The sequence below is a fragment of the Pandoraea horticolens genome (assembly GCF_902459555.1).
GTDB classification, from domain to species: domain Bacteria; phylum Pseudomonadota; class Gammaproteobacteria; order Burkholderiales; family Burkholderiaceae; genus Pandoraea; species Pandoraea horticolens.
This window is the reverse complement of the sequence record NZ_CABPSM010000004.1, coordinates 173,015-228,990: the sequence shown is the minus strand read 5'-3', so window position 1 is coordinate 228,990 and position 55,976 is coordinate 173,015. Positions and strand designations below refer to the sequence as shown.

Genomic DNA, 55,976 nt, shown 5'->3' with positions numbered 1-55,976 from the left:
CGGCGCGCAGAACATCGAGCGTGGCTTCACGCGGGCCGGTATAGCCGATGCGCCGGAAATAGCGCTCTGGATCGAAGGGATGAGACATGCCTGACTTCCTCTTTTGGGGATACGGACATACGCAGAGCACATACGTTAGCGCATTCACCGCATCCTTGCGCACTACCCCGGTAACAGCGGGGTATCCCGAAGAATGCGCAACCCGCCAATTTCGGCAGGGACACGCGCCCGGAGCATCCTCGTATGCTTACGCCGTCGCGCCACGTGCGCCCCTTCGCCCTCGATAGACTCTTATGAGCGACACGACAACCCCGGGAACCGCAGCGATCACTGTAGCCTGCCAGTGCGGCAGCGTCTCGATGACACTCACCGGCGAGCCCGCCGCACGCGCCTTGTGCCACTGCAACGCCTGCCGCGACTTTTACGGCACGCCGGTGCTGGCGGCGACCGCCTGGGCGCCGTCGCAAATGGCGATCGCGGGCGCCACGCATTCGTTCTCGCATCCGTCGCGCAAGATGTCGCGACGCTTCTGCGCCACGTGCGGCGAGACCCTTCACGGCACCAATCGTCTGGAGATGCACGTCGTGCCGAATGCATTGCTTGCGCGGGCACATGACGCGAGGCTGCCCGCCGGCCTGCAACCGTCGATGCATCTGTTCTATCGCCATCGCGTATTGGACGTGCAGGACGATCTGCCCAAGTATCTCGACGGTTGGGACGGGCCGCTCTACGGGCAATGAGAGAGGATGGCGTCAACGGTCATCGCCACACACTGCGATGACCGTTCGAAGGGGGCCGTGCGCTCAGTCGCTGGGTTCGCAGAAGCGGATACGGTTATTGAACGGATCGGTCACCGTCATCTGCTTGCCCCAGTCGAGCGCCTCGATGCCGGGATTCATATTGGGATAGCGCTTGCCAGACAGATCGCGTTGATATGCCTCGACGCCGCGCATGAAGACGAACGTCGTCGCGCCGGGGCTCGCGTCGCCGAAATGGCCGGACAGATGCAGTGTCATCCCGGCGCGCGAGACCTGACAGTACAGGGGCATACCGTCGGCGAAGCGGTGCTCCCAATCGAGCCGGAACCCCAGAAAGTCCACATAGAATTCGCGTGCCTTCGCTTCGTCGAAGATGCGGTGAATCGGCGCGACGGTGTCGAAGACGATCCCGTCCGCCGGGGCAGACGCGAGTTTGGCGGCGAGCACGTTCCAGTCCGTGAAGCCGAACTGCGCGGCGACGGATTCCAGAGCTTGTGCGCGGGAAATGTCGATGCCCTCGCGCGCGAGACGCTCGCGCAGGGACTTGGCCATGATCTTGGCGTCGAGATAGGTTCGCATGTTTGCCATCCTTGCTAGTGTTCGGTGGCGACGAATTCGATCAGTGCTCGCGTTGCTGATGCGCGTCGCCTGATGAACGGGACGGACATGCGACTCCTGCGATGCTTTCACCGATCCCGGACACGGGTGCGAGCGGCAGGCAACATCAGCCTGCGGCGATTCTAGCAGCATTCTGCGTACGCCAGAAAGCAGACCAGCAATGCCGAAATGCGATAGCCTCGCGCCGAATTTCGCATTGGCCGCCGTCGCGTCGCGCCGGTATAGTGACGCTCGTTGGCTGGCCATGCGCTGGCCTCTGTTATCCGGAGTCTCCCTTTCATGATCGACGCCGCGCGCGTAACGCAAGCGCTAGCCGAGCGCCACCTCCGCCCCGATCTTCGTCAACGCGAAACCATCGCTGCGCTTGCCCGGCTGACGGACACAAGCACGAGTCAAGCCGCCTTTGACGGCGTGTATTGCTACGGTTTGCCCGGGCGCGGCAAAAGCCTCGTCGTCGACGCGGCCTTTGCCATCGCCGTGTGCGAAAAACGGCGTGTGCACTTTCACGAATTCCTGCGCGACATTCACCGCCAACTCGTGCGCGAACCGAAATGCGACGACCGGCTCGCTGCCGTCGCCAACCGATGGCTCGAAGGCGTCGAACTGCTTTGTTTCGATGAGTTTCACGTCCACGACATCGCCGACGCCTTCCTGATCGGCCGCTTTCTCGACATGGCGCTCGAGCGCGGCGTCCGGCTGGTGCTGACGTCGAACTACGCACCGCAGCAGTTACTACCCGACCCCGAGTTTCACGGACGTTTCGAACCGACCATCTCGGTGATTCTGCAACGCTTCGCAATTATCCATTTCGATGGCGCTACTGATTACCGCATGGGCGGTGAAGCGGCACGGCTACCGCGCTGGATCGCGCCACTGGAATATGCCCGCGACGTCTTGCCCGCGCGTTACGTCGAGTTGGAGGGAATGCCCACATCGGCACCGTCGGAGGTGGTGCTGGCGGGTCGTACGCTGGCGGCACGAAGCGCAGGAAACCGTGTGCTTTGGGCAAGTTTCGACGATTTGTGCGTCGCTCATCGTTCGCATCTGGATTACCTCGCGCTCGCGGAGCACTGGCAATCGCTGATTGTCGACGACCTGCATGTCGAGCGCCTGCAACGCCCCGATACGCTGCAACGATTCCTGTGGCTGATCGACATCTGCTACGACCGTCGACGCACGCTGCTGATCGCCTCGGACGCACCGCTCATTCCTGCGCTCGATGCCCTGAGCGACTGGCGCGATCTATCACGCACGATCAGCCGTCTGGCGGAGATGGGATCGCTCGACTACGAGCGTCGCACGCTCGTTCGTCCACGCTGACAAGCTGACAATCGCCCCGATGCGCGAGCCGAATCCGTTACACAACGCTCTCGATGCACTCGCGCAACCAGCGATGCGCCGGATCTCGATGCACGCGTTCATGCCAGTACATCGAGATCTCGAAACCCGCGAGGTCGACGGGCGGGGCCATCACCTGTAACGCGGGATCGGCGCGAACCAGCCGCTCGGGCGCCATCGCCACCAGATCGGTGCTGGCGAGTGCCGAGCGCAGAAATAGAAAATGCGGCACCGACAGCACCACGCGGCGCGACGCGCCGAGCAGTGCGAGCGCGTCGTCGGTGCTCGCATGAAATCCCCCGCCATCGGGCGACACGATGGCGTGTTCCAGTGCGCAGAATTGCTTGATGGTCGGACGCCGTTTGAGTTTCGGATGGCCTTGACGTGCCACCAGCACATACCGCTCGGTGAACAACGCCTTGCGACGCAGTCCTTCCGGTGCATCTTCCGTCGTATGAAAGGCGATATCGATAACGCCCTGCTCCGCCTGCCGCGCGAAATGCGACGGCGCCAGATCGAGGGCGGCGAGTCGCGTGTGTGGGGCATCCGCACGCAGACGTTGCAGCAGCGGCAGGACGATCGTCGATTCGGTGTAATCGGTGGCGGCAATGCGCCAAGTCAGGCCAGCGTTCGCCGGTTCGAATGGGGCCGCAGGCGCCACGGCGCGCGAGAGCGATTCGAGGGCGTCGCGCAGGGGTTCACGCAACGCCTCGGCGCGCGCGGTCGGACGCATGCCGCGCGGCCCCGGCAGCAACAGCGGATCGTCAAGCAAGTCGCGCAACTTCGCCAGATGCACGCTCACGGCCGGTTGCGACATGAACAGACGCTCGGCGGCACGCGTCACGTTCTGCTCGGCCAGCAAGACGTCGAGCGTGACGAGCAGGTTCAGATCGATACGGTGCAAATTAATCACGGTTATACCTGGCATATCAGGAATTCATTTCCAATATACCGTCCGTACGCCTACTCTGCATTCGTTCCCTGAACCGAATGTGCCGCATGGCAGTGGAGTTTGAAAATGAATGTGCTGATCGTCTACGCCCACCCGCAACCGCAATCGCTCAACGGCGCGATCCGTGACTTTGCCGTGCAACGTCTGGAAGCCGCCGGGCACCGCGTGCAGGTCTCTGATCTGTATGCAATGCAGTGGAAAACCACTATCGACGAACAGGACGCCCCCGAGCGCGACCCGAGCGAACCGTTTCACGCGTCGCTCGACTCGAAGCAGGCGTTCGAGAGCGGCGCGCAGCGAGCCGATATCGCCCGTGAGCAGGAGAAGCTGCGTTGGGCGGACGCGCTCATTCTGCAATTTCCGCTGTGGTGGTTCTCGATGCCAGCGATCATGAAAGGGTGGATCGACCGGGTGTACGCCTACGGCTTCGCGTATGGGGTGGGCGAGCACTCGGACACGCACTGGGGCGACCGCTACGGCGAAGGATCGATGGCGGGCAAGCGAGCAATGCTGATCGTGACGACGGGTGGCTGGGATTCGCATTACAGCGCGCGTGGCATCAACGGGCCGATCGACGACGTGTTGTTCCCGATTCAGCACGGCATGCTGTTCTATCCGGGGTTCGACATCCTGCCGCCGTACGTCGCCTTCCGTACTGGCCGAGTCGATGCCGAGCGATTTGCGCAGATCGAGCGCGAGCTTGGCGAGCGTCTCGACACGCTGGCCACGACGCCCCCCATTCCCTACCGCAGGCAGAACCACGGGGCGTACGAGATTCCGGCGCTTACGCTCAAAGACGATATCGCCACCGGGCAGACGGGGTACGCGGCGCATATCGGCTAGAAGCAGGCGTGGGGCGCTTGCCGCCGTCGACGGTATCTGCAAGACTGGCGTTTGCTCCCAGTCACTGATATTTCGTCATGCAACTCTCCACGCTCGCGATCTACGCCACCGCCGCCCTGATCGGCGGCCTGATTCCCGGCCCCACCACGCTGCTCGCGCTGGCGAATGGCGTTTCGGGTAACTGGCGCGTGGTGATCGTGGGAATGTGCGGTGCGGCGCTCTCCGACATGCTGGTCGTCGCCGCCGTGGGCGCGGGACTCGGCGCGTTGCTCATGGCGTCGGCGTCGTTATTTGCAACGGTCAAATGGGTCGGCGTGGCCTATCTCGTCTGGCTCGCCATTCAGTTGTGGCGCAGCCATCCGCAGGATCTGAGCCAGGTGCGCATCAAGTCGGATCTGAGCGCGCGACGCGTCTTCCTGCGCAGCTTCGGTGTCGCGTTGACCAATCCGAAGATCCTGTTGTTCTTCTCGGCATTCCTGCCGCAGTTCGTCGATACCTCGATGCCGCTCGCACCGCAGTATGCCGTGCTGGCCGTCGTGTCGGCTGTCGTCGATATCGGGGTGATGACGCTGTATGCCACCGGTGGCGTGCAAGCCGCGCGCCTGATGACCGCACGCGGCCTGCGACACCTGAACCGCGCCTGCGCCGTCGTTATGTTCTCGCTCGCCGGTGGGCTCGCGCTCTATCGGAAGAGCGGTAATTGATGATATTAGCTCGCCTCGGGAAACCCGAAGCCTTCCTTCTCGACTACGAATCTGGCAAGTGCCGGCTTGATCTTCCCGAACTCGTTGATATCGGTGATGCCCTCGGGATCGACGTGGTAGAACTCGTCAACGTCTACCAACAGCGAGTTTGAACGGCGCGCGGTGTCGTGCGATGGCTATACGTCGATGATGGTGACCCCGGGCCATCGGTCACGGTAGCGCTTCTGAGCCAAACGCTCCCGATAGACCGTCTCCGTCACTCTCGCGGGGTTTCGCCGCACGATCATGCCGAATAGATCGTCGAGTCCGTGAGGCGCGATGACATCGATAGCTCCGTCGTCACCCAGGCAAACCCCAACAGCGGTGGCAAACTCAGGCCACGTCCCGATGGCGTCCTCGACTGAACGTAGCGGCGCGACGGCAACCCCGAACTCCTGTTCGTACCAGAGATGCACGCGTGCCTGATTCGTCACCTCCCACGGCACATTCGGCAACGCCTGCACCAGCTTTTCGCGTGGGGATGCTTCGCCGTCCAACGTCGTATCACTCGGGTCGAAATACACAACATCGACGTCGGGCAAGACGGAAGGCGTCGGATATCCGTGCAGCGAGTCCCAAACAAGGTTCCGGACCGCTCCCGCGCCAATACATCCCTCAGGGAGCCCGAGCTCACGCACTGCGACTAGCGCAGGCATCAGCCACGACGACCGGACCATCGAGATCAATCGCTGTTCAAGATTTGACGATGAGGTAGCTGGATTCGTCAGCAGCCCAATTTTCTTCATTTCGTCTTGTGGGATTCGCACGGTAACCAAACAAGAGTGGGATAACAGAACAGATAATTATTATGTTTTTCTTTCCTCGCTATCCCGCTGGGTCAGGCCGCCCAAGATGACCACCGATTGCAGCCGCATCGACCACCAGTAGGGGTACGTCCGTAGAATCATACACACCGACAAAACACCCAGATTGCCAAACTCCCCAAACCCCGCGTAAAATGGCGCTCTTCGCGGGCGTCGTATAATGGTAATACCCTAGCTTCCCAAGCTAGAGCCGTGGGTTCGATTCCCATCGCCCGCTCCAGAATTCTTCGAAGAAGCCGTCCTCGTGACGGCTTTTTTGTTTTCTGCCGCCAAATTCCGCTCACTGCTGAATCGTCCGCTGTAGATCGGTGCCGCGATGGCGGCCCCCCCGATCTCGCCAGCCTGTTGCCTTTCCTTCGCTCGGGTCTCGCACAAACCCCCGAGGCTGTGTACACCGCTTTCCGAGGCATCTCACATGAAAATGCCGGCTATATCGGAAAAGAACTTGGCCACCGGCTCAGCCCGGCTTGCCCACGTACCCACCGTCACCAATCCGTCGCAGAGAATTCCCCAGCCCATTTCACACCTCCACTCGTTGTTCAGTTCGATTTCGCTTATCGCGCTTTACATCAAGAGATCAGCCATGTCGGAGAGAAACTTGGCCACCGGTGCAGCCCGGCTTGCCCACGTACCCACCGTCACCAATCCGTCGCAAAGAAGTCCCCAGCCCATTTCACACCTCCACTCGTTGTTCAGTTTGATTTCGCTTATCGCGCTTTACATCAAGAGATCAGCCATATCGGAGAAGAACTTGGCCACCGGTGCAGCCCGGCTTGCCCACGTACCTACTGTCACCAATCCGTCGCAAAGAAGTCCCCAGCCCATTTCACACCTCCAGTGTTTGCTTCGTTGTTTCGCGTTTGTCGCGAGTTGGGTCAACGATATACCCCGCAGCAGGTCGCGAAAACTGAGATAAATCACAGTCGGCGTATGCGCCAGAGCTAACCGCAGTAGCAATGCCGTCGCACACGGCGGCCAGACGGCACCAGACAGCCGCCGTCTGGCCGTGACGAGTCGCCGAACCGCCCTCATCACGCCCGTCAAGCCCCCCGCCTGAGCGTCAAGCGGCAAAGGGGAGGCGCGCGCAGTGTAAACTGTTGGGTTTTTGACCCCTCAGTGGAATGGTGCAAGTGCCCCGGCGTCCCGTTATCAGCGCCCCCACCCTCATCCGCTCTCTGGCCCGTATCAGCACGTTCACGCCGCCCGAAGCTGCGCCGTCGCTGTCCGACCGCATGAGTCAGTGGGTTGGCTGGACCGACGCCATCGCCCTGTCGTCGGCCCTCAAAGCCCCTCCGCCCGCCGCAATGTCCGGCGTGCGCTCGGCTGCGCACGGCCCGGCAAGCGAACTGACACGCGTACGCGCAGACCTCGCCGCAGCGATTGCCCGCGATTGCGGTCTCGCCGCCGCGCCCGGCGGGCAGATCCGGGCATTGAGCGCCGCCGAGCGTCAGCGGGCGGCGTCCTTCGCGGAGTTTCCGGCCTATCGGCAACGCTACGCGACGTCGCAGCAGACGATGGACACGGCAATCAGCGCCTTGCGCACCCGTCTGCGCGGGCAGCTCGCCGCGCAGTCGCCGGACACCGCGCGGCTCGCCAGCGTCGACACCGTCATGGAGCGCGTCATGGGTACACGTGAGCGCACACTGCTCGCCAGCGTGCCGAATCTGCTCGAAGCGCACTTCGTGCGGCTGCGCGACACGGAGCAGGCGGCGATGGCCGCCCCACGCGCGCCCGGCGCACCGCCGCTTGCGCCCGCCGGCACGTGGCTCGACACCTTCCACCGGGACATGCAAAGCATTCTGCTTGCGGAACTGGATATACGCCTTGAACCGATCGAAGGGCTGATCGCCGCCCTCGCTTCGGTTCACCCCGGCGAAAACGTTAGTGAACCCGGACAACATGACCCGTTACCTCGTTGATCTCGTTGCCTTTGTCGCCGGTCTTGCCGTCGTCGGCTGGATCGCCATCGGCTATGCAGGCACCAATACCCTCGCGCTGGCCGTCGCCCTGCTGATCGCCGCCGTCTATCTCATCGGCGCCCTCGAACTCAAACGCTTCCATCAAGCGACCGACGCCCTCGCCAATGCCGTCTCCGGCCTGAACGCAGCGCCCGCGTCGCTGCCCTCGTGGCTCGACACGCTCCCGGCCGGACTGCGCACCGCCGTGCGCCTGCGCGTCGAAGGCGAGCGCGTTGGCCTGCCCGGCCCCGCCCTCACGCCGTACCTCGTCGGACTGCTCGTGCTGCTGGGTATGCTCGGCACCTTCCTCGGCATGGCAGCCACGCTGCGCGGCACCGGACTAGCGCTCGAAGGCGCCACCGATCTCGAAGCAATTCGTGCCTCGCTGGCGTCTCCGGTGAAGGGCCTCGGCTTCGCATTCGGCACGTCGGTGGCCGGTGTCGCTACCTCGGCCATGCTAGGCCTGCTGGCCGCGCTCGCCCGTAAGCAACGCGCGCAAGTCGTGCAATCGCTCGACGCCCGTATCGTCACGACGTTGCGCGGTTTCTCGCAGCAGCATCAACGCGAAACCACGTTGCAACTCCTTCAGCAACAAGCGACGGTCATGCCCGCCCTCGTCGACCGGCTGCAAGACATGATGGTCGCGATGGAGCGCCAGAGTCAGGCGCTTGGCGAACGGCTCGCCGCCAATCAAGACGCGCTTCACGCGAAGACCGACGCGTCCTACGCCCAACTCACCAGCGCCATGCAGCAATACCTGAAGGACAGTGTGGCCACTACGGCAAGTGCCGCCGGCGCCGCCATCCGGCCGGAAGTCGAAGCGACGATGGCGAGTCTCGCGCGTGAAACGGCATCGTGGCATCAGACCGTCGCCGGTGCGATGCAGGATCGAATGGACGGCCTGTCCGATCGCTTCGAAGCCACCACCGAACGCGTGGCGAATGTCTGGAAAGATTCGCTCGACGCTCAATTGCGCACCAACGAATCGCTCGCGACCGGTCTGCGCACCGCCTTGGGGGAGTTCACGCAGACGTTCGACACGCGCGCGGCGCGCCTGGTCGACGATGTCGCCACACGCCTCGAAGCCGTCACCGGACAAGTCAGCAGCGCCCATGCCGGAGTCGCCCAAACCTGGAAGACGTCGCTCGCCGCGCAACAGCGCACCAACGACTCGCTCGCCAAGGATCTTGGCACGACGCTCGCGCAATTTGCCCAGACCTTCGAAACACGTTCCGCCGGCCTGCTCGCCGACGTCACCACGCGCCTCGATAACGCCGCGGGCAGCATTGCGACTGCCCAGACGACCGTGGCTCAGGCATGGGAGCAAGCCCTGTCCCAACAACAGCGCTCGCACGACGCCCTCACACAGGATCTCGGCATCGCGCTGGAACGCTTCGCACAAACGTTCGAAGCCCGCTCCCACACGTTGCTTGCCGACGTCGCCACCAAGCTCGACGCCGCCAGCGGTAATGTCACCGGGGCACATGAGCGGGTTGCGCAGGCGTGGGATCAATCGATCACGCTGCAACAGCAGGCCAACGCCGCGCTGAACACCGAACTCGCCGCCGCGCTTACCCGCTTCACCGAGACCTTCGAGCAACGCTCGGCCCACCTGATCGACGGCATGAGCCAGCGCACCGAGGGCGCAATGCACAGCGTGTCGGAGACGGCCGCCGTCGTGTCCGGGGAATGGAAGCAAGCGCTCACGGCGCAGCAGTCCGCAAACGATGCGCTCGCACGCGATCTGGGCAGCGCACTCGTGCGTTTTGCCGAAACCTTCGAGGCGCGCGCTTCGCAACTGCTGCAAAGCGTCTCGGCACAGATGGACTCGACGTCGGAAAACGTCGCGCAAACATGGCGCGACGCCATTGCAGAACACGCACGCACGAGCGAGCGGCTGGCCGACGGCAACCAGCAACTCGTCGCCGCGACGACCGGCGCATTGACGGAGCACAGCGCGTCGCTGCTGCAAGCATTGAACGCGGCCAACACCGCGCATCACGACGCCACCGCCGAGCGCGAAACGCAGCGCCTGTCCGCGTGGACCGAAACGCTCGAAGGCACACTCGCCACGCTGCGCTCGGAATGGCAGAAGGTCGGCGCGCAAACCGCCAGCCAGCAACAGGCCATCTGCGACACGCTCGCCCGCACTGCGCTCGACATGTCCGAACAGACACGCGCCAATGCCAGCGATACCATTGCCGAAATCTCCCGTCTCGTGCAAACCGCGTCAGAAGCGCCGAAGGCCGCCGCCGAGATCATCGGCGAACTGCGTCAGAAGCTCTCGGACAGCATGGTGCGCGACAACGCCATGCTCGACGAACGCTCGCGTCTGCTCGACACGCTGGGCACGCTGCTCGACACCGTCAAGCACGCCGGTAACGAGCAACGCGCCGCCGTCGACGAACTGGTCACGACGTCCGCGCAATTGCTCGAGCGCGCCGGCACGAACCTGGGCGACGCCATCGCCGCTCAGACAGAGAAGCTCGCCGCCGCGTCGGCACAGGTCACCGGCAGCGCCGTGGAAATCGCCAGCCTTGGCGATGCCTTCGGGGCAGCCGTGCAATCGTTCGGCGAATCGAACACGCAATTGCTCGAGCATCTGCAACGCATCGAAGCCGCGCTCGACAAGTCGATGGCGCGCAGCGACGAACAGCTTGGCTACTACGTCGCGCAGGCGCGCGAGGTGGTGGAATTGAGTGTGATGTCGCAAAAGCAAATCCTCGAGAACCTTCAGGATCTGGCGCAAACGCGGGCACAACCGGGTAGCGTGGCAGCATGAGGGAAGATTTCGACGCGGATATCGCGGATAGCGGCGATGTCGGTGCCGCAGCGCCGACGTGGGCCGTTTTCGGCGATCTGATGTCGGTGATGCTCGGCGCGTTCGTCCTCATCATGCTGGGCGTGATCGGCATGCAGATCGAACTGTCCGCCAAGCTCGAACGCGAAGTGAAGGAGCGGCGCGCCGAAACACAACGCCGTCAGACACTCGAGCACGCGCTTGCCGGGCCGCTCGCCGGTGGTCGCGTCACACTCGTGAACGGCCGCATCGGCATCAGCGGCAACGTGCTCTTCGCGCTGAACTCGGACCAGTTGCAGCCACAGGGGCGTGAAGTGCTGCGCAGTCTGGCCGCCCCGCTGAGCGCCTATCTGCGTGCGAGCGACGAAATTCTCATGGTCAGCGGCTTCACCGACGATCAGCAGGTGCGCGAGACGAACCGGCGATTCGCCGATAACTGGGAGTTGTCAGCCCAGCGAGCACTCACCGTCACCCGCGAATTGATTGCCGCAGGCGTGCCGCCGTCATCGATCTTCTCGGCGGCGTTCGGTGCCGAGCAACCCGTCACGTCGAACGCCGACGAAACCGGCCGCGCGAAGAACCGGCGCGTGGAGATCGCGCCAATGCCGCGCAGCAGCGCCAGCAGCGTGGGCAAGCCCCATGCGTGAGGCGATGCGCGTCGAGCACGACGAAACGGTTGCGACACCGGAAACGCCCACGCCTGAGGCATCGGACGCATTGTCCGTGCAACTCGCCGCGTGGCGGATGCAAGGCGTCGATAAACGCGACCCGGCACGGTTTCATCGCATCGAAGCCCTGGCGCTGCGCAGCCGTGCCTACACGGGGGACGTGCGACGTGTGCTCGACGAGCGGTTGAAGACGCTCGTAGACGAATTCGTGCAATCGCATGGCGACGCGCCGATGGCACCCTCCGATGAAAGCCGTCAGACCTCACAGCCTGCATCGTCGCCGCTCGCCGTACTCACGGCCGACATCGCGCAACGGGTAGGCGCAGGAGAGCGCCCCGCGCCGGCGAAGGCACCTGACAGAGGCCGAGTTGCAACACCGGCAAGTCAGACGCAACCGACGCGCGAGGCCGCTCAACCGGGCAGCGTTTCGTCGGCGCCGCAGAAACGCCCCGTCGTGTCCCCCTCGCCGACGACCGTACCCGTCACGCCGACGGTCATCTCTACCGACGACGCCTTCGAAGACCTCGATGTTCTCGAATACTTCCGCGAAACGTGGTCGAAGCTCAGCACCAACGGCAATCTCCGTCAGTCGCTCGCCCAAGTGCCGGAAAACGCCGGGCCGCTCAATTCCAGCCATCTGGTGCACCGCGCGCTGTCGCTCATGCACGATGTCTCGCCCGACTATCTGCGGCACTTCCTGCGCCACGCAGATGCCCTCTCGTGGCTCGAAGACATGGAGACGACCGGCGTGCTCGGCAACAAGCCGGCGGCGCGCGCCGCCACCGTCGCCAAGCCGTCACGCGCGAAGACTCGCTAACGCCGGCCAGCAGCAGCGGCCGGCATCCCACGCAACGTCGCCGCCCAGAACGCCAGCGCCGTCAGGCTCACGCCCGCGCCGAGTACACACACACCCCTCCAGCCAAAAGCCGCGTAAGTTGCCGTTGCTGCGACCGCCCCCAAGCCGCTGCCCGTCGCGTAGAACAGCATGTACGCCCCCACGAGACGGCTCGGAGCATCGGTGCGCGCCGCAAAAATCAAACTCTGATTCGTGACGTGAATCGCCTGTCCGGCAAGATCGAGCAGCAGCACGCCCGCGATGAGCCAGCCCAGCGATACCTGCAAGCCCGCCAGTGGCAGCCACGAAAACACTAGCAGCGCGAGAGCGACGCCGGTCGTGCGCTGCGCCCACCCGCGGTCTGCCCAATACCCCGAGCGCGCTGCGGCCAGCGCCCCTGCCGCCCCAACGAGCCCGAACGCCCCGATGCTCGTATGCGAGAAGTGGAACGGCGCAGCGGACAGCGGCAACACCAAAGCGCTCCAGAAAATGCTGAACGCCATGAACATCAGCAGCGCGATCACGCCGCGAATCTGCAAGGTGCGCTCTTCGCGCAGCAGACGGAACATCGACGCCAGCAGCACGACGTAGCGTTGCCGCGTGCCCAATGTCGGTTGACGCGGCAACACGCGCCATAGCACCACGCCAAGCACCACCATTCCCGCAGCCGACGCCAGATACACGCCGCGCCATCCGGCGACGTCGGCAATGCCCCCCGCCAAGACCCGCGCCAAGAGCAAACCGACGACCACGCCGCCTTGCGTGGCACCGACGACGCGTCCGCGCTCATGCTCACCCGCCGCACTCGACGCGTAGGCGATGAGGCCCTGGGTCATCGCGGTGCCCAGCATGCCGACGAGCGTCATGCCAAGCAGCAGCGCCACGGCAGACGTTGCCGTCGACACAGCCAGCAGACTCAGCGTCAGCAGCGCGAGTTGCACAAGCATGAGGCGTCTGCGCCCCCACTGATCGCCTAACGGCACGAGGAACAGCAACGCCAGCGCACACCCCGCCTGCGTCGAGGTCACCACACCACCCGCCGCGCCGCGCGAGATCCCGAAGTCGTCCGCCAGCGCATCGAGCAAGGGCTGTGCGTAGTAAACGTTGGCGACGCTCAGCCCCGCCGCGCACGCGAAGATCGCAACAAGCGCTCGCGGCATTCGGTGCGCGGCTCGGGACACATTCGATGACGCAGACGCACACGCGACATTCGTCGATGGACACGATGACATGGAGCCCCAAACCAGTTTCAAATTAAGACTTGTTGGATCATAACCAAACCGGTCTTAAAATGAAACTCAATTTTCGCTCCGGCAAAACGCCCCCAACATGACGCAAACCCGATCCGAAGTGCCCGCCCCGTCGCTGGATACCTGTCCTGTCGCGCGCACGGTCGACGTCATCGGTGACCGGTGGAGCCTGCTCATCGTGCGCGACGCCTTCGATGGCGTGCGCCGTTTCGGCGACTTCCTGCGTAGTCTCGGCGTAGCGCGCAGCATGCTGACGACGCGTCTGCGGGCACTGGTCGAGACGGGCGTCCTCTCGGTGCGGCCCGCCTCGGACGGCACGTCGTACCAGGAATATGTGCTGACGCCTCAGGGCCGCGAACTCTTCACGCTGATCGTGGCGCTGCGGCAGTGGGGAGAGAAACACCGCTTCGAGCGGCACGAGCATCACTCGACGCTGATCGACACGCGAACCGGCAAGCCGCTGGCCGATTTGCAGCCGGCCACTAGCGATGGACGGCCCGTGGCGCCGGAGGACACTCAGGTCGTTCGGCCGGCGTGAGCGGGACGTCAACTTGCCAGTGGAGGGGGTTCCGGTGGATAATCGAGCCCGTTCCCGACGCCACGGCGCGGGAAAATCCTTTGAAAAATCATCGTGTTGGGCGCTGACATCAGGCCGTAATGCCGGATGTGCCGCCCGCCGCAGCACACCTCGACAAGCCGTCGTCCCAGACGGCTTTCTGTTTCCATGACGAACCACGGACAACCGCCGGCTGACGATGCGCAACCGGCCCACGACGACGACGCCGACATCGGTGCGCCGCAATCCCATGCCACGGGCGAAGACGAGACATTCGTCGGACCGGACGGCGTAGCGCACCCGCGCCGCATTCGCAGCTTCGTGCGCCGCGCCGGACGCAGCTCGGAAGCGCAGAAGCGCGCTTTCGAGACGCTCGGCCCGAAGTTCGTGCTGCCGTATGTGCCCGAGCCGCTCGACTGGCCCGCCGCCTTCGAGCGTGCCGATGCACCGCGCATCCTCGAAATCGGCTTCGGCATGGGCGATGGCACCGCGCACATCGCGAAGGTGCGTCCGGCGGACGATTTTCTCGGTGTCGAAGTGCACGAGCCGGGCGTGGGCGCGTTGCTCAAGCTCATCGGCGAGACGCCTCTGTCGAACGTGCGCATTATTCAGCACGATGCCGTGGAAGTCGTTCAACACATGCTGCCGGAAGGCTCGCTCGACGGCGTGCATGTCTTCTTCCCCGATCCCTGGCACAAGAAGCGCCACCACAAGCGCCGCCTGCTGCAACCGCCGTTCGTGGCACTGCTCGCCTCGCGTCTGAAGCCGGGCGGCTATCTGCACAGTGCGACGGACTGGCAGGAATATGCCGAGCAGATGCTCGAAGTGCTCGCCGGCGAAGCCACGCTTGAAAACACGGCGGCCGATTACGCACCGCGTCCGGACTATCGTCCCGTGACGAAGTTCGAGAATCGCGGCCTGCGCCTTGGCCACGGCGTGTGGGATCTCGTGTTCCGCAAGCGCGGCTGAAGGCCATCGAAGACATTGCGGAAATGAAGAAGGGGCACCACGCGGCGCCCCTTCTTCGTTCTGCGTTGCGAAGCGCGTGCTGCGGTCGCGTGCGTCGGGCTCAGTCAGCCCAGACAACCAGCCCGCTGTAACCGGTGGCCAGCACCACCAGCCCGAACACGATGCGATACCACGCGAACGCCGTGAAGTCGTGCGATGCGATGTAGCGCAGCAGCCAGCGCACACAAATGAAGGCACTGATGAACGCGGCGATGAAGCCGATGCCGAACAGGCTGACATCGTCGACCGACAGCGTCGAGCGTGCCTTGTAGAGTTCGTAAAGGGTGGCGCCGAACAGAATCGGGATCGCGAGGAAGAACGAAAACTCGGTGGCCACCTTGCGCTCTAGCCCGAACACCATCCCGCCGATAATCGTCGCCCCCGAACGCGACGTGCCCGGCACCAGCGCCAGACACTGCGCGCAGCCAACTTTCAGGGCGTCGGCAAGCGAAAGGTCGTCGATCGAATTCACGCGCGGCAGCTTGCCCGCGTCGGCATTGCGACGGTTATGCCGCTCCACCAGCAGAATGATTACGCCCCCCACGATGAACGCCGTGGCCACCACGGTCGGATTGAACAATGCCGCCTTGATGTGCTTGCCGAGCAACAGCCCGAGCACGATGGCCGGCAGGCACGCAACGATCACGTTCACGGCAAAGCGACGTGCCTTCGCATCGCTGCCGAGGCCCGCCACCACCTGCGCGATCTTGACGCGAAACTCCCAGCACACGGCGAGAATCGCACCGAACTGAATCACGATCTCGAAGACCTTACCCTTGTCGTCGTTGAAGTCGAGCAAACTGCCGGCCAGAATCAGGTGACCGGTCGACGAGATCGGCAGAAATTCGGTCAGACCTTCGACCACACCGAGAATGACGGCTTTGAACGCCAGCAACAAGTCCATGCAATAAGTTCCAGAGAAGTCGTGAATAGAGGATTAGGAAGACAGGCGCGCCGACAGCGTTCGGTGGATCGCCGGATCGGGGCGGACCAATCGGCCGCCCCCTCTCAGCGAGAATCGAATTTGACGTTCACCCCGTGCGAAAGCACGGTGATCGTGCCTGGCTGACGCGCCACGCCGCCGATGTTGAGCTGCTCGGGTTTGAACGTGTAGATAGGCGTGCCTTGCAGCAACTGCGTCGCAATCAGGGCGCCTGCGGCGTTCAGTTGTCGTGACCAGCGCTCGGGCAACCCATCGATCGTGAAGGTCTCGACTTCCGGATCGCGCAATACGACCGACATCGTGGCGGGATCGTACGCGAGCGCGCTGTCGATGGCGAGCGTGCCGGTGAGCGGCGCGCCGCCCAGCGGATGCGTCACCGCAGCGTCGACGGACACCGCCAGACGGTTGCTCTCCGGCAACAAGGTCAGCCGGGGATGCGTGAGGTTTACGTCGAGCACGGCCAACACACGGCGGTCGAACGGAAACTTGCGCTCAAGCGCGCGCTGCAATTGACTTTCGGAGAAGGTGTAGTCGTTGCCGAACGGCAATCCCGCGCAAGCAGCCAGCCCTGCGGCGAGGGCAGAAGCCCCCGTCAACGCCAGCCAACGACGGCGTGAAACCTCTGGCGTTTGCCGTGCGACAGGTGTCTCGCACTGCTCACGAATTGATTGATCTGGCTGAGTGCTATCCGGCATGTCACATTCCGTTACAGGGCGCGGGGCGCCCGATACGCGCGACTATAGCACCCGCTTGTGACTCGCTTCTACGCCTCAGGACGCCCCCAATGCACCTCGGCGTGCCCGCCCCCACGCCGCCATCGGCGCTGTCATCGCTTCGAGTTGCGACAACCACGCGATAGCCTGCGCGCGATCCTCGCCGCACATCTCAGCAGATGGCTGCAACGAGCCGCAGACCGCCGGACGCTGCGCGCTGCGCGCTGCCGAAGATCCGGCAGCGGTCGTCGTCGTCCAACTGCACGCAACGGGTGTTTGCCGGTTTGCCAGTCGGCATGCCGGGAATGGGCGTCGAGATGGAAGGCGCGATGCAACACGCCGCGCAATGGGATCGGCAGTTCATGAAAGGATCGGAAGAATGCAGGGAGCGCGGCGTCAGCCTCACGGGACGACGCCGGTTCGGGCCGCGCATTCTACCGCGAGTGACGAAGCGGACGTCTCGGCCGCTCGCACCCGGCCTACCAAGGCAAACTGCCTTCGACGTCGAAGAACCCGCCCGTAACCGGCCCGCGCTCACCGAGCGCCAGCATCAGCACGCTGCGCGCGCCTTCTGCCAGCCCCTGCCGTGCCCGTTTGCCGCTCGCATCGAGCGTGAGGTCACCCGGGGCGCCCGGATCGACCGAGTTCACCGTAATCGACGTCTCGCGCAACGTTTGCGAGAGCTGCACCGTCAGCATGTTCAATGCCGCCTTCGACGCATTGAACCCGATCTGCCGGAACGCCGAGTGCTCCCACGCCGGATCGTTGTTGTGCGCAAGCGAACCGAGGCCGCTCGACACATTGACGATACGCGCGCGCGCCGAGCGCGCCAGCCACGGCAACATGGCCTGGGTCACGCGCAATGTCCCGAAAAAGTTGGTAGCGAAGACCCGCTCGACCGCTTCGATAGAGGCCTTCTCGGGGGTGTCGTCGCGCGGATCGGTCACGCCCGCATTGTTCACCAGCACGTCGAGCCGCCCATGATAACGGCCGATGCGATAAGCCGCCGCGTGTAGCGTCTCCGGCCTGAGCAGGTCAATCACCAGCGTCTCCGCCTGAAACCCCGCTTTGCGCAGCGGTGCGACAACTTCCTCTCCCTTGGCTTCCTCTCGCGCCCCCACGAGCACCATCATGCCAGCCTCGGCCAACCCTCGCGCCACTTCGTGCCCAATGCCCCGCGTCGCGCCCGTCACCAATGCCACGCTTCCCAGATGACGTTCGGCGTCCTCGCGTACCGCGTTCTCGATTGCGTCCCGTTTCATCACTGCTCCCGTCGAAATCTCTGTTGTGCTGCGCCAGACCGCACGCAAATTTGTTAGCATCGAGTTTATGAAGAATCCTTCAGATTTTCCATTCGCATATGAAACCGGACAGCCAAGCCCGCGCAACGCCCCGTAAATCGCCGCAGCAGGCGCGTTCGCGGGTCACAATCGACGCGATTTTCGAAGCCGCGCTTCAGGTTTTGCTGCTCGACGGCGGGCGCCAACTAACCACGACTCGCGTTGCCGAGCGCGCGGGGGTGTCGGTCGGCACCCTGTATCAGTACTTCCAGAACAAACAGGTCTTGCTCTACGCGGTGCTTGGGCGGCACGTCGACCGGATCGTCGAGTCGGTGGAAGCCACCTGCGTCACCTCTCACGGGCAACCGCTGGAAGTGATGGCGCGCTCGCTCGCCACGGCGTACGTCGGCGCGAAGATGACGGACATCGAGGAAGCGCAGGCGCTGTACCGGCTCTCGGAAGATCTGGACGGGCGGGAAGTGTTTGCCAGCGCGGCCACGCGCATGCACGCCGCCACCGTTGCCATGCTGAAAACCGCGCGCGAAGCGCATTTCGACGATCCCGAGACGGTCGCCTTCGTGTTCCTGAACTCGATGAGCGGCCCCATCAAGGCGATTCTGGAGAACCGCGCGCCCGCCGGTGCCTGCTGCGAAACGCTGGCGGGACAGATCGCCGATCAGATAGCGACAATGTGCGGCGCCTACCTGGTACGGGTCGCCCAGCCGGCCGCGCAAAAAGCCGCAGCATAACCGCTGCTTGGCCGCCGTACCCACCGCCCTTGCGCCGCCGATGCGGCAAAAGTTCACGCGTCATAATGACTGCCGCCCGGAACTGGTAAAATGCCGGGTTGTGTTTGCCTACTACCCACGGTAACCGAAATGAATTACGAACAGGCCCGCTTTAACATGATCGAGCAGCAAATCCGTCCCTGGGACGTGCTCGATCAAGAGGTGCTCAATCTGCTCAAGCTCGTCAAGCGCGAGGAATTCGTGCCGACGGCCCAGCGCGCCCTCGCCTTCACCGACGTTGAACTGCCGCTACCGGGCGCGGCCATTCCCGACAAGAGCCAGCACATGATGTTCCCGCGCGTCGAAGCGCGCATCCTGCAAGCGCTCGCGCCGAAGAAGAACGAAAACGTGCTCGAAATCGGCACGGGCTCGGGCTATATGGCTGCCCTGCTCGCCTACAACGCCCATCACGTGACGACCATCGAGTTCGACGCCAATCTCGCGCAGACCGCCCAGCAGACGCTGCGCGCCAACGGCGTGACCAACGTGGAAGTGATCAACGCCGACGGCGCGCAGGGCTGGAGCGCCGCCGCACCGTACGACGTGATCGCCATCTCGGGTGCCCTGGCCGAACTGCCGCAAGCGTTCCTCGACCAACTGAAGGTCGGTGGCCGTCTGGCAGCCTTCATCGGTGGCAGCCCGGTCATGGAAGCGAAGCTCATCACGCGCATGTCCGAGACCGAGTACCGCACGGAAAACCTGTTCGAGACGCAAGTGGCCTATCTGGTCGCGCCGCATCCGTCGAGCTTCAAGTTCTGAGCCCGGCTCCCGGGTAACGTGCCGTCCGGTCGCGGATGGCACGCCCCCCGGAATGCCGCGAGCGGACCGGTCCCGCCCCCCTTTTTGTGGGGCAAATGCCTGCGGGAATCAACGAGGGCCGGACGCCCCCCATACGACACACGAACATCATGCAAAACATTACACCGGCGCAATTGGCCCAGTGGCTGGCGGACGGGGACCGCGGCCAACCCACGCTCCTCGACGTGCGTGAGGATTGGGAAGTGCAGACCTGCCACATCGCCCAGAGCAAGAATGTGCCGCTCGGCGACGTGCCCGCCCGTCTGACGGAACTCGACGCCGATACGCCCATCGTGTGCATCTGCCATCACGGCATGCGCAGCGCGCGTGCCGCAATGTTTCTGGAACAACAAGGTTTCTCCCAGATGTTCAATCTGGACGGCGGAATCGATGCCTGGGCTCGCCAGGTCGATCCGTCGATGCCGACTTACTGAGCCAGGGCCATGCGCCCCTCAAGGCTTGCCGCGCGTGAGCGCGCGGCCAAGCGTGCGCCTGCGCGGCGCACCGTCTCTGCGAGCGCCCTCGTCATGGCGACGACGCTCGCGGCCCTCATGGTTCACACCACACCCGCCGGCGCAACCGACCTTCTCCAGCTCTACAGCGAAGCCCAAAACCGCGACGCGCTGATCGCCAGCGCCCGCTCGGCCTACCTCGCCAACATCGAGGCATTGCCGCAGGCCCGCGCCGCCCTCCTGCCGCAGGTCACTGCGCGCTGGGGCGCCGTCAATACGCACTACGGCTCGGGGAATGTCTCGAACACGTTCGTCAGCAGCGGCTACGGCCTCACGCTCACGCAGCCCATCTTCCACTGGGATAGCTGGCAGTCGTATCAGCAGGGCAAACTGACGGTGGCGAGTGCGGAGGCATCGTTTGCGCAAGCGGAGCAGGATCTGATCCTGCGCGTAGCGACCGCGTATTTCGACGTGCTCGCCGCGCAAGACGATCTGGCGCTAGCCGGCACGCACAAGCAGGCCATCGCCGAACAACTCGCGTCCGCCAAGCGGAATTTCGAAGTCGGCAACGCCACAATCGTCGACGCCAACGAAGCGCAAGCCAGCTTCGATCAGGCCACCGCGCAGGAGATCGCCGCACAGAACACGCTGGATGTGCGCCGGGCCGCCTTCGCGCGGATCGTCGGGCATCCGGTCGGCTCACTCGCCACGCTGCGCGCCGGCGCGACGCTGCCCTCGCCCCAGCCCAACAACGTGGCGGACTGGGTCGCGCAGGCAGAGCAGGCCAACTATGCCGTGCAATTGCAAACGCTCACACTCGAGACCGCCCGCCGCGAAACGTCCAAGGCCAAGTCGGGCTATATGCCGTCGGTCGATCTGGTCGCCGCCGGAGCGCACTCGAATGTCGGCAACGCCAACAGTCTGCTGACGTCGTCCATGTCGAGCCCGTCGAGCCAAGGCTCGGGACCGAGTTCCGCCGGACAGATCGGCATTCAGATCAGTATTCCGATCTTCTCGGGCGGCGCGGTGCAGAGCAAGATGCGCCAGACGCTCGCGCTGGAAGATAAGGCGATGACCGATCTGGACGACGCACGACGTCTGGCCGTCTTCAACGCGCGCCAATCCTATCTGGGTGTATCGAGCGGGCTGGCACAGGTGAAGGCACTTGAAGCGGCCGAACAATCGGCGCAATCGTCGGTGGCGTCGAACAAGCTCGGCTATCAGGTTGGCATTCGGATCAACGCCGATGTGCTCAACGCCGAAGACAAGCTCTTCACCACCCGCCGAGATCTCGCCAAGGCGCGCTACAGCACGCTGCTCTCGAGCCTTCAGCTCAAGGCCAGCGCCGCCACGCTCGTCGACACGGACTTGCAGTTGCTTAACGCGTTGCTCACGGAGAATCCGGAAGCTTCCGCGGCAATGGCAGGTGCTCGCGAAGCCACGCCCGCCAGCGCCGGGGCCGGATTGCCCGCGCGTGGCGTGCGACCGGGAATCACGGCGCCGCCCATGCGACGCTGATCGCCGCCCAGCACATCGCAGATGGCCGCGGCGTGAAAGCGCATAGCAAAATGCCTCGCATTGCCAGTCCGGCATGCGAGGCATTTTGTTTTTTCGACGTGGACGACTGCGTCCGGTGCGATCGCCGAATCAGTCCTGCGGAGCGGTCAAGCTCACGTCTAACCACTGGCCTAGCGCCGTCACGGTACGCGCCGTCGCTCCCTGGTGCTGCTTGGCGAACAGCGTCGCGGCGGTGCGCATCGCAAGGCGACGGTCGTCGTTGAGCAGCAGATCGGTCAAGGCCGTGGCGAGTTCGCCTGCATCGCTGACGCGCAGTGCCGCCCCCGCCGTCAGCGCGTTTTCGCTGGCCTGCGTGAAATTGAACATGTGCGGACCGAAGACGACTGGCGTGCCTGCCGCGCAGGCCTCGATCAGATTCTGACCACCCAGCGGCAGCAGGCTCCCGCCAATGAACGCGACGTCCGCCGCTGAGAAATACGCCGCCATCTCGCCCATCGAATCGCCGAGCACAACGTCGACGTCGGCCGGCAGTGGCGTGTCGTCGTCAGGCCAGGCGCTGCGGCGAACGTAGTTGAGGCGCACCTTCGCCAGCATCGCCGCGACTTCGTCGAAGCGCTGCGGATGACGCGGCACGAGCACCAGCAACGAGCGACGCCCCACGTCCGAGGCGGCCGCGAGCATCGCGCGAGCCTGAAGCACCAGCGCTTCCTCGCCGTCGCGCGTGCTCGCCGCCAGCCAGACCTTTCGGTCGCCGAAGCGCTCGCGCCACCGTGAGCCCAGCGCGAGCAGCGCGGGCGGCGGCGTCATGTCGAACTTGAGATTGCCCATCACGTCGACGTCGTTCGCCCCCAGCATACGAAGCCGTTCGGCATCGGCATCGCTCTGCGCGAACACACGGCTGAAGCCGCCGAAAACGGGCTTGGCCGCATCGCCGAAGCGGGCGGCGCGCCGGAACGAACGCGCCGACATTCGCGCATTGGTCAGCACCAGCGGCACGCCGCTTTCACGGCAGGTGAAGATCAGGTTCGGCCAGACTTCCGTCTCCATCACCACGCCGACGCTCGGTCGCCATTGCTTCAGGAACCGCCGGATCGGCCCGACCATGTCGTAAGGCAGATAACAACGCAGCACACGATCGCCGAACAGGTTGTCGCCCGTGGCACGCCCGGTAGGCGTCATGTGCGTGAGCAGGATGCCGTGAGACGGATAGCGCTCGAGCAGCGCGTCGATCAGCGGCTGCGCGGCACGTGTCTCCCCGACCGAGACGGCGTGCACCCAGATCAGCGGGCGGCCGGTGTACGGCGGTGAATCGTAAAACCCGAAGCGTTCCCCGATGTGACGGCGATAGCCGGGTTCGAACCGGCCGCGCCACCACAGGCGAATCACCGCCAGTGGGGCGACGATCCACCAGAGCGCGCGATAGACGAGACGCAGCAACATTCAGATGAGCGCGCGATGCGTGAGGCGTTGCAATACCGCCAGCGGCGAGCACTCGGGGTGCACCATCGCTTCGGCGGGCAGGAAGAATGTCTGCTCCATCATGAACTGCCCCGACATCACGGCGTGCGACGTTTGGTCGGAGAAGCAGATCCAAACGCTGCCCGGCGGGAACGGTATGGTCTGCTGATCGGCATCGTGCTGGTAGCCCATGTCGGCTTTCATTCCGTCATGCAGGTGCAGCATGATGTGGTCGTAGCCGCTGCGCGGACGCTTGGTGATACCCACGGCGTTCTGCAACCATGCGGACCCCGGCCATTGCGCCGGCACTTTCGGCAGGAAGCGTTTGGCCACGTCTTCGAACGGCTCACCCACGCGCCAGACGCGCGGCTGCCCTGCCGGGTTGATGTTGGTGAACACGCGCAGGATGCGCTCGCCGTAGTTCGGGCGCGACGGGAAAGCATCGACGTGCAGGCGGGCATCGTCCTTGCGCCACGACGTCTGGCGCGTTTCGACCTGATGCAGACGCAAGCTCGTAGGCGCCGCGCGCAGCTTGCCGCGATACTCGGGCAGCAAGCCGTCGATCAGGCTGCACGCCTGCGCGTAATAGCGCTTGACCAAGGCGTGGACGGCGCGCTGCGTGGCGTCGTCGGCGGCGACACCGACAAGCACGTCAGTCTTGGGATCGAGGCTGATGTTCTTGCGTTTGGGGTCGGCAATCGCGGGATCGAGCAAGCGTTGCTCCCCGGCGTCGATGATAAAAGCCAGGTGCGGGAAATAGAGCACCTTGCCCGCCTCGACATCGGCCACGAGCGTCTCGCGCGGTATCGACAGTTGTCCGCCCTGCCAGTTGCCGGATTCGACGGTGACGATCTGGTTGCTTGCGTTTGTTTGGCTCATGCGCTTCTATCCTCCCCGGACGCGGCGTCGCCACTCACCACAGGTGCCGGCGACGGTGCGAGCTGATGCACGGCGTCGCGCACTTGCGCGAGCGTTGGCTTGTGTTGCGCGTCGCCGAGATTGATGATGCGCGGCGACCAGAATCCGCCGGTGCGCCACGCGGTGCTGAAATTGTATAGCTCGATGGTGGGACGGTTCAGCGCTGCGGCAATATGTACCAACCCCGTGTCCACGCCCACCGTGATCGCGCCCCGGTCGATCAGGCCGACAACCTGCGACAGGTTCATCTTCGGCGGCACCCAGGCGTCTTTCCCCAACGCCGCGGCCAGTCTGAGCGAGACCTCATGCTCGGCAGCGCTGCCCCACGGCAACACGATCGCGAAACCCTGCGAGGCCAGATCCCGGCCCAGCGCCACCCAATCGTCTGCGGGCCAGGTCTTGTCGTCGCGCGAGGTCGCATGCACAAACACCGCATACGGACGATCCGGGCACTGGCTGTGGTCTGCCCGCTCGGTGGCAATGCCGAAGTCGATCTCGTCCGGCACTTGGAAGCCCATCGCCTCGGCCACCAGCAGCCGTGAGCGTGTCACCACGTGCGTGTGCGGCTCGATGCGTACCATGTGACGGTACAGATAACGCACTGGCCACTCGTAGCTGGCCCCCTCGGTCCGGTTGCCCAGTCCCCACACCTCGCCACGCGCCGTGCGCGCAATCCAGCCGGTCTTGACCAGGCCTTGCGTGTCGATCACGTAGTCGTAGGGGGTTTCGCGCAGGGCGCGACGGAACGTGCCGATTTCCTGCCAGGTGCGCGCTGCGAGCGGCTTCTTGCGCCAGCGGCGCAGGGCGAAGGGAATGACCCGGCGCACGCCGCGCACGAGTTTGACGAGGTCGACGAAGCCCTCTTCCACCACCCAGTCGATCTGGGCGTCGGGATACTGGCGCAGGACGTCCTGCACCACGGGCATGTTGTGGACAACGTCGCCGAGCGACGAGACTTTGACGATCAGAACCTGCAACCGAACGCTCCGGCGGTTCGGCCGGGCCTCGTGAGCAAAACCGCGATTTTACTCCGACCCGGCTCACGGGACATCCTCGCTGGGCATCTTTACCCCCCGTGTTCCGGTCACGGCGCCCTTGCAGTGTCCTGCGCTCGCCTTCGTGCGCTCGCGCCGGAGGGGCCGCATCCGCCTGCGGCGCCCCCGGAACTCGCGTCAGAACGGCAGCTTCGCGTCGGGCTTGGCAGCCAGAATGGCACGGCGGAAGTCGTCCTGAATGCGCTTGATTGCCGCTTCGCTATCGGCCTCGAAACGCAGCACGACCACCGGCGTGGTGTTCGACGAACGAGCCAGACCGAAACCATCCGGATATTCGACACGCAGGCCGTCGATCTTGATGATGTCCTTCGCCCCGTCAAACCTGGCAGTCTCGCGCAGCTTGTCGATCAGCACGAAGTTCTCGCCCTCGGCCAGCGGAATCTGCAACTCGGGCGTCGAAATCGAATTGGGCAACGCGTTGAGCACCGCGCTCGGGTCGGCGGCCTTCGACAGGATTTCGAGCAGACGCGCGCCCGTGTAAAGGCCGTCGTCGAAGCCGTACCACCGATCCTTGAAGAATACGTGACCGCTCATCTCGCCCGCGAGCGGTGCGCCCGTTTCCTTGAGTTTGGCCTTGACCAGCGAGTGGCCCGTCTTCCACATGAGCGGCTCGCCGCCGTGTTCGCGCACCCAGTCCGCGAGGTTACGCGTGCATTTCACATCGTAAATGATCTTCTCGCCCGGGTTGCGGCTCAGCACCTCGGCGGCAAAGAGCATCAACTGGCGATCCGGATAGATGATCTGACCGTCCTTGGTGACCACGCCGAGACGATCGCCGTCGCCGTCGAACGCCAGACCGATTTCCGCGTCGGTTGTCTGCAGCGTCTTGATCAGGTCCTGAAGATTTTCGGGGTGCGCAGGGTCCGGGTGGTGGTTCGGGAACGTGCCGTCCACCTCGCAGAACAGTTCGATGACATCGCAGCCCAGCGCCTGGAACAGCGCCGGGGCATACGCCCCCGCCACGCCATTGCCGCAGTCCACCGCGATTTTCATCGGACGCGCCAGATGCACGTCGTTGGCGATGCGCGCACGATACGACTCGCCGATCTCGTCGGCCGTGTACTTGCCCTGCCCCGTTTCGAAGTCCTGCCGTTCGATCAGCTTCGCCAGGCCCTGGATGGCGTCGCCATAAATCGCGCGGCCGCGCAGCACCATCTTGAAACCGTTGTAGTCGGGCGGATTGTGGCTGCCCGTGACCATAATGCCGGAATCGACAACCCGGCCGTGCAGCGTGATGTTCGTCGCGAAATACACCATCGGCGTGACGACGACGCCGATATCGACCACATCCACGCCTGCGGCACGCAGGCCGTCGGAGAGTGCGCCGACAAGCTCGGGGCCGGACAACCGGCCATCGCGGCCGACGACGACGGCATTGCCGCCTTCGCGACGCAGGGCGGTGCCGAACGCGCGGCCGATCAGGTTCGCAACGTTGGTATCCAGGGTCTTGCCAACGATGCCGCGAATGTCGTATGCCTTGAAAATCGCAGGCGAAACTTGCGTGGTTTGCGTCATGGGAAAGCGTCTCTCGGAAACGAGGGGAGAAATGAGCATCCATTGCGGGTGGGCCTGGCTTGTTGCCTGCCCGACCCCGCGACGGGCCGGAAGTTGCGAACGCCTTGGCCGCGAGGAACACGCCGGCCGCGCCGCAAACGTCAAATCCCGGCAGGAAGCCCGGCCGGGAACGGCTGCATTACGTTAAAATTATACGGGACTTCGCTGCACCGCGGCGCGTCCCGAAACCCTGTCAGTCATGGCCCGCCTCGGTAGCCGCACGACATGACAAGCGCATGAAGTCCACCCGCACCGGCCTCGCAGGGCCGGTTTTGCTTATCTTGAGAACGAGTGAGCCGCGCGAGCGCCACATGCCCTATCGCACCATCATTCGCAACATCCTCTGGATGCTGACCGAGCGCGGCGCGCAGATCGCCGGCGGCATCGCAGTCTCCGGCCTTCTGGCCCGCAGTCTCGGCGCCGCACAGTTCGGCCTGTTTCAATACGCGCAATCGCTCGTGTTCCTCGCTGCGTCCCTCACGTTGCTGTGCGGCAGCGAGGTCGTGGTACCGCGTCTGGTCGGCAAGCCCGAGGCCGACCAACGCACGGTCATCGCACACGCCTTCGTGCTGCGCCTGGCCGCCGCCGCCGTCGCCTACACGATTCTCGCCATCTACATCATCGGCTTCGCGGAGTCCGACCTGGTAGCCGTCGCCCTCTGGCTCGGCGTGGCGCTTTGGTTCCGCGAACCCTTCGGCATCGTGATCGCATGGCTTCAGGCACGCACCTTCAACCGTCCGAGCGTGAGCGCCAACCTCTGCGGGCTGGGCGTCAAGCTCGCGCTCGTGGCCGTGCTGTTCCTGATGCATGCGCGCGTTGCCGCGTTCGCCGTCGTCTACGCCATCGAGGCTATCGTGGCCGCCGCGCTGCTCGTGCGCTATTACCTGAAGCATTCGCCGAAGACGCCGGTGATCTGGCAACGCCAACTGTTGCTCGACCTGCTCGCCAGCGGCATGACGTTCTGGGGCGGGTTGATGCTCATGATTCTCTTCAAGCGCATTGACCAACTCGTGCTCAAACCGCTCATTCCGCTCTCGGAGCTGGGGGCCTACGCCGCCGCCATGCAAATCACGGAGAACTTCGTGCTTGTCGCGCCGATCATCGCGAATTCGCTGGCGCCGCAACTGGTTTTCCAGACGGCCGACAATGCCACCGCGAGGCGCAACACCGTGCGCGCCGTATGGCTGATGGTGGCCGCGGGTGCGAGTCTGGCGATTCCGATTGCGCTGCTGTCCCCCTGGATCGTGCATCTGATTTACGGTGCAGGGTTTGCCGAGTCGGCGCAGATTCTGCGCGTGTCGGCGCTCATGGGGATTCTCGTGTTCGCCGACGCTGCGCTGAACCTCACGCTGATTCGCCGCGGCGCCGGACGTTGGGTCGTCGCGAAATGGCTGTGTGCCGCCGTGGTGGCTTTCGTTGTCGTACGCGGGCTCGCACCGCAGTTCGGCGCGCTCGCCGGAGCATTCGGCTTCGGTGCGGGCTACGCAGCCGCGCTGGTGCTTGGCGTCTGGCTGCTCCGACGGGACTGACACGATGACACCGGCTCATACTCCGCATTCCACCGGCCCGCGCACGGTCTGCCTGTTCACCGGCACGCTCGCGGCCTTTGCCGGCGCCGAACGCGCGGCGGCCACACTGGCGAATGCGCTCGCGGCACGCGGACATCGCGTGCATGTGCTCTCGCTTTGGGGCCACACCCCCGTCTTCCCGTTGGCACCGGGGGTGGCGCATCACGCGATGTTCGCCGAGCGCGTGGCCTTCAAACGTCACTATTTGTTCATCGTGCAGCAGGTGCGGCGTTACGTGCGCGGGCATGCCATCGATGTGATGATCGACGTCGACCCGATGCTCGCCCTCTATACGGTGCCCGCCACGCTCGGCCTGCCGCTGCATCGCGTGGCCTGGGAGCACAGCACGTACGCCAGCGACCTCGGCCGACGCGCACGCCGGTGGGCGCGCGCGCTGGCGGCACGCAGATACGACGCCGTCGTTGTCCTCACCGAGGCCGATTGCAGCGCTTGGCAGAGGCAGCATCCGAACGCTCGCGCACAGTTCGTCGCGCTGCCCAATCCGCTCGGCATCGCGATCCCCGATACGGCGCCTGAGCACCTCGACGAGCGCTGCATTCTGGCCGTCGGGCGTCTCATTCCGGAGAAAGGCTTCGACCGGTTGATCGACGCCTGGGCGCGCATTGCGCATGACGCCCCCGGTTGGCGCGTGCGCATCGTGGGCGACGGGGCGTTGCGCGATGCCCTGCGCGCGCAAGCACGCGACGCGGGCGTCGCCGACAGTGTCGAGGTGCTTCCCGCTGTGACCGACATCGCGCAGTACTACGCGCGAGCGGCAATCTACTGCCTGCCGTCGCGACGCGAGAGCTTCGGACTGGTGCTCATCGAAGCGAAGGCCTATGCGGTACCTGTCGTGGCTTACGCTGCCGACGCCGGTCCGCGCGCGCTGCTGAATGACGAGGTCGACAGCCTCGTCATGGACGACGGCGACCTCGACGCGCTGGCGGGCGCGCTGTCCCGCCTGATCGGCGACGCTTCGCTGCGACGCAGACTCGGGCTGGCCGGCTACGCGCATGCGCAGGCCTTCCGGCCCGATGCCATCGCAGCACGTTGGGAAGCCCTTTGGACCGAGAGGAAGTCAACGCCGGAGGCCGCACGATGAGGATTGCCTTGTTCGTCACCGGTCTGCAACTGGGCGGCGCCGAGACCCAGGTCGTGGATCTTGCCCGGGGGTTTCTCGCGCGCGGTCACGACGTCGATCTGATCTCGCTGACCGGGACTTGCGCGATCGACTTGCCGGAGTCGCCACGGCTCACGCGCATCGAACTGAAAGCGAACAAGACGCCGTGGTCGCTCGCATGTGCGCTGCGGCGGCTCGTCTCGCATCTGCGAGCGTGGAAACCGGATGTCGTGCACGCCCACATGGTGCATGCCAATCTGCTCGCACGCGTGGCGCGCTGGTTTGTACGAATGCCGGTGCTTGTGACGAGCGCCCACAGCCGTAATGAAGGGGGGCGTCTGCGGATGCTGGCCTATCGGCTGACCGACCGGTGGGCCGACCTGACGACCAACGTCAGCGAGGACGCCGTGGCGGCATTCGTCGCACAGCGCGCCGCCCCTGCCGCACGTATCGCGAGCATGCCCAACGGCATCGATACGGCGCGTTACCGTCCCGACACCCAAGCGCGTTCGCAGTGGCGCGCCGCCGTTCATGCAACGTCATCCGACGCGACGCCGATCGTCTTCGCCGCCGGCCGGATGGTCGAAGCGAAGGACTATCCGACGTTGATCGACGCATTCTCGCATGTGCGGCGCGAATTGCCCGAAGCACGCCTGTTCATCGCGGGTGACGGCCCCCTGCGCACCTCGGTGCAGGCACTCGTCGATACCCGTGGGCTTGCCGGTGCCGTCACCTTGCTCGGGCGTCGCGACGACATTGCGCAATGGATGTGTGCCGCAGATGTGTACGCGATGTCGTCTGCCTGGGAAGGATTACCGCTGGTGATCGGCGAGGCGATGGCCAGCGGCTTGCCCGTGGTGTCGACCGATTGCGGGGGCGTGCGCGAACTGGTCGGCAGCGGCCCGGCCAATACGCTGGTGCACGTGGGCGATGCGCGGGCGCTGGGCGACGCCCTGATTCGCCACCTGCACGCCGACGCGAGCGTGCGCCAGGCGGCCGGTGCGGCCAATCGCGAGCGCATTCTCGCCCATTACTCTCTCGATGCCGTTGTGACGCGATGGCTCGAGATCTATGCCCGACTGGCCGCGGCGCGAGCCGCAACCCACTGAACCCCATGCAAGCACCCGTTCTTTTCTGCTCGAATTCCTTCTGGTCGATCCACAACTTTCGTGGAGGTCCGATCCGCGCGCTGCTCGCAGAGGGGTATCCGGTCCATGTCGTCGCCCCGGATGACGACTACTCGCCGCTGCTGCGCGAGATGGGCTGCACGGTGCACATCATGCCGATGGCATCGAAGGGGCAGAATCCGCTTCAGGACATCGCCCTGACAATGCGCCTGTACCGTCTGTATCGGCGCATTCGTCCGGCCGTCTGTTTTCACTACACGATCAAGCCGAACATCTACGGCGCCGTGGCGGCTCATTGGGCCGGCATTCCGTCGGTATCCATCACGACCGGCTTGGGCACCGTGTTCATTAACAAGTCCCTCATCACGCACGTTGTCCGTTTGTTGTACCGGTACGCGTTCCGGCACACGCTGGAGAACTGGCTGCTCAACGAATCGGACTTCGACGCCATGGTCCGGGGTGGACTGGTCGATCTACGAAAAGCGCGCCTGCTTCCCGGGGAAGGGGTCAATCTCGAGCATTTTGCGCTTGCCTCGTGGCCGGGTGACGACGGTACGTTCCGATTCCTGTTGATTGCGCGGCTATTGCGAGACAAGGGCGTGCTGGAGTACGTCGACGCCGCACGCGCGCTCAAGGCGTCGATGCCCCACGTTCGATGCCAATTGCTGGGACCTGCGGACGTTGAAAATCCGACGGCAATCTCACGAGAACAGGTCGCCGCGTGGGAGCGGGAGGGTCTCGTCGAGTACTTGGGCGTGACGCAAGAAGTGCGCCCCTTTATCGCGCAAGCACACTGCATCGTGCTGCCATCCTACCGGGAAGGTCTGTCGCGGACGTTGCTCGAGGCGAGTGCCATGGGACGCCCCGTGATCACGACCGATGTTCACGGATGCCGTGAGGTGGTGAGCGAAGGTGTGACGGGATGGGTCGTACCGGCGCAGGATTCGGCCGCACTGGCCTCACGAATGAAGCATGTGGCAGGCATGCCCGCGCGAGATCTTACGGCGGTTGGACGGGCTGGGCGTGCTAAAGTAGCGCACAATTTCGACGAGCGATTGGTAATCGCCGAGTATTTCAGAATACTTGGCGAAGTCACCGGGAGGCCCCCCACGCCCCGCCAAGACCCACGTTTAACCGGGATTTAGCGTGAACATCAACCGCAGATAAGAACTAAGTAACGCGATTAACTTGTCCGTACTATGCTGAACCTGACCTTGGCATTGATGGTTTCATTCATCACTACGCTACTAATTGTGCGGTATGCCCATGTGCATGCGCATTTTTCCAGCGATAGCGATACGAAAGGGGTTCAGAAGGTCCACGCTCACCCTGTTCCGCGAATTGGCGGGCTGGGGATTATGCTGGGTCTGGTCGTCGCAGCAACGTTTGCGACGATCAACCATCGCGGTGAACGGCTCGAAGAGATCCTGCTGCTTGCCGCCTCTGCTGCCCCTGTGTTTCTGGGCGGGTTCATTGAAGACGTCACCAAACGCGTGTCGCCGCGTAACCGTTTGCTATGCGCGATGGCATCGGCGCTCGCGGCCTATTGGTTGCTGGGCATCCACATCAATCGAGTCGATGTTGCGCCAATTGACCGGCTTCTCGCCATTCCCGTAATTTCAGTCGGGTTGACGGTCATTTGCACGGCGGCCATGACGAACGCCATCAATATCATCGACGGCTTCAACGGTCTCGCCGCGATGGTCAGCGTATTCATGTTCTTGTCGCTCGGCTATGTCGCTTTTCAAGTTGGCGACGGTATCGTGCTCGCTGCGGCCATGATTATGGTCGGTGCCATTCTCGGCTTCTTTATTCTGAATTATCCGAACGGGCTGATTTTTCTGGGGGACGGCGGCGCCTATTTCATCGGGTTCATGCTCGCAGAACTTGCCGTCTTGCTCGTCATGCGGAATCCTTTGGTCTCTCCCTGGTATCCGGCGCTCATGCTGCTTTACCCGATTTTTGAGGTCTGTTTCTCGATATATCGGCGGCGTTTCGTGCGAGGGGTCTCCCCCAGCATGCCGGACGGCGTGCATCTGCACATGCTCATTTACAAACGAGTGCTGCGCTGGGCCGTCGGCTCAAAAGTCGCCGCACAGCTCGCCCGGCGTAATTCGATGACCTCGCCCTATCTCTGGGTGCTGTGCCTGTCGGCGGTCATCCCGGCAACGATCCTCTGGCGTCATAGCGGCCTGTTAGCGGCCTGTTGTCTCGTATTCATCGTCGTGTACGTCTGGTTGTATCAGCGAATCGTGCGATTCCGCTCACCGCGCTGGATGATTTTCAAAAAGAAGTGAGCCGTCTCCAGAATCCTCTCTTCGATAGCCGCGTCATCGGCTGTCGCACTGCATCATGCTGAGTCTTGCCATCGCCCTCGTCGTGTCGTTTATCGCGACGCTGTTGATCGTGCGCTACACGCACGTTCACGCCCGCTTCTCCGGCGATAGCGATGTCGCTGGGGTGCAGAAGTTTCACGTACGTCCGGTGCCGCGTATCGGCGGCATCGGCATCCTCGCGGGCCTGCTCGTGGCGGCCGCGGCGCTGGGGGTCTCCTACCCCCAGGTCTCGCGCGACATTGTGCTGCTCATCGCCTGTGGCCTGCCTGCGTTCCTCTCCGGCTTCATCGAGGACCTGACCAAGAAGGTGACGCCAACGGTCCGCCTCGTCTGCACGATGATTGCCGCCCTGCTGGCGTGGTTCGTACTCGATATCCACATCACCCGCATCGACATCGGCATCGCCGACCGTGCGCTGATGCTCGCCGCCGTGTCGGTGCCGCTGACCGTGCTGTGCGTTGCCGGCATGGCCAACGCGGTCAACATCATCGACGGCTTCAACGGCCTCGCGGCCATGGTCGCGATGATCATGTTCGCCTCGCTCGGCTATGTCGGATTTCAGGTGCAGGACCCCGTCGTGCTGACCACGTCGATGATCATGGTAGGCGCCATTCTCGGATTCTTCATCTTCAACTTCCCCGGTGGCCTGATTTTCCTGGGGGACGGCGGCGCCTATTTCCTCGGCTTCATGCTGGCCGAAATCGCCGTATTGCTGGTCATGCGCAACCCGCAGGTCTCGCCGTGGTATCCCGCCCTTATGGTGATTTACCCCGCCTTCGAAGTCTGCTTCTCGATCTACCGAAAGCGCTTCGTGCGCGGCATCTCGCCGGGCATCCCCGACGGTGTGCATCTGCACATGCTCGTCTACAAACGGTTGATGCGCTGGGCTGCGGGCGCACGAACGGCGAGCGCGCTGACGCAACGCAACTCCTTGACCTCGCCGTACCTTTGGCTGCTATGCTTGCTGGCAGTGATTCCGGCAACGGTTTTCTGGCGACATAGTCTGGTGCTAGCGCTGTGCTGCATCGCCTTCATGGTGACGTATGTCTGGCTGTACCTGCGCATCGTTCGCTTCAAAGCGCCACGCTGGCTGATCTACAAGAAATGAAAGACCACGGGGGGGCAAAGCACACGAAGGTGTGTCGCTGCGGCACGCGGAATCCCCCTGACAGGGACAACAAGACAAGACAGCGCCACCTACGCGATGCGTAACATCTATGCCATCGGCGACCTGCAAGGTTGCCAAACGTCGTTTGAGCAACTGCTCGCCCGCCTGCCTCAGGACGCGGATCTCTGGCTTGCCGGCGATCTCATCAATCGTGGCCCGCGTTCGCTCGACACGCTGCGTCAGGTCATCGCGCTGGGCAAGCGCGCGACGGCCATCCTCGGCAATCACGATCTGCATCTGCTCGCCGTGGCGGCCGGTGTGCGTCAGGCTCACGGCAGCGATACCATCGACGACATTCTCAACGCCCCCGACCGCGATGCCCTCATCGACTGGGTTCGTCATTTGCCGCTTGCACACCTCGCGCATGGCCATCTGATGGTACATGCCGGCGTGCTGCCGCAATGGGACGCCACACAGGTCATCACGCTCGCCCGCGACGTGGAGGCGCAACTACGCGGCCCGAACTGGAAGACATTCCTCTCGCGCATGTTCGGCAATCAGCCCGACCAGTGGCAAGAAGGGCTGAGCGACGAGGACCGCCAGCGTCTCACGATCAACGCCCTGACCCGTATGCGCTTCTGCACCGCCGACGGCCGCATCGACTTCAAGATCAAGGAAGGCGCCGATGCGGCCACGACCGAACTGAAGCCCTGGTTCGACGCACCGGGGCGTCGTACGGCCGACGTCACGGTGGTGTTCGGTCACTGGTCCGCACTCGGCCTGGTGATGCGTGAGAACGTGTTGGGACTCGATACGGGCTGCGTCTGGGGAGGAAAATTGACGGCGGTGAAACTCGCCAGCTCCCCTGCCGAGCGCGACCTGATTCAGATCAATTGCCCACAGATTCGCGACCCGTTTACCCTGGCGGACGGCAAGAAGCGCGCCAAGATGAAGAAGGCCGATAAGGCGGAAGACGCCTTCAAGGCCGCGAAAGCCGAGAAGCTCGGCAAAAGCGCGCGCAAGCTCGACAAGGCCGATAAACCGGCCAAAGCGGACAAGACCGAGAAGATTGAGAAGGCCGAGAAAGCGGAAAAAGGGGCAAAGCGCAAAGGCGATTGACGACGGGGGGCGTCCGCGTCTCCAGATCAAACGAAAACGGCGACATGCAGGCGCCGTTTTTTTCTTCGGCGCTCGTGTCAGACCTGAACCGCCTGTGCGGCGTCGCCCTCTTCGTCGCTCAACACCGAATCACGCGAACCCACCGAACCGCTTTGCGGCAGCACGGCCTCCGGCAAGAATCGCTGTAGGGCGTCGCCAACCGCCTTCTGCGCACCAAGTGCAAACTCGCGCCGATGCTGCCCTTCCTGCGGATACTGCGGCCCGTCGACCGACAGCCGTACCGTCATGGGAGGTGCGCGCAGAATCATGTCGATGGACTCGATCAGACTCATCTCGCCAATGTACGCCGGAGCCATCGTATAGCGTCCGCTCGCGGCATCGGTGTAGAACAGGCACAACGGCTGCACAGGCTTCCCGGTGCTCACCGGCGCTTGCAGCAGGTTGGCGTGGAACGGCAACAGGCTACGTCCATCGGTGGTCGTGCCTTCGGGGAAGACCGTGATGATGTCGCCGTCGCGCAGGCAATCCGACAGGTAATGCATGATGCGGCGTGCGTCGGCACGGCGCTCGCGTTGCAGGAAGATCGTGCGCGTCTGCACGCACAGCCAGCCAACCAACGGCCAATGGCGAATCTCGGCCTTCGCGACGAAGCGCACCGGTTGCCACGCGTTGATCGCGAAGATGTCGATCCACGACACATGATTACATAGCAGCATGACACCACTGTCAGGCAACGGGGCATGTTGTTCGACCTCGAGACGCATGCCGCACAGCTTCAACAGCTTCTGCGACCACGCACGAATGCGGCGGTGCTTGGCCGCCTCGGACAGAAACGGGAAGAAGATCAGCGCAGTCAGCAGGCCACGCGACAGGTGCAGGCCGAGACGAAGTTTTTTGATGAAGAGCACGGCAATCGCATCCTAAACGGCGAGGGTTTCGTATGCCACGTGGCCACCGACCAGCGTGAAACGTACTTGACCCGGCAATTCGTATCCCAGGAACGGGGTGTTGTGGCCAGCACTGCGCAAATTCTGCGCGGCAACCGTCCAGTGCGCCGAGGGCGCAAACACACAAACATCGGCCGGCTGTCCCGGTGCGAGACGGCCAGCGCCCGGTGCGACGGCAGCAAGACGCTGCCCCGGTGCGTGCGTCACGCGTGCGAGCGCATCGATCAACGGCACGCGCGCCTCGTCGGCCCACTTCAGCACCAGCGACAAGAGTAGTTCCAGACCGCTCGCGCCCGGCGCGGCTTCCGCAAACGGCACCAGACGGGCGTCGGCTGCGAGCGGCGTATGGTCGGAACAGATGGCGTCAATCGTGCCGTCGCGCGCCGCTTCCCGGATGGCTTCGCGGTCGCGTTGCGCGCGCAGCGGCGGATCGAGCCGATACTGGGCATCAAAATAACCGATATCCATGTCCGTCAGATGGAGATGGTGGGCGGCAACGTCGCACGTGAGCGGCAAGCCTTCGGCCTTTGCCGCACGCACGAGCGCCAACCCTGCAGCAGACGACAATCGGCATAGATGCACCCGCGTGCCCGTAACGCGCACGAGTTCGAGAAGGGTGTGAAGCGCGATCGTCTCGGCAGCCACCGGAATACCCGCCAGCCCCAGACGCGATGCGACGGCCCCGCTGGCAGCCACGCCACCCGCGGCCAGTGACGCATCCTGCGCACGTAACCATACCGTCAGCCCGAATGTCCCCGCGTATTCCAGCGCGCGCAGCAACGTGCGGTTATCGGCCATCGGCGCATTTGCCTGCGAAAGCCCGATGCAGCCCGCCTGCGTCAATTGCGCCATTTCCGTGAGTTCACGCCCGGCGAGGCCGACCGTCAGCGCGCCCAGGGGGTGTACCTGGGCAAGCTGTGTGGCGCGCTCGCGCAATTGCAGCATCTCGACAAGCGCCGGCTCATCCAGCACAGGGTCGGTATCCGGCGGGCAAACCACGCGCGTCACACCGCCTGCGAGCGCCGCTGCCGCTTCGCTGGCTGCGCTCACGCGGCGTGCGGACAGATCGACAAGCCCGGGCATGACCACCAGGCCCGTCATATCGATCGTGCGCGCGGCTGTAAAGCCGGCAGGCGCCACACCTAGCGCGGCGATGTTTCCGTCGGCGACGAAGACGTCCTGAATATGGTCGGTTCGGGTCACGGGATCGATGACGCGCCCGCCCTTCAGATGCAATTTCATGGCGCGCCTACCCGTGGTTTGCGGCGACGATGCTCATCACCGCCATGCGCACGGCGATGCCGAACGACACTTGTCCAAGAATAACCGACTGCGGGCCGTCTGCGACCGCCGAGTCGATCTCCACGCCACGGTTCATCGGGCCGGGATGCATGACGATGGCATCGGACCTGGCCAATGCAAGGCGCTCCGGGGTCAGGCCGTAATACTTGAAGTACTCGGCGGCGGACGGCAGCAAGGCACCGCTCATCCGCTCGTTCTGCAAACGCAACATGATGACGACGTCCACATCGCGAAGCCCTTCGTCCATGTCGTGAAACACGCGCACGCCGAGTTGCTCAAGCCCCGTGGGCAAGAGGGTGCGCGGGCCGATGGCGCGCACTTCCGGCACGCCTAACGTCGTGAGCGCATGAATGTCGGAACGCGCCACGCGCGAATGCAGAATGTCGCCCACGATCGCGACCGTCAGGTTCTGAAATTCGCCCTTGTGATGGCGAATCGTGTACATGTCGAGCAAGCCTTGCGTGGGGTGCGCGTGACGCCCGTCGCCTGCGTTGATGACATGCACACGCGGCGCGCAATGCTCGGCAATCAGGTAAGGCGCGCCCGACTGCGCGTGACGCACGACGAACAGGTCCGCATGCATCGCCGACAGGTTGCCGATGGTATCGAGCAACGTTTCACCCTTGCTCGTCGACGACGCGTTGATATTCAGATTCAGCACATCGGCCGACAGGCGCGCTGCCGCGATCTCAAACGTCGTCCGCGTACGTGTCGAATTCTCGAAGAAGAGGTTGAAGACCGACTTGCCGCTGAGCAATGGCACCTTCTTCACGTCGGCATCGTTCACGCCGACGAACTGCGTGGCGGTGTCGAGAATGTGTGTCAGCACGGCGCGCGGCAGCCCCTCCACCGTCAGCAAGTGCTTCAATTCACCGTGGCGGTTGAGCTGGGGGTGGCCGCGTCGCCCGAGGATTCCGTTAGCCATGCAGGGAAGACTCCGTGCCGACGCGGCGCTGTACGGCGGCGGCACGCAGAAGACTGTCGGGCGTGATGCCGGTCAGGCGCTCAGGCAGGTACATGCTCGTCGAAGTACTGCTGGAGGATGATGCGAGCGGCTTCGGCGTCGAGCGATGTCTTTTGAGAGACCTTGACGCCCGCCTCGGCCAGCGCCGCCGCAGCGGCGACCGACGAGTAGCGTTCGTCGACCCACACGACCGGCACGTCGAATCGTCCGTTGAGTTGATTTCCGAAACGTTTGGCTTGCTGGGTCATCGCGTGCGGCGTGCCGTCAGGATGGCACGGCAGTCCGACGACGATAAGCTCAGGCTGCCATTCGGCAATGAGCTTGCCGGTCTCGGCGAACCGGACTTCGCGATTGAGATTGGCAAGAACGGTGAGCGCGCGGGCCTCGCGCAGCATGAGATTGCCGATCGCCACGCCGATCCGGCGCTCGCCGTAATCGAAGGCGAGTACCGTGGCACTGCCAGCCGTCATGCGTGACCTGCGTCGGCGGAGAGCATCGACGACGTTACGCCGAGTAGCGCAAGCGCTGCGTCGAAGCGTTCGGCCGGCGGCACTTCGAACACGATGCCTGGCTCGGCGGCGACGGTCAGCCAGCCATTGCGGCCGATCTCGTCTTCCAGTTGCCCCGCCCCCCAGCCCGAGTGCCCGAGCGTCAGCAGAAAGCGGCTCGGTCCCTGTCCGTTGGCCACGGCTTCGAGCACGTCTTTCGACGTCGTCATCTCAAGGCCGCCTGGCACCGACAGCGACGAGCTGTACGTTGTGCCGGTCGACTCGTGCAGCACGAAGCCGCGCTCGGTCTGCACCGGACCGCCAAAGAACACCGGCTGATGCGCAAGGGGGTCGATTTCCAGCTTCAGATCGAGGCGCTCGAAGAGCGATTGCAGATCGATGTCGGTCGGACGATTGATGACCAGCCCGATCGCACCCTTTTCGCTGTGCTCGCACAGGTACACGACGGTGCCGGAAAACGTCGGATCGGCCATGCCCGGCATGGCGATAAGGAACTGATTCGTGAGATTGATACGGTCGTTCGGCATAGGGCCAAAGTTTATCGGAACCTGTTTGACGGTCTGCCGCTCGGTGTCGCACTCCGCAGCAGGGTATGGCTCCCGCGCGAGCTCGCAGCACCTGCCTGCGGCCGGTCAGCGGACGAACATTTTCCGCATCGTGGTACGGCGATCGGCCGCCAAAGGCGACCTTTGCGCCGACTTTATCACGGAACGTCGCGCCCGGTGACGAGCCGCTGCCCGAATATACTGGCATCCAGCGCACGCTCCCGCCACATTGCCATGTCGGCAATCAGGTCCGGGCGCGATTCCGGATACGTGTCAGCCGCAAACTGGTGAAGCATGCCACGCAATGCCTTGACGGTCATCGCCAGCGCCGCCGGACCGCCCGGCTCCGCAGGCGGCGAAACCGCGAGTCGCTCGCCCGTCGCGGCCACCGCTGCCGCGAGCCGCGCGACAGGTGCCAGTCCGATAGCTGCGGAGTATTCCGCGACCTTCGCGGCCACCGCCGGATCGTTCAAATTCGGAAGCGCCTCATCGGCGAGACTGAGGAACGTCTGACAAACGTCCTGCCGTACCGCCAACGGACCAATGCGCAGCCAGTCGCGCGAACTGCTGCCCGCGCCCTGTTTCTGCGCCACTTGTACGGCGTCGGCCAAGGGTTCGGGTAGACGCCCGCCAGGGCGGCGCAACACGCCGAAGTCGGCCAGCAGCGTGCCCAGCCAGCTATCTGGCGCCTGCGCATGCCACGTCGCCAGCGCTTCGAGCAGATCGTGTCCGGGCACCACCTCGTTGGCCCCCTTCCCGCTGGCGCCGGCCGTTGCGGACGCTGGCGTTGCGTCCCCCGGCCCACTGGGGCGGGCCAGTTGCTTGCGCAGCGCCAGATTCATCCGCCCGATCTGGCGTTTGTCGGCCAAACTCAGCGGGGCACGCGCGAACCGCAGCCACGCCGCGGCCAGACGCCAGTAATCGAGCGGTGCCGTCGCCCCGGCACGGTGGAGATCGGCGGCGAGATCGGCCAGTTGCGCCAGCGCCGCCGTGGTGTCGGTCGCGTCCGCATCGGGACGCAACAGGCGCAACAGGACTCGCTCGACGTCGGCGCGCAACGGCGCCGTACCGGCAGGCAGCCCGTGCAGGCGCGGGGGCGCAATCGCCCATCCGGCCATCCGAAGCTCTCCCGGCGATGGCGCACCGGACCAGCTTTCGGCAGCGGCAGCGGTGTCTGCCGAGGCAGGTGCGGCGGCAGGAGTGGCCCCCGCCTGCCAGATGTCGCGCTCGAACTGACGCAGCGCGTTGCGCTGCGCGTCCTGACTGCCCAGCTGCCCATACGCCGCCTCGGCAATCGCCTGGACAAGGCGCTCGCCGTGCAGCGCCCAATCGGCGTGGCCGCTCGACTGGAGCAGACGATTGGCGCGTCGCAACGGCCCGAGCGCAGCGGCCGGGCCGTTCGACCAGGCGTCGGACGCTTCGGTCAGCGCTTCCGCCACCTCGGGCAAACGCCACAAGGGGGCCGTGTCACGCGCCTCACGCGCAGACGCGCCGGGGGTATTGATGGTGGTGTCGGAAGGCGTTTGCGGCGTCACCATAGGCCATCTCCTGGCCATGCGGCCGGTCTTCGTGAATTCGGGCGGGAGGTCCGCCGCGTCACCGGCCCGGCCGATGGCCGGGCGGATCGCCGAGCACAGTGCCGTACAGACGGCTTAATGGGGCTCGGAGACATCGGAGAACGCGGCAAACGCGCGGGGATCTCGGAGAAACAGGCGGCTGAGCCGCCCAGCCTCAGATCTGCACCATCTCGAAGTCTTCCTTGCGCGCACCGCACTCGGGGCAGGTCCAGTTGATGGGTACGTCTTCCCAGCGTGTACCGGGTGCAATACCCTCGTCGGGCAAACCTGCCTCTTCGTCGTAAATCCAACCGCAAATGAGGCACATCCAGCTCTTGTATTCCATTCTTTCTTCAGCGACGAGCGTTCCGTTACAATGGCTTGTCAACCGCTTCGGGCCCCGCCGGCAGAGATGTCGTGCGGTGTTGTGGGAACCTTGGCCGGTGCATTGTCCGGACAGGTGGCGCCCACGGCGCTTTTCAGCGCTCCGAAACGGGCATTTAAGGCGTGATGGTACCAACGAACCCAAGGCCTGACCAGATCGCCGTCTATCCTGCCTCCATGCACACTGAATCCCCTCCTATTCTCCTGACCTTCGGACTCTCCGATCCCACTTCGGCAACTGGCGTGCAGGCCGACCTGCTCACCTTCGCCAGCATGGGCGGTTATGGCGTGTCGGTGCTCACCGGCTACTCCTCCCAGGACTCACGCACTTGCGATGAAGTGCAACCGATCGATCCGGACTGGATCGCCGACCAGGCGCGCATGCTGCTCGAGGACATGCCCGTCGCCGCCTTCAAGGTCGGGAGCGCCATCAACGCCGAAAACGTCGCGGCCATCGCCGAGATCGTGGCCGATTACGACGAGACACCCCTCGTTGTAGCGCCCGATTTCGGATTGGCAGGGGAGCATCTGCTCTCGGCCGACGAATTGCGCGAAGCTACAGCCAACCTCCTCGTGCCGCAGGCCAGTGTACTTGTCGTGAGCCCGGCCAGCGCCGTTGCACTGGCGCAGACCGTCACGGAAAATGAGAATCTTTCGCTCGACGAAGCGGTCTCCATCCTGCTGGAGAACGGCTGCGAGTTCGTTCTGGTGAGCGACAGCAACGCGCCGCAATTCACGCACACGCTCTATGCCGACGGCGGCGTCGTGCGCGAAGACGCCTGGGATCGTCCACCCCACAACGTGGCTGGCGCCATCGACACGCTGGCGGCCGCCGTCACCGCAATGCTCGCCAATGGCCTTGCCGTGCCCGAGGCGGTACGCGAAGCACAGGAGTATTTACAGCAGGTGCTGGAGAATGCGTTTCGTCCGGGCATGGGACGCCATTTCCCCGACCGCTTCTTCTGGGCCCGCAGTGAAGAGACAGATCAGGAGAGCGACACCCCCGAAGCCTGAGCCTTCGATGGGAAATGATGGGAAATACCGGAAAGCAATACGCCCGCGTCATCGATGTGACTACGACAACTGGCGCGACTTCCCTTGCGGAGACTCCATCGCGTCGTCGTCCGCATCCCCCTTCGGACGGCCCCACACCTCGATCACCCGTTTGACGAAAGGCGCCAAATCATCGCCCTGGGCCCGCAACATGCGGACCAGTGAGGCGTATTGGCCTTCGAAAGTCGCCGAGTTGTAGTTCTTCAGACGGCGAATGTCTTCCAGCGCTTCGTCGTCGCGTCCTGCGATGGCGAGCAGCACGATATAACGCTTGATCATCGTCGGTCCGGCACCCAGCGCCAATGCTTCGCGATGCGCGACCAGCTTTTCGTCGAGCTGATCGCGCCCCAGGAACAAGGCCCCTGTGACCGCGTAGTCACCGTACGGTGCGAAGAAAAGCGCGGGATCGGTGCGATACGTGTCGATCTTGCCAGCGCGATACGCCACCTCGACGCGCTGATAGTCGTGATAGAGCCAGGGAATCGCTACGCACGCAAACAGCAGGACCACGCCGTTGATGGCACCGGTCGCAGTCGGCGACACACTGTCGATCGGCTTCGTCTCGCAAAAACCGAGCAGGAACATGGCAGGCAGCAGGAAGAATGCATAGTGCTGCGGATACTCCAGCATAGCGTGCACGGCAAGCATGCCGAGCAGAACGAACGCGAGCGCGATCGGTGGCGTTTTGATGCCGCGCACGGCGCGCACGCACCAGAACGCCAGCGGCGCCAGGATCGCCAACGTGCCGATGATGCCGGTCTTCGCGAGCAAATCGAGCAACACGTTGTGGGCGTTGTCGGCCATCTCGACCGGGCCGAGCTTATCGACCAGCGCAAACTGCGCGTCGATGTAATTCGACCACCCCGCCCCCAACCACCAGTGCTCGCGGAAGATCGCCAGACCGTACTCCCACAGGTTCAGGCGCCCCGTCACTTGCCCCGCCTGCTGCATGCGGGCCACCGCACTGCCGTCGAGCTGCAATCCCCAGGCCACATTTGCCCAGCCGACGAACATCGTCATCAGCGCGAGCAGGGGCAGGATCGCGGCCGGCACGAACCATCGCATCGAGCGGCGCATGGTGCGCGTCGGCTCGGTACGCTCCATCCACACGAGCCATAAGCCCGACGCCGAGAGCAGCGCCAGTTGCAGCCACGGCGTGCGCGACCCGGTCAGACAGATGCCGATATCGAACGCGGCGCAAGCGGCCAGCCAGAACCAGGCGGGCAGCTTGCGTTGATACCAGAGATAGAATGCGCCCGCGTTCGCGAGCGACAAATACGTCGCCAGATGATTCGGCTGGTACATATTGCCGAACAGTCGCCGGGCGGCCGTCACGGAGTACCTGGCCACCAGCCATGGCACGTTGCCTTCCAGATGAAATGCCTGCAGAACCTGCGCACCCACCGCATACAGCCCGCCGAGCGTGAGCGCCACGGCACTCCATCGCATCAGTACGTTGCGCCAGCCAAGTTGCGCGAGCCAAAAGCCTGCGCTTACCGCCACAATCATGGCCACGCCGTAGAGCAATGCCGTCATCATCAGTTGCGGCAGCTCGGTTGGCATCGTGGCACGTTGCATAAGAATGACCGCCACGAACGCAAACGGCGTCCAGGTGACGCGCGGCATACGCAGCACCCGAGTGTCGCGTTGCCACGCGGCAATCATCGCGAGCAAGCCGAGTACGCCGAAGAGCGAAAACGTCAACGCTTCCGCATAGAACGTGGAAATTGGGTATGTGTGCTTGACGAGGTTATAGGGCAAGGCCCAGATCAGGGCTACCGTGAGCCCGATCATCGAGAGAAGCAAAGGAGGAAACAAGATCGCCGCCGTGCACTGCACCGGTTGGAAGATGCGCAAGCATAACGAAAAATGGCCGCCCCGGGGGCAGCCATTTCGTGCCTGACGCGCGCGAATACGCCGTCAATGAATCCATGGTCTCAGAAGGTCGGGCGCATAACGATGGGTGATGCGCCACGACCGCCTGCAGACCGGATTCAGGCCCCCTTGGACGCGGTGCCGCGGCACTCCGGCGGTGCCATTTTGGCCGGCAACGTCGCACCGTTCGGCGCGCCTTCGCGGCCTTGTGCGTAACACGTCCATACGATCTGACCTTCAGGCGCCTTGCCCGCCGTCAGTGCCTTGGGCGCACCGTCGGCACCCGCGCTCGTGGGCACCAGCACGATGGCGCCGTCGCCCGCACGTTGCGTGTAGGCGATCGTCACGTTACCGCTCACGGAGTCGATGCTCACCGAGTTCACGTTATCGGTCGCGCTCGGTGCCTGCCAGCCGCTATTGAACGGCGCACCATGCATGGCATTCTCGCTCACGAGTGCCTTGGCGGAGGCCGCAACCCCCAACCCTTCGACTACGCGTGCGCGCACCAGATAATTCTGCAGATACGGAACCCCTGCCGTGACCAACACGCCGATGATCGCCAGCACGATCATCAGCTCGATCAGGGTGAAACCCCGAGACTTGGCGATACCGGTGGTCCGGTGGCCGAAACGACGCATTGTGTAACTCCCTGCGAAAACAATGAAAACAAAAGGGACATCGGGGGGAAGTGGGCGGAGTATGCCACAGCCCCAACGGCAAGCGCCCTGCCGCAGATCAATATCGGGCGGAGCCGTACGGGTGGAGAGAATCATCCTAGCCTGAGCCAGGACGATTCGTCCGATCGGGGAGCAATCTTCGCGGACAATCCACCGTCAACCGAGAGCAACGATCTGCGCAATGGACTCGATTATTTCGAAGAGGTTGCACGCAATTGACGTGCCTCGCTACGTCGCTTGAGTACGAGTCCGACCACCACGACCAACGCGGCACCCATGCCGGACGCCACGTAATGCGTGTATTCGGCTGCGGCTCCCGGCAGATGCAGCAGGTGGCCGACGCCCGGATCGGAGACGATCAGACCGCCCGCAATCCAGCCCAGCAGTGCGGCACCGGCGATGACGATGAACGGAAAGCGGTCGAGCGCCTTGAGCACCAGTTGCGATCCCCAGACGATCAGTGGAATGCTCACAAGCAGGCCGAAGATCACGAGCGGCAATTGATGATGATCGGCGGCGCCTTCTGCCGCGCCGGCAATCGCGATCACGTTATCGACGCTCATCACCAGATCGGCCACGATGATGGTCTTGACGGCGGTCCAGAGCTTGTCGGCCGGTTTCACGCTGTCGTGGGCGTCCTGGTCGGGCACCAGCAGCTTGATACCGATCCAGAGCAGTAGCAGCCCGCCCAGTGCCTTGAGATACGGCACCGCGAGCAGCGTCACGGCGAACGCGATCAGGATCACGCGCAGCACGATTGCGCCAACCGTCCCCCACATCACCCCCTGCAGACGTTGCTTGGCCGGCAGGTTGCGACAGGCGAGCGCGATCACCACGGCATTGTCGCCACCCAGCAGGATGTCGATCATGATGATCTGCAGGACTGCGGCCCAGTTCAGCTCGGCAAAAAACGCAAGCATGGCGGGAATATCCTCGGGAACGAATGAAACGAATGATTTGAGAAAAGCAATAACAAAAAAGGGAGCCCGATGCTCTGGGCTCCCTCTTTACTGACCGATTGCACGGCCGCCGATTCCTGCGGCCGTCATGCAGTCATCCGGCGGGAATTACAGCGCTGCCTTGAGCAGACGGCCCATTTCCGACGGATTACGGGTCACCTTGATACCGCAGGCATCCATGATTTCCAGCTTGGCTTCAGCCGTATCGGCACCGCCCGAGATCAGCGCGCCGGCGTGGCCCATGCGCTTGCCCGGGGGCGCCGTCACGCCCGCGATGAAGCCGACGACCGGCTTCTTCATGTTGCCCTTGATCCACTCGGCAGCCGTCGCTTCGTCCGGACCACCGATTTCACCGATCATGATGACGGCGTCCGTGTCCGGATCGTCGTTGAACATCTGCATGACATCGATGTGCTTCAGACCGTTGATCGGGTCGCCACCGATACCGACAGCGGTCGACTGGCCCAGACCCAGGGCGGTCAGCTGGCCCACGGCTTCGTACGTCAGGGTACCCGAGCGCGACACCACGCCGATGCGACCCTTCTTGTGGATGTGACCCGGCATGATGCCGATCTTCAGTTCGTCCGGCGTGATCACGCCCGGGCAGTTCGGGCCGAGCAGCAGGGTCTTGCGACCTTCGCGACGCATACGGTCCTTCACTTCGATCATGTCACGAACGGGGATACCTTCCGTGATACAGATCGCCAGATCCAGGTCGGCTTCAACGGCTTCCCAGATGGCGGCGGCAGCGCCCGCGGGCGGCACGTAGATCACCGACACGGTAGCGCCGGTCTGCGCCTTGGCGTCCTTGACCGAACCGAAAATGGGAATGCCCTCGAAGTCTTCGCCAGCCTTCTTCGGGTTCACGCCAGCGACGAACGCGTTCTTGCCGTTCGCGTATTCGCGGCACATGCGGGTATGGAACTGGCCGGTTTTGCCAGTGATACCCTGGGTGATGACCTTAGTATCTTTGTTGATCAGAATCGACATTGCTTGATTTCCTTCATCCGGTTGCCGGGCAGCATTCGCACAGCCCCTCGGGGCGGCACGCCGCTGCGGCTTCGACTGTTCTGGTTACTTGCCTGCGGCAGCCGCGACAACCTTCTGGGCAGCTTCTTCCATGCTGTCCGCAGAGATGATCGGCAGGCCGGATTCGGCGAGCATCTTCTTGCCCAGGTCCTCGTTCGTGCCCTTCATGCGCACGACCAGCGGCACCTTCAGCGAGACGGCCTTCGACGCTGCGATCACGCCTTCGGCGATCACATCGCAACGCATGATGCCGCCGAAGATGTTGACCAGAATGGCGGTCAGGTTCGGGTTCTTCAGCATGATCTTGAACGCTTCGGTGACCTTCTCGGTCGTGGCGCCACCGCCCACGTCCAGGAAGTTCGCCGGCTCGCCGCCGAACAGCTTGATGGTGTCCATCGTGGCCATGGCCAGACCGGCACCGTTCACCAGACAACCGATGTTGCCGTCGAGCGAGATGTAGGCCAGATCGAACTTCGAGGCTTCGACTTCAGCCGGATCTTCTTCGTCCAAATCGCGGTAGGCGACGATTTCCGGGTGACGGAACAGGGCGTTCGAATCGAAGTTGAACTTGGCGTCCAGGGCGGTGACCGTGCCGTTGCTGCTCACGTTCAGCGGGTTGATTTCGGCCAGCGATGCGTCGGTTTCCCAGAAGGCCTTGTACAGACCTTGCAGGATCGTGCGGGCTTGCGGGATCGAAGCGTCGGGGATGCCGATCTTCTTGGCCAGATCGTCGGCTTGTGCGTCGGTCAGACCCACGGACGGCTCGATGATGACCTTGTGAATCAGTTCCGGGTGCTTTTCGGCAACTTCTTCAATGTCCATGCCGCCTTCGCTCGAACCCATCATCACGATCTTCTGCGAGACGCGGTCGACCACGAGGCTGACGTACAGTTCGTTCTTGATGTCGGCGCCTTCTTCAATCAGCAGGCGATTGACCTTCTGACCTTCCGGGCCGGTCTGGTGCGTGACCAGTTGCATGCCGAGGATCTGGCTGGCGTATTCGCGCACTTGCTCGATCGACTTGGCAACCTTCACGCCGCCGCCCTTACCGCGACCGCCTGCGTGAATCTGGGCCTTGACCACCCAAACCGGACCGCCGAGTTCCTCGGCTGCCTTCACGGCCTCGTCCACGGAAAACGCCGGAATGCCGCGGGGCACCGCGACTCCGAATTTTCGGAGGATTTCCTTGCCTTGATACTCATGAATCTTCATGCGTGATTCCCTTCTTGCTGAGTTGGAAGTTTGGGTTCGAGCTTGCGAGTCGAAGCGCCATCGCGCACCGCTTCTTTTGTGACGGGCGTCGTGGGCTCGTTCGCTCGATCGTTTGCGCGGCCGTTGAACCAGCGCGGGTAAAACCGGCGCACTGCCTCGCCATCAAACCGCAAGGCGTGACAATGTCCGAGTTGGAAAGGAGGTGCCGAATTATCGGCATCGTTGGCGGTCTTGAGCGCCGTATCGGGTGTGTCAATGACCACCCCGGCAAAGGCCTGAATCGCTGCCGTCGGCAGGACACTGCAAAGCTCTGTCAGATGAGTGCAACCCGACGCGCCGCCAAGGCGCTCGCGGACCGCGTGCCGGAAACCGCGCCGCAGGTTAAGTCCGATCAACTGACGATATTCAGGGCCGATCTGATCGCAAATCCCCGGATACGGCACCCAGTCAGAGACAGCCTCGGCGTCATGCACCTCGAAATTCTCATCGATCGTCAGACGCAGCCAAAGCTCGTGAATCGGCGAGCCTTCCTTGCGAAGTCCCGTTGCCAATGCAAAATCCCGATCCTTATGATCGGTCAGACGGGCTTCGATGTCCCATAGGCCATCCTCGCGCGAATACGCTTCGACAGCGATCGTGCGGCGGTGGCGCAGGGTACGAGGGGCGGGCTCAGAGAGCGGCATGCGAGAGTGTGCAATGCATGAACGCAGAAAGATCTTGATTCTAGCATAGGCCACGGCGACCTCTGCCGCGGTGCAGCAGAAGCCCGCCGCATATGGCCCAATTACCCGACCCATCGGTCGGGTTATCAAAATCGCGGGATCGTCAAACGCATGGTGCAACGCCATATCGCGATAACTGTGGCACGACGTGTCACGCGAGATTCATTGTCATGTCACGCCAACATTCATGCGGATTGCCAACGGGCGGCCGTCGTTGGCACTTCATCGATGAATGGCCGCGTATTTATCAGAAAAGCGATGGAACACGCGTCAAAAGTCGTCCGAAAATTCATCGGCACCACGCACAATTTTGCTGATAACGGTACGTGAAAAACCCCGTGAGGCGAGAAAGCGCATCTGCTTAGCCTGCGCTTCAGGCGTGGTGGCGACCTCGCCGAACTTCTTCTGCCATACGACGCGGGCGCGCGCCAGTTCCGTACCGCGCAACTGTTCCGTGAGCGCCGCGACCGTCTCGGCGTCGACCTGATGCTGCTTGAGTTCGTTGACGATACGTGTCGTACCCAGGCGCGATGCGCGCCGGTTCACCACGCTTTCCGCAAATCGTTCGTTGGACAGCCAGCGCTCCTGCTCGAGCGCGTCGAGCACACGATCGAGCGCTTCGGGGTCCTCGGCATCGGCAAAGGGCACGAGCTTGCGACGCAACTCCGTCCGGCTATATTCGCGGCGCGCCAGATAGGACAACGCACGCGCCTTGAGGCTTAGCACGGGTTTGCGCGATCGCTTGACCGAAACGGCCTCGTCGCCCGGTGGGGGCGGCGGTGCGTTCGAGTCTCGGGGAGGACGGCGATTGATCATGACGTCATCGTGGCGCAATCAAGGCAAGGGCTAGAAAGCAAAAACGGCAACGCGATGCCAAGTGGCTTCGCGTTGCCGTTCCGAAACGAGGTTATCAGGCCTCGTCTTCCTCTTCTTCGATCTCGCCGGTCTCGTTGATCGCCGTCACGCCGAGCGATGCACGCACCTTATTTTCGATCTCGTGAGCGATATCCGGATTTTCACGCAGGAACTCGCGCGCGTTGTCCTTGCCCTGACCGATCTTTTCGCCGTTGTAGCTGTACCAAGCGCCAGCCTTCTCAACGATCTTGGCGTTCACGCCCAGATCGATGATTTCGCCTTCGCGTGAGATCCCCTGACCGTAAAGGATGTCGAAGATGGCTTCGCGGAACGGCGGCGAAACCTTGTTCTTGACGACCTTGACGCGAGTTTCGTTACCGACGACCTCGTCACCCTTCTTGATCGAGCCGATACGGCGAATGTCCAGACGCACCGACGAGTAGAACTTCAGCGCGTTACCGCCCGTCGTGGTTTCCGGGTTGCCGAACATCACACCAATCTTCATACGAATCTGGTTGATGAAGATCACCGTGCTGTTCGTACGCTTGATGGTACCGGTCAGCTTACGCAGGGCCTGAGACATCAAACGGGCTTGCAGCCCCGGCAGCGAGTCGCCCATTTCACCTTCGATTTCGGCCTTCGGCACCAGCGCCGCGACCGAGTCGATGATGATGAGGTCGATGGAGCCCGAACGCACCAGCGCGTCGGCGATTTCCAGTGCCTGTTCGCCCGTGTCCGGCTGCGAGATCAGCAGTTCCGGCACCGAGACGCCCAGCTTGTTGGCATATCCGACGTCGAGGGCATGCTCTGCGTCGATGAACGCGCAGGTGCCACCGATTTTCTGCATTTCCGCCACGACTTGCAGCGTGAGCGTGGTCTTACCCGACGATTCCGGGCCGTAGATTTCGATTACGCGACCGCGCGGCAGGCCACCCACGCCAAGCGCGATGTCCAGACCCAGCGAGCCTGTCGAGACGACTTGGATGTCTGCTTCGACCTCGCCGTCGCCCAGACGCATGATCGAGCCCTTGCCGAATTGCTTCTCGATCTGCGCGAGGGCGGCGGCAAGCGCCTTGCCTTTCTCGGCCGACAGATTGGCAGACCCTTTCTTGCTTTCTTCCATGAATCGTCCTTTGATATGATGAGCGAGACGGCTCGAGTGAGGCGTGAATGCTGGTACTGTATAAAAAAACAGTGCTCTTTGCAAGTGCCTGTTGTCCGAAAGCGCCGAAACGACAAAAAAAGCCGCGAACCACGCGCCGCAACATCACAGGAGACACACCGCCGCCGTCAGGCGCCGGTGCCTACACAAGCCTATCACGCCCATGCGAATTCTCATCGCAGAGGATGACAGCATTCTGGCTGACGCCCTGACCCGCTCGCTGCGCCAGGGGGGCTACGCCGTCGATCACGTCAAGACAGGGCTTGAAGCCGACTCCGCGCTGTCTGCCCAGACGTTCGACCTGCTGATTCTCGACCTCGGTCTGCCTCGTCTGCCCGGTCACGAAGTCCTGCGCCGGTTGCGCGCTCGTAATTCCCATCTGCCCGTGTTGATTCTGACCGCGTCCGACAGCGTCGACGCCCGCGTCAAGGGTCTCGATCTCGGCGCAGACGATTACATGGCCAAGCCTTTCGCACTGGCCGAACTCGAAGCACGCGTGCGCGCATTGACCCGGCGTGGCGCGGGCGGCGGCTCGACGGTCATCCGTCACGGCCCGCTCAGTTTCGATCAGGTCGGGCGCACCGCCTATATCAATGAGCAGATGCTCGACCTGTCCGCCCGCGAACTCGAATTGCTCGAAGTCCTGCTGCTGCGCACGGGCCGCCTCGTCTCCAAGGAGCAACTCGTCGACCATCTGTGCGGTTGGGGGGAAGAGGTGAGCAACAACGCCATCGAGGTATACATGCATCGGCTGCGCAAGAAGATCGAGCCTAGCGGCGTACGCATCGCCACGATCCGCGGGTTGGGGTATTGTCTGGAGAAGCCGGCCGCCACCACGCCAGCGAACGCGGCCTAGTGCGCCGAATACGGCGTCAGCCGTTCCAGCCTCTTTAGTCTTCCCGTCCGATGCGTCTGAGCTTTCGCCACCATCGTCGCGCCCTCCCTGCGGACCCGGACGCCTCGTCTTCCCCGCCGCCTGCGGCGCATGGCATGTCCGCAAGACGCGGCAACACGTTGCCCACCTCGCCCGCCGACGCGACCGATCCGTTCGATCCGGACGCCGACCCATTCGTGCGTCCCGGCTTCGGCGCGCCGCTCGAGCATGAGGCCGAGCCCCCGCCGCGCTCGCTCTTCGGCGAGATCCTCGACTGGATGCTCGCGCCGCTGCTGCTGCTCTGGCCGATGAGCATTGCCGTGACGTATCTCGTCGCAAAATCGATTGCCAATGGTCCGTTCGACAGGGCGCTCGAGACCAACACCTACGTCCTCGCGCAGCAAGTCCATTCGGATCGTGGACAAGTCACGCTGACACTGCCCATGCCAGCACGCGATCTGCTGCGCGCCGACACCACCGACAACGTCTACTTTCAGGTGCTTGGCGCGAAGGGGGAACTCGTGGCCGGCACGGCGGAACTGCCCTTGCCGCATGAAGACGATCGTCCGCAGCCGGGGGTTGTGCAGTTTCGCGACGAGAGTGTCGGCGGCAACGACATTCGTGTCGCGTTCACTTACGTCGATCTGCCCCGCATGGAGCCGCCGGGCAGCATGGCACTCGTGCAGGTCGCAGAGACGCTCGACAAACGCAGCCAACTCGCGAACGAGATCATCAAGGGCGTGATCCTGCCGCAGTTCGTGATCCTGCCATTGGCTATCGTGCTCGTCTGGTTTGGTCTGTCGCGCGGTCTCGCACCGCTGCATGCGTTGCAGGAACATATCCGCGCCCGGCGTCCCGACGATCTGTCGCCACTCGAAGCACGCCAGGCGCCGCCGGAGATCGCGCCGCTCGTCGGTTCGCTCAACGATCTGCTCGCACGGCTCGAACAGAACATGAAACTCCAGCAGCGTTTTATCGCTGACGCCGCCCACCAGCTCAAGACCCCGCTGGCCGGGCTGCGCATGCAGGCGGAACTCGCCCTGCGCCAGACATCGCCTGACGAATTACGCCGCTCGCTCTCGCAAATCGCGGTGAGTTCGGAGCAGGCGGCGCGTCTTGTGAATCAGTTGCTGGCGCTGGCTCGTGCGGAGAACAGCGCGAACGACGCCGCCGCCTTCACGCCGGTCAACCTCAGCGTGCTCGCCCGTAGCGCCATGCAGGACTGGTTCCAGGCGGCCTTCGCCAAACGGATCGACCTCGGCTTCGAGGAGCCGCCGTTCCCCGTGCATCTGTCGGGTCAGCCGGTGATGCTGCGCGAGTTGCTCAACAACCTGATCGACAACGCGATCCGTTACACACCGGCAGGTGGCAAGGTGACGGTTCGCCTGCGGCATGAGGCGTCCGACGGCTTCGTTCATCTTGAGGTCGAAGACACGGGGCCGGGTATTCCGGCATCGGAGCGTCCGCGTGTGTTCGAGCGCTTCTATCGCATTCTCGGCAGCGACAGCGACGGCAGCGGCCTGGGGCTGGCCATCGTGCGGGAGATCGTGCAGATCCATCGTGGCGACGTGAGCGTGCTCGACCATGTCGACGCGCAGCATCCCGAAGCAACCGGCACCCTCATTCGGGTGACATTACCCCTTGCAGACGCGCCTATCGAAAACCCGCATGCGTGACGAAAACACGCGAAATGCGGTCGATTTCCGCCCAAAGTCGAGGGTAAGTCCCTAGCGGCGTAAGGTTCGAGTCAGTTTGGCGTCAGACGGCGGTAAGGTTGCGCTCCAATAATCAGTTGCAACGGCCCGGGCACGATCCAGGGGCGTGCTTACATTACAGGAGACAACCGCATGGCTACTGCAACGACAGCCGCTACGCATGCGCCGATGACCAAAGAAGAACGCAAGGTCATCTTCGCGTCGTCGCTGGGCACAGTGTTCGAGTGGTACGACTTTTATCTGGCCGGTTCGTTGGCCGCATTCATCAGCAGGCACTTTTTCTCGGGCATCAATCCGACCGCGGCATTCATCTTCACGCTGCTGTCGTTTGCGGCGGGCTTCGCGGTGCGTCCGTTCGGCGCCATTGTGTTCGGCCGCATCGGTGACCTGGTTGGCCGTAAGTACACGTTCCTCGTCACCATCACATTGATGGGTCTGTCCACGCTGGTTGTCGGTCTGTTACCAGGCTATGCGTCGTGGGGGATTGCCGCACCGGTTATCTTCATTTCGATGCGTTTGCTGCAGGGCCTGGCCCTCGGCGGGGAATACGGTGGTGCCGCCACGTATGTCGCCGAGCACGCCCCGCACGGTCGTCGCGGCTTCTACACGTCGTGGATTCAGACGACGGCCACGCTGGGTCTGTTCCTCTCGCTGCTCGTGATTCTCGGCACCCGCATGGCGATGGGTGAAGAGGCGTTCGGTGAGTGGGGCTGGCGTGTTCCCTTCGTGCTGTCGATCGTGCTGCTGCTGGTCTCGCTGTGGATTCGTCTGCAACTGAGCGAATCGCCGGCGTTCCAGCGCATGAAGGCTGAGGGCAAGGGATCGAAGGCACCGCTGCGGGAATCGTTCGGCGAATGGAAGAACCTGAAGATCGTGATTCTGGCGCTGGTCGGTCTGACGGCGGGTCAGGCGGTCGTGTGGTACACGGGCCAGTTCTACTCGCTGTTCTTCATGACACAGGTGCTCAAGGTCGACGGCAACACCGCGAACATCATGGTGGCGTTGGGCCTGTTGATCGGCAGTCCGTTCTTCGTGTTCTTCGGTGCGCTGTCGGACAAGATCGGCCGCAAGCCGATCATCATGGCCGGCTGTCTGCTTGCTGCGCTACTGTATTTCCCGATCTTCAAGGCGCTCACGCACTACGCCAACCCGGCGCTCGAAGCGGCAACCGCACGCTCGCCGATCACGGTCATCGCCGATCCGAACGAGTGCTCGTTCCAGTTCAACCCGGTGGGCACGTCGAAGTTCACCAGCTCGTGCGATATCGCGAAGAGCTACCTGTCGCGCGCTGGTTTGAACTATCAGAACGAAGCCGCTCCGGCGGGCACGATGACGACGGTGAAGATTGGCGACAAGGTGATCCAGTCGGTGGACGGCAAGGCGGCGGACGCGAAGGACAAGACCAAGGCGTTCGAGACGGATATGTCGGCCACGCTCAAGGCTGACGGTTATCCACCGAAGGCTGACCCGGCGCAGATGAACAAACCGATGGTCGTGGTCCTGCTGGCGATTCTCGTGATCTTCGTGACGATGGTGTACGGTCCGATTGCGGCAATGCTGGTGGAAATGTTCCCGACGCGTATTCGCTACACATCGATGTCGCTGCCGTATCACATCGGTAACGGCTGGTTCGGCGGCTTCCTGCCGGCCACGGCCTTCGCCATCGTGGCCGCCAAGGGTGACATCTACTCCGGCCTCTGGTACCCGATCGTGATTGCGCTGGTGACCTTCGTCATCGGTATGCTCTTCATCAAGGAGACCAAGGACGTCGACATCTACGCCAACGACTGATGGGGTGACCTGCCGGTCAGGTTGAAATGGATCCTCAACGCCGGGACCTTCGGGTTCCGGCGTTGTCTTTTCCACAGCCGGCTCAGGGGGCGCACCCAACGACGTTCTCGCACCGCTTTTCATCGGCCCGAAAAAAATGTTGACAGTCCATAGGGCTCTACCTATAATCTTTCTTCTACGGCGAATTAGCTCAGTCGGTTAGAGCGACGGAATCATAATCCGCAGGTCCGGGGTTCGAGTCCCTGATTCGCCACCAAATTTAAAGCGGCTCCCAGCGATGGGGGCCGTTTTTCTTTGTTCCGAAAAAACGGTTCTGTTCCGCAAACGGTTCACTTAGTTGGCATGACCAGCGGGCCGGACATACCGGCGCGTCATCTGCTCGTCGGCGTGACGTAGCAGGTCCTTCGCTGGCCGAAGCCAAGGTTTTTCAGCTTCGTCGTTACGAACGCCATTCCCACTACGGCACACAACCGGCAATGCGAGTAGCCACCGACTGGAGCGCTTGGCCCGGATTCAAACCATGAATCCCTGCTAAACATATTCCCTGCCGCGTGCTTTAGCTCGCCGCCCGCTCAAAGCGGTGTGCGATTCACGCGCGTAACGGCATGATTTTAAAACACCTTTTTTCACCGTGCGAGTTAGTGTTGGCGTGCAATATATCGCCAACGCTTATGTATTTTTCTCAGTGACTTAAGGATTTCAGGCGCGTGTCTCGGACGTGCCGGTGACGACCTTCCTCCGTTGCACGGGCATCACCCGCGAGAGCAGATCGAACACCTGGCGCGCAATCGAATTCGTGCTGTGCGGGCGAATTCAGAGGTAGTAGTTCACGTCGGGCA

At 63.5% G+C, this 55,976-nt stretch carries 54 protein-coding genes, 2 tRNA genes and 1 pseudogene (2 of these 57 running past the window's edge); 27 read left to right on the top strand and 30 right to left on the bottom strand.

Features of this window, described 5'->3' with window-relative positions; all coding sequences use genetic code 11:
* Window positions 1-88: the 5' end (the start) of an arylamine N-acetyltransferase family protein gene (locus PHO31112_RS09500; RefSeq protein ID WP_150620291.1), read on the bottom strand. It extends 770 nt beyond the left edge of the window; only the first 88 of its 858 coding nucleotides appear in the window; its start codon is at window positions 86-88; the stop codon falls past the left edge of the window.
* Between the two features lie 205 nt (window positions 89-293).
* On the opposite strand from PHO31112_RS09500, the gene PHO31112_RS09495 reads away from it, so the two are divergent.
* A complete protein-coding gene (locus tag PHO31112_RS09495) occupies window positions 294-740 on the top strand; it encodes a GFA family protein (protein WP_150620290.1) in 447 nt (148 codons plus the stop codon).
* A gap of 63 nt (window positions 741-803) precedes the next feature.
* Here the strand turns inward: PHO31112_RS09495 and PHO31112_RS09490 are convergent, their stop codons facing one another.
* Window positions 804-1,337 carry a glyoxalase superfamily protein gene (locus PHO31112_RS09490; RefSeq protein ID WP_150620289.1) on the bottom strand — a complete coding sequence of 178 codons (534 nt, stop codon included), beginning with the start codon at window positions 1,335-1,337 and terminating at the stop codon, window positions 804-806.
* Window positions 1,338-1,655: 318 nt separating this feature from the next.
* Here PHO31112_RS09490 and zapE point away from each other — a divergent pair, with 318 nt between their 5' ends.
* A complete protein-coding gene (zapE, locus tag PHO31112_RS09485) occupies window positions 1,656-2,696 on the top strand; it encodes a cell division protein ZapE (RefSeq protein WP_150620288.1) in 1,041 nt (346 codons plus the stop codon).
* Between the two features lie 37 nt (window positions 2,697-2,733).
* On the opposite strand, the gene PHO31112_RS09480 is transcribed toward zapE, so the two are convergent.
* A complete protein-coding gene (locus PHO31112_RS09480) occupies window positions 2,734-3,642 on the bottom strand; it encodes a LysR substrate-binding domain-containing protein (RefSeq protein ID WP_150620287.1) in 909 nt (302 codons plus the stop codon).
* 90 nt (window positions 3,643-3,732) lie between these two features.
* Between PHO31112_RS09480 and PHO31112_RS09475 the strand changes: the two genes are divergently transcribed.
* Window positions 3,733-4,509 (top strand): NAD(P)H-dependent oxidoreductase, encoded by a 777-nt coding sequence (locus tag PHO31112_RS09475; protein WP_150620286.1) that lies wholly within the window; start codon window positions 3,733-3,735, stop codon window positions 4,507-4,509.
* Between the two features lie 77 nt (window positions 4,510-4,586).
* A complete protein-coding gene (locus PHO31112_RS09470) occupies window positions 4,587-5,213 on the top strand; it encodes a LysE family translocator (RefSeq protein WP_150620285.1) in 627 nt (208 codons plus the stop codon).
* Window positions 5,214-5,218: 5 nt separating this feature from the next.
* Here the strand turns inward: PHO31112_RS09470 and PHO31112_RS27905 are convergent, their stop codons facing one another.
* On the bottom strand, window positions 5,219-5,353 hold the full coding sequence (locus PHO31112_RS27905; protein WP_281355090.1) for a hypothetical protein: 135 nt from the start codon (window positions 5,351-5,353) through the stop codon (window positions 5,219-5,221).
* Between the two features lie 36 nt (window positions 5,354-5,389).
* Entirely contained in the window at window positions 5,390-5,998 is a 609-nt protein-coding gene (locus tag PHO31112_RS09465; protein WP_246177903.1) for a nucleotidyltransferase family protein, read from the bottom strand.
* 224 nt (window positions 5,999-6,222) lie between these two features.
* Here PHO31112_RS09465 and PHO31112_RS09460 point away from each other — a divergent pair.
* From PHO31112_RS09460 to PHO31112_RS09440, 5 genes are all read left to right on the top strand, one after another.
* Window positions 6,223-6,296 (top strand) — tRNA-Gly (locus PHO31112_RS09460).
* A gap of 901 nt (window positions 6,297-7,197) precedes the next feature.
* Window positions 7,198-7,995, top strand: coding sequence for a DUF3348 domain-containing protein (locus PHO31112_RS09455; RefSeq protein ID WP_150620284.1), 798 nt, complete (start codon window positions 7,198-7,200; stop codon window positions 7,993-7,995).
* Window positions 7,976-10,816, top strand: coding sequence for a DUF802 domain-containing protein (locus tag PHO31112_RS09450; protein WP_150620283.1), 2,841 nt, complete (start codon window positions 7,976-7,978; stop codon window positions 10,814-10,816). Before PHO31112_RS09455 ends, PHO31112_RS09450 begins: the two co-directional genes overlap by 20 nt.
* Window positions 10,813-11,481: an OmpA family protein gene (locus PHO31112_RS09445; RefSeq protein WP_150620282.1), complete on the top strand. Its 669-nt coding sequence runs from the start codon at window positions 10,813-10,815 to the stop codon at window positions 11,479-11,481. Before PHO31112_RS09450 ends, PHO31112_RS09445 begins: the two co-directional genes overlap by 4 nt.
* Window positions 11,474-12,319: a DUF2894 domain-containing protein gene (locus PHO31112_RS09440; protein ID WP_150620281.1), complete on the top strand. Its 846-nt coding sequence runs from the start codon at window positions 11,474-11,476 to the stop codon at window positions 12,317-12,319. Before PHO31112_RS09445 ends, PHO31112_RS09440 begins: the two co-directional genes overlap by 8 nt.
* Here PHO31112_RS09440 and PHO31112_RS09435 read toward each other — a convergent pair.
* Window positions 12,316-13,497, bottom strand: a complete 1,182-nt coding sequence (locus tag PHO31112_RS09435) for an MFS transporter (RefSeq protein WP_150620280.1) — start codon at window positions 13,495-13,497, stop codon at window positions 12,316-12,318. The genes PHO31112_RS09440 and PHO31112_RS09435 overlap by 4 nt on opposite strands.
* Before the next feature lie 169 nt (window positions 13,498-13,666).
* Between PHO31112_RS09435 and PHO31112_RS09430 the strand changes: the two genes are divergently transcribed.
* Together PHO31112_RS09430 and trmB are read left to right on the top strand one after the other, a co-directional pair.
* Entirely contained in the window at window positions 13,667-14,125 is a 459-nt protein-coding gene (locus PHO31112_RS09430) for a winged helix-turn-helix transcriptional regulator (protein WP_150620279.1), read from the top strand.
* A 186-nt stretch (window positions 14,126-14,311) separates the two neighbouring features.
* Entirely contained in the window at window positions 14,312-15,112 is an 801-nt protein-coding gene (trmB, locus tag PHO31112_RS09425) for a tRNA (guanosine(46)-N7)-methyltransferase TrmB (protein WP_150620278.1), read from the top strand.
* A gap of 100 nt (window positions 15,113-15,212) precedes the next feature.
* Here trmB and PHO31112_RS09420 read toward each other — a convergent pair whose 3' ends face one another.
* The 4 genes and pseudogenes from PHO31112_RS09420 to PHO31112_RS09405 all read right to left on the bottom strand — a co-directional run bounded on the left by PHO31112_RS09420 (window position 15,213) and on the right by PHO31112_RS09405 (window position 18,069).
* Entirely contained in the window at window positions 15,213-16,055 is an 843-nt protein-coding gene (locus tag PHO31112_RS09420; RefSeq protein ID WP_150620277.1) for an undecaprenyl-diphosphate phosphatase, read from the bottom strand.
* A gap of 104 nt (window positions 16,056-16,159) precedes the next feature.
* Complete coding sequence (locus PHO31112_RS09415) at window positions 16,160-16,789, bottom strand: DUF1439 domain-containing protein (protein WP_150620276.1); 630 nt, start codon at window positions 16,787-16,789, stop codon at window positions 16,160-16,162.
* Window positions 16,790-16,864: 75 nt separating this feature from the next.
* Window positions 16,865-17,171: pseudogene (locus PHO31112_RS27520) on the bottom strand (YkgJ family cysteine cluster protein).
* Window positions 17,172-17,286: 115 nt separating this feature from the next.
* Window positions 17,287-18,069: an SDR family NAD(P)-dependent oxidoreductase gene (locus PHO31112_RS09405; RefSeq protein ID WP_150620275.1), complete on the bottom strand. Its 783-nt coding sequence runs from the start codon at window positions 18,067-18,069 to the stop codon at window positions 17,287-17,289.
* Between the two features lie 98 nt (window positions 18,070-18,167).
* Between PHO31112_RS09405 and PHO31112_RS09400 the strand changes: the two genes are divergently transcribed.
* From PHO31112_RS09400 to PHO31112_RS09385, 4 genes are all read left to right on the top strand, one after another.
* Window positions 18,168-18,836 carry a TetR/AcrR family transcriptional regulator gene (locus PHO31112_RS09400; protein WP_150620274.1) on the top strand — a complete coding sequence of 223 codons (669 nt, stop codon included), beginning with the start codon at window positions 18,168-18,170 and terminating at the stop codon, window positions 18,834-18,836.
* 129 nt (window positions 18,837-18,965) lie between these two features.
* Complete coding sequence (locus PHO31112_RS09395) at window positions 18,966-19,634, top strand: protein-L-isoaspartate O-methyltransferase family protein (protein WP_150620273.1); 669 nt, start codon at window positions 18,966-18,968, stop codon at window positions 19,632-19,634.
* A 149-nt stretch (window positions 19,635-19,783) separates the two neighbouring features.
* On the top strand, window positions 19,784-20,107 hold the full coding sequence (locus PHO31112_RS09390; protein WP_150585599.1) for a rhodanese-like domain-containing protein: 324 nt from the start codon (window positions 19,784-19,786) through the stop codon (window positions 20,105-20,107).
* 9 nt (window positions 20,108-20,116) lie between these two features.
* Complete coding sequence (locus tag PHO31112_RS09385) at window positions 20,117-21,643, top strand: TolC family outer membrane protein (RefSeq protein WP_150620272.1); 1,527 nt, start codon at window positions 20,117-20,119, stop codon at window positions 21,641-21,643.
* 129 nt (window positions 21,644-21,772) lie between these two features.
* Here PHO31112_RS09385 and waaA read toward each other — a convergent pair whose 3' ends face one another.
* The 4 genes from waaA to PHO31112_RS09365 form a co-directional block, all read right to left on the bottom strand.
* Complete coding sequence (gene waaA / locus PHO31112_RS09380) at window positions 21,773-23,080, bottom strand: lipid IV(A) 3-deoxy-D-manno-octulosonic acid transferase (protein WP_174995665.1); 1,308 nt, start codon at window positions 23,078-23,080, stop codon at window positions 21,773-21,775.
* Window positions 23,081-23,083: 3 nt separating this feature from the next.
* On the bottom strand, window positions 23,084-23,980 hold the full coding sequence (kdoO, locus tag PHO31112_RS09375) for a Kdo hydroxylase KdoO (protein WP_150620270.1): 897 nt from the start codon (window positions 23,978-23,980) through the stop codon (window positions 23,084-23,086).
* Entirely contained in the window at window positions 23,977-24,945 is a 969-nt protein-coding gene (waaC, locus tag PHO31112_RS09370) for a lipopolysaccharide heptosyltransferase I (protein WP_246177997.1), read from the bottom strand. The genes kdoO and waaC overlap by 4 nt, the downstream gene beginning before the upstream one ends.
* A gap of 246 nt (window positions 24,946-25,191) precedes the next feature.
* Window positions 25,192-26,589: a phosphomannomutase/phosphoglucomutase gene (locus PHO31112_RS09365; protein ID WP_150620268.1), complete on the bottom strand. Its 1,398-nt coding sequence runs from the start codon at window positions 26,587-26,589 to the stop codon at window positions 25,192-25,194.
* Between the two features lie 350 nt (window positions 26,590-26,939).
* Between PHO31112_RS09365 and PHO31112_RS09360 the strand changes: the two genes are divergently transcribed.
* The 7 genes from PHO31112_RS09360 to PHO31112_RS09330 all read left to right on the top strand — a co-directional run bounded on the left by PHO31112_RS09360 (window position 26,940) and on the right by PHO31112_RS09330 (window position 35,006).
* Window positions 26,940-28,157, top strand: a complete 1,218-nt coding sequence (locus tag PHO31112_RS09360) for an oligosaccharide flippase family protein (protein WP_174995641.1) — start codon at window positions 26,940-26,942, stop codon at window positions 28,155-28,157.
* A 4-nt stretch (window positions 28,158-28,161) separates the two neighbouring features.
* Complete coding sequence (locus PHO31112_RS09355; RefSeq protein ID WP_150620266.1) at window positions 28,162-29,298, top strand: glycosyltransferase family 4 protein; 1,137 nt, start codon at window positions 28,162-28,164, stop codon at window positions 29,296-29,298.
* Window positions 29,295-30,425 carry a glycosyltransferase gene (locus PHO31112_RS09350; protein ID WP_150620265.1) on the top strand — a complete coding sequence of 377 codons (1,131 nt, stop codon included), beginning with the start codon at window positions 29,295-29,297 and terminating at the stop codon, window positions 30,423-30,425. Before PHO31112_RS09355 ends, PHO31112_RS09350 begins: the two co-directional genes overlap by 4 nt.
* 5 nt (window positions 30,426-30,430) lie before the next feature.
* Window positions 30,431-31,588, top strand: a complete 1,158-nt coding sequence (locus tag PHO31112_RS09345) for a glycosyltransferase family 4 protein (protein WP_150620264.1) — start codon at window positions 30,431-30,433, stop codon at window positions 31,586-31,588.
* A 54-nt stretch (window positions 31,589-31,642) separates the two neighbouring features.
* Entirely contained in the window at window positions 31,643-32,740 is a 1,098-nt protein-coding gene (locus tag PHO31112_RS09340; RefSeq protein WP_150620263.1) for an MraY family glycosyltransferase, read from the top strand.
* A 55-nt stretch (window positions 32,741-32,795) separates the two neighbouring features.
* Window positions 32,796-33,887: an MraY family glycosyltransferase gene (locus PHO31112_RS09335; RefSeq protein WP_150620262.1), complete on the top strand. Its 1,092-nt coding sequence runs from the start codon at window positions 32,796-32,798 to the stop codon at window positions 33,885-33,887.
* Window positions 33,888-33,983: 96 nt separating this feature from the next.
* The gene (locus tag PHO31112_RS09330) at window positions 33,984-35,006 is read left to right on the top strand and encodes a symmetrical bis(5'-nucleosyl)-tetraphosphatase (RefSeq protein ID WP_150620261.1); all 1,023 of its coding nucleotides are present in this window, start codon (window positions 33,984-33,986) and stop codon (window positions 35,004-35,006) included.
* 77 nt (window positions 35,007-35,083) lie between these two features.
* On the opposite strand, the gene PHO31112_RS09325 is transcribed toward PHO31112_RS09330, so the two are convergent.
* The 7 genes from PHO31112_RS09325 to PHO31112_RS09295 form a co-directional block, all read right to left on the bottom strand.
* Window positions 35,084-35,914, bottom strand: a complete 831-nt coding sequence (locus tag PHO31112_RS09325) for a lysophospholipid acyltransferase family protein (protein ID WP_150620260.1) — start codon at window positions 35,912-35,914, stop codon at window positions 35,084-35,086.
* 12 nt (window positions 35,915-35,926) lie between these two features.
* Window positions 35,927-37,195: a dihydroorotase gene (locus PHO31112_RS09320; protein WP_150620259.1), complete on the bottom strand. Its 1,269-nt coding sequence runs from the start codon at window positions 37,193-37,195 to the stop codon at window positions 35,927-35,929.
* 7 nt (window positions 37,196-37,202) lie between these two features.
* Window positions 37,203-38,180, bottom strand: a complete 978-nt coding sequence (locus tag PHO31112_RS09315; protein WP_150620258.1) for an aspartate carbamoyltransferase catalytic subunit — start codon at window positions 38,178-38,180, stop codon at window positions 37,203-37,205.
* 80 nt (window positions 38,181-38,260) lie between these two features.
* Complete coding sequence (gene ruvX, locus PHO31112_RS09310; RefSeq protein ID WP_010804065.1) at window positions 38,261-38,689, bottom strand: Holliday junction resolvase RuvX; 429 nt, start codon at window positions 38,687-38,689, stop codon at window positions 38,261-38,263.
* Window positions 38,686-39,255, bottom strand: coding sequence for a YqgE/AlgH family protein (locus PHO31112_RS09305; RefSeq protein ID WP_150620257.1), 570 nt, complete (start codon window positions 39,253-39,255; stop codon window positions 38,686-38,688). Before PHO31112_RS09305 ends, ruvX begins: the two co-directional genes overlap by 4 nt.
* Window positions 39,256-39,431: 176 nt before the next feature.
* Window positions 39,432-40,811: a hypothetical protein gene (locus PHO31112_RS09300; protein WP_150620256.1), complete on the bottom strand. Its 1,380-nt coding sequence runs from the start codon at window positions 40,809-40,811 to the stop codon at window positions 39,432-39,434.
* A gap of 193 nt (window positions 40,812-41,004) precedes the next feature.
* On the bottom strand, window positions 41,005-41,175 hold the full coding sequence (locus PHO31112_RS09295; RefSeq protein ID WP_006400971.1) for a rubredoxin: 171 nt from the start codon (window positions 41,173-41,175) through the stop codon (window positions 41,005-41,007).
* A gap of 215 nt (window positions 41,176-41,390) precedes the next feature.
* Between PHO31112_RS09295 and thiD the strand changes: the two genes are divergently transcribed.
* Window positions 41,391-42,227: a bifunctional hydroxymethylpyrimidine kinase/phosphomethylpyrimidine kinase gene (gene thiD / locus PHO31112_RS09290; protein ID WP_150620255.1), complete on the top strand. Its 837-nt coding sequence runs from the start codon at window positions 41,391-41,393 to the stop codon at window positions 42,225-42,227.
* A gap of 60 nt (window positions 42,228-42,287) precedes the next feature.
* Here the strand turns inward: thiD and PHO31112_RS09285 are convergent, their stop codons facing one another.
* From PHO31112_RS09285 to recA, 8 genes are all read right to left on the bottom strand, one after another.
* Complete coding sequence (locus PHO31112_RS09285; protein WP_150620254.1) at window positions 42,288-44,084, bottom strand: Wzy polymerase domain-containing protein; 1,797 nt, start codon at window positions 44,082-44,084, stop codon at window positions 42,288-42,290.
* A 176-nt stretch (window positions 44,085-44,260) separates the two neighbouring features.
* A complete protein-coding gene (locus tag PHO31112_RS09280; protein WP_150620253.1) occupies window positions 44,261-44,779 on the bottom strand; it encodes a pilin in 519 nt (172 codons plus the stop codon).
* A 230-nt stretch (window positions 44,780-45,009) separates the two neighbouring features.
* Window positions 45,010-45,738, bottom strand: a complete 729-nt coding sequence (locus PHO31112_RS09275; RefSeq protein WP_150620252.1) for a TerC family protein — start codon at window positions 45,736-45,738, stop codon at window positions 45,010-45,012.
* A gap of 147 nt (window positions 45,739-45,885) precedes the next feature.
* Window positions 45,886-46,767 carry a succinate--CoA ligase subunit alpha gene (sucD, locus tag PHO31112_RS09270; protein ID WP_010804058.1) on the bottom strand — a complete coding sequence of 294 codons (882 nt, stop codon included), beginning with the start codon at window positions 46,765-46,767 and terminating at the stop codon, window positions 45,886-45,888.
* Between the two features lie 84 nt (window positions 46,768-46,851).
* The gene (gene sucC, locus PHO31112_RS09265) at window positions 46,852-48,018 is read right to left on the bottom strand and encodes an ADP-forming succinate--CoA ligase subunit beta (RefSeq protein WP_150585619.1); all 1,167 of its coding nucleotides are present in this window, start codon (window positions 48,016-48,018) and stop codon (window positions 46,852-46,854) included.
* On the bottom strand, window positions 48,015-48,701 hold the full coding sequence (locus PHO31112_RS09260) for a DUF2889 domain-containing protein (protein WP_150620376.1): 687 nt from the start codon (window positions 48,699-48,701) through the stop codon (window positions 48,015-48,017). The genes sucC and PHO31112_RS09260 overlap by 4 nt, the downstream gene beginning before the upstream one ends.
* Window positions 48,702-49,010: 309 nt before the next feature.
* A complete protein-coding gene (gene recX / locus PHO31112_RS09255) occupies window positions 49,011-49,556 on the bottom strand; it encodes a recombination regulator RecX (RefSeq protein ID WP_150620251.1) in 546 nt (181 codons plus the stop codon).
* A 94-nt stretch (window positions 49,557-49,650) separates the two neighbouring features.
* A complete protein-coding gene (gene recA / locus PHO31112_RS09250) occupies window positions 49,651-50,718 on the bottom strand; it encodes a recombinase RecA (RefSeq protein WP_150620250.1) in 1,068 nt (355 codons plus the stop codon).
* A gap of 202 nt (window positions 50,719-50,920) precedes the next feature.
* Between recA and PHO31112_RS09245 the strand changes: the two genes are divergently transcribed.
* The 4 genes from PHO31112_RS09245 to PHO31112_RS09230 all read left to right on the top strand — a co-directional run bounded on the left by PHO31112_RS09245 (window position 50,921) and on the right by PHO31112_RS09230 (window position 55,393).
* Entirely contained in the window at window positions 50,921-51,613 is a 693-nt protein-coding gene (locus PHO31112_RS09245; protein ID WP_010804053.1) for a response regulator transcription factor, read from the top strand.
* A gap of 134 nt (window positions 51,614-51,747) precedes the next feature.
* Window positions 51,748-53,307, top strand: a complete 1,560-nt coding sequence (locus tag PHO31112_RS09240) for a sensor histidine kinase (RefSeq protein WP_425495170.1) — start codon at window positions 51,748-51,750, stop codon at window positions 53,305-53,307.
* A gap of 171 nt (window positions 53,308-53,478) precedes the next feature.
* Window positions 53,479-55,137, top strand: a complete 1,659-nt coding sequence (locus tag PHO31112_RS09235; RefSeq protein WP_150620248.1) for an MFS transporter — start codon at window positions 53,479-53,481, stop codon at window positions 55,135-55,137.
* 179 nt (window positions 55,138-55,316) lie between these two features.
* A tRNA-Met gene (locus PHO31112_RS09230) sits at window positions 55,317-55,393 on the top strand.
* 557 nt (window positions 55,394-55,950) lie between these two features.
* Here the strand turns inward: PHO31112_RS09230 and PHO31112_RS27515 are convergent.
* Window positions 55,951-55,976: the final stretch of a LysR family transcription regulator gene (locus PHO31112_RS27515; RefSeq protein ID WP_246178001.1), read on the bottom strand. It continues 226 nt past the right edge of the window; the window shows 26 of its 252 coding nt (coding positions 227-252); its start codon lies off the right edge, out of view; its stop codon occupies window positions 55,951-55,953.

What these genes read in the sequence shown, in the direction of transcription:
- PHO31112_RS09495 (WP_150620290.1), top strand. Translation starts at nt 294, where the DNA reads ATGAGCGACACGACAACCCCGGGAACCGCAGCGATCACTGTAGCCTGC.
- PHO31112_RS09490 (WP_150620289.1), bottom strand. Translation starts at nt 1,337, where the DNA reads ATGCGAACCTATCTCGACGCCAAGATCATGGCCAAGTCCCTGCGCGAG.
- zapE (WP_150620288.1), top strand. Translation starts at nt 1,656, where the DNA reads ATGATCGACGCCGCGCGCGTAACGCAAGCGCTAGCCGAGCGCCACCTC.
- PHO31112_RS09480 (WP_150620287.1), bottom strand. Translation starts at nt 3,642, where the DNA reads ATGCCAGGTATAACCGTGATTAATTTGCACCGTATCGATCTGAACCTG.
- PHO31112_RS09475 (WP_150620286.1), top strand. Translation starts at nt 3,733, where the DNA reads ATGAATGTGCTGATCGTCTACGCCCACCCGCAACCGCAATCGCTCAAC.
- PHO31112_RS09470 (WP_150620285.1), top strand. Translation starts at nt 4,587, where the DNA reads ATGCAACTCTCCACGCTCGCGATCTACGCCACCGCCGCCCTGATCGGC.
- PHO31112_RS09465 (WP_246177903.1), bottom strand. Translation starts at nt 5,998, where the DNA reads ATGAAGAAAATTGGGCTGCTGACGAATCCAGCTACCTCATCGTCAAAT.
- PHO31112_RS09455 (WP_150620284.1), top strand. Translation starts at nt 7,198, where the DNA reads ATGGTGCAAGTGCCCCGGCGTCCCGTTATCAGCGCCCCCACCCTCATC.
- PHO31112_RS09450 (WP_150620283.1), top strand. Translation starts at nt 7,976, where the DNA reads ATGACCCGTTACCTCGTTGATCTCGTTGCCTTTGTCGCCGGTCTTGCC.
- PHO31112_RS09445 (WP_150620282.1), top strand. Translation starts at nt 10,813, where the DNA reads ATGAGGGAAGATTTCGACGCGGATATCGCGGATAGCGGCGATGTCGGT.
- PHO31112_RS09440 (WP_150620281.1), top strand. Translation starts at nt 11,474, where the DNA reads ATGCGTGAGGCGATGCGCGTCGAGCACGACGAAACGGTTGCGACACCG.
- PHO31112_RS09435 (WP_150620280.1), bottom strand. Translation starts at nt 13,497, where the DNA reads ATGCCGCGAGCGCTTGTTGCGATCTTCGCGTGCGCGGCGGGGCTGAGC.
- PHO31112_RS09430 (WP_150620279.1), top strand. Translation starts at nt 13,667, where the DNA reads ATGACGCAAACCCGATCCGAAGTGCCCGCCCCGTCGCTGGATACCTGT.
- trmB (WP_150620278.1), top strand. Translation starts at nt 14,312, where the DNA reads ATGACGAACCACGGACAACCGCCGGCTGACGATGCGCAACCGGCCCAC.
- PHO31112_RS09420 (WP_150620277.1), bottom strand. Translation starts at nt 16,055, where the DNA reads ATGGACTTGTTGCTGGCGTTCAAAGCCGTCATTCTCGGTGTGGTCGAA.
- PHO31112_RS09415 (WP_150620276.1), bottom strand. Translation starts at nt 16,789, where the DNA reads ATGCCGGATAGCACTCAGCCAGATCAATCAATTCGTGAGCAGTGCGAG.
- PHO31112_RS09405 (WP_150620275.1), bottom strand. Translation starts at nt 18,069, where the DNA reads ATGAAACGGGACGCAATCGAGAACGCGGTACGCGAGGACGCCGAACGT.
- PHO31112_RS09400 (WP_150620274.1), top strand. Translation starts at nt 18,168, where the DNA reads ATGAAACCGGACAGCCAAGCCCGCGCAACGCCCCGTAAATCGCCGCAG.
- PHO31112_RS09395 (WP_150620273.1), top strand. Translation starts at nt 18,966, where the DNA reads ATGAATTACGAACAGGCCCGCTTTAACATGATCGAGCAGCAAATCCGT.
- PHO31112_RS09390 (WP_150585599.1), top strand. Translation starts at nt 19,784, where the DNA reads ATGCAAAACATTACACCGGCGCAATTGGCCCAGTGGCTGGCGGACGGG.
- PHO31112_RS09385 (WP_150620272.1), top strand. Translation starts at nt 20,117, where the DNA reads ATGCGCCCCTCAAGGCTTGCCGCGCGTGAGCGCGCGGCCAAGCGTGCG.
- kdoO (WP_150620270.1), bottom strand. Translation starts at nt 23,980, where the DNA reads ATGAGCCAAACAAACGCAAGCAACCAGATCGTCACCGTCGAATCCGGC.
- waaC (WP_246177997.1), bottom strand. Translation starts at nt 24,945, where the DNA reads ATGCCCGTGGTGCAGGACGTCCTGCGCCAGTATCCCGACGCCCAGATC.
- PHO31112_RS09365 (WP_150620268.1), bottom strand. Translation starts at nt 26,589, where the DNA reads ATGACGCAAACCACGCAAGTTTCGCCTGCGATTTTCAAGGCATACGAC.
- PHO31112_RS09360 (WP_174995641.1), top strand. Translation starts at nt 26,940, where the DNA reads ATGCCCTATCGCACCATCATTCGCAACATCCTCTGGATGCTGACCGAG.
- PHO31112_RS09355 (WP_150620266.1), top strand. Translation starts at nt 28,162, where the DNA reads ATGACACCGGCTCATACTCCGCATTCCACCGGCCCGCGCACGGTCTGC.
- PHO31112_RS09350 (WP_150620265.1), top strand. Translation starts at nt 29,295, where the DNA reads ATGAGGATTGCCTTGTTCGTCACCGGTCTGCAACTGGGCGGCGCCGAG.
- PHO31112_RS09345 (WP_150620264.1), top strand. Translation starts at nt 30,431, where the DNA reads ATGCAAGCACCCGTTCTTTTCTGCTCGAATTCCTTCTGGTCGATCCAC.
- PHO31112_RS09340 (WP_150620263.1), top strand. Translation starts at nt 31,643, where the DNA reads ATGCTGAACCTGACCTTGGCATTGATGGTTTCATTCATCACTACGCTA.
- PHO31112_RS09335 (WP_150620262.1), top strand. Translation starts at nt 32,796, where the DNA reads ATGCTGAGTCTTGCCATCGCCCTCGTCGTGTCGTTTATCGCGACGCTG.
- PHO31112_RS09330 (WP_150620261.1), top strand. Translation starts at nt 33,984, where the DNA reads ATGCGTAACATCTATGCCATCGGCGACCTGCAAGGTTGCCAAACGTCG.
- PHO31112_RS09320 (WP_150620259.1), bottom strand. Translation starts at nt 37,195, where the DNA reads ATGAAATTGCATCTGAAGGGCGGGCGCGTCATCGATCCCGTGACCCGA.
- PHO31112_RS09315 (WP_150620258.1), bottom strand. Translation starts at nt 38,180, where the DNA reads ATGGCTAACGGAATCCTCGGGCGACGCGGCCACCCCCAGCTCAACCGC.
- ruvX (WP_010804065.1), bottom strand. Translation starts at nt 38,689, where the DNA reads ATGACGGCTGGCAGTGCCACGGTACTCGCCTTCGATTACGGCGAGCGC.
- PHO31112_RS09305 (WP_150620257.1), bottom strand. Translation starts at nt 39,255, where the DNA reads ATGCCGAACGACCGTATCAATCTCACGAATCAGTTCCTTATCGCCATG.
- PHO31112_RS09300 (WP_150620256.1), bottom strand. Translation starts at nt 40,811, where the DNA reads ATGGTGACGCCGCAAACGCCTTCCGACACCACCATCAATACCCCCGGC.
- PHO31112_RS09295 (WP_006400971.1), bottom strand. Translation starts at nt 41,175, where the DNA reads ATGGAATACAAGAGCTGGATGTGCCTCATTTGCGGTTGGATTTACGAC.
- thiD (WP_150620255.1), top strand. Translation starts at nt 41,391, where the DNA reads ATGCACACTGAATCCCCTCCTATTCTCCTGACCTTCGGACTCTCCGAT.
- PHO31112_RS09280 (WP_150620253.1), bottom strand. Translation starts at nt 44,779, where the DNA reads ATGCGTCGTTTCGGCCACCGGACCACCGGTATCGCCAAGTCTCGGGGT.
- PHO31112_RS09275 (WP_150620252.1), bottom strand. Translation starts at nt 45,738, where the DNA reads ATGCTTGCGTTTTTTGCCGAGCTGAACTGGGCCGCAGTCCTGCAGATC.
- sucD (WP_010804058.1), bottom strand. Translation starts at nt 46,767, where the DNA reads ATGTCGATTCTGATCAACAAAGATACTAAGGTCATCACCCAGGGTATC.
- sucC (WP_150585619.1), bottom strand. Translation starts at nt 48,018, where the DNA reads ATGAAGATTCATGAGTATCAAGGCAAGGAAATCCTCCGAAAATTCGGA.
- PHO31112_RS09260 (WP_150620376.1), bottom strand. Translation starts at nt 48,701, where the DNA reads ATGCCGCTCTCTGAGCCCGCCCCTCGTACCCTGCGCCACCGCCGCACG.
- recX (WP_150620251.1), bottom strand. Translation starts at nt 49,556, where the DNA reads ATGATCAATCGCCGTCCTCCCCGAGACTCGAACGCACCGCCGCCCCCA.
- recA (WP_150620250.1), bottom strand. Translation starts at nt 50,718, where the DNA reads ATGGAAGAAAGCAAGAAAGGGTCTGCCAATCTGTCGGCCGAGAAAGGC.
- PHO31112_RS09245 (WP_010804053.1), top strand. Translation starts at nt 50,921, where the DNA reads ATGCGAATTCTCATCGCAGAGGATGACAGCATTCTGGCTGACGCCCTG.
- PHO31112_RS09240 (WP_425495170.1), top strand. Translation starts at nt 51,748, where the DNA reads ATGTCCGCAAGACGCGGCAACACGTTGCCCACCTCGCCCGCCGACGCG.
- PHO31112_RS09235 (WP_150620248.1), top strand. Translation starts at nt 53,479, where the DNA reads ATGGCTACTGCAACGACAGCCGCTACGCATGCGCCGATGACCAAAGAA.